Below are 57,671 nucleotides of genomic sequence, written 5' to 3' on the forward strand. Positions count from 1 at the left end.
AAAAGCGTTCTGGAACAAGCCGAAAACTTTAAGAAATATCAGTTGGTGTGATTTGATGTCGCAACCTTTTCTTCATGTAGCAGAACTTTGCTGGTCACCTAAAGAATTAGAAGTTATGGCCCGTGCTATTGAATCTAGTTTTTTGCAATACCAAATAAAAGGAGAGGTTGTCGGTTATGATGAAGGTGCAACATTTACATTCTTTAAAATCGAACTGGGCAGAGGTATAAAAGCCTCTCAAGTGACAGCGGTAGTGCCAGAATTGTGTCGTTCCCTTAGTGTCATTGATATAAAAGTTATTGATTTTATTGCTGGTACACCTTATATCGGATTGTGGGTGACCAACACCTATCGTAGAGCGGTGCCTTTTGTTGAATGCTTTAATCAATGGTGCGGAAGCAATGGGTTGTCTTCCCTTTCAGTCATGTTAGGAGAAAACATTATAGGAGAGCCAGTTGGTTGTGATCTGGCTCAAATGCCGCATTTGCTTATTGCGGGCGTGACGCGCTCAGGCAAGTCAATGTTAATGCATTCCTTGGTAATGAGCATTTTATACAGAAACTCGCCGGATAAAGTTCGCTTTGTGATGTTTGATACAAGCCAGCTTGAACTCAGTTTATATAACGATATACCCCACTTATTATTTCCATCCGCTTCTGATTCCGTTGAATCAATAAAGCCATTAACGTTTTTGGTTAATGAATCAAGGCGTAGACAAAAATTATTTGGAGCATTAAATCAACGTAATTTGAGTGGATACAATAAGGTCATATCAAGTGCGAAAGAGTTAGGTAGGCCTATACCTGATCCCTTCTGGCGCCCTAATGAGAATGATAGTGAGCATCCTTATTTAGGCTATGAGCCTGAAATTGTTATTTGTGTCGATGATTACGTCCAACTCATTGGCGAGTATAAACAAATAGGGGAAATGTTGGTTCTATTGAGCCAGCAAGGTCACGCGGTTGGTATTCATCTCATTCTGACGACTCGCAGCCCTTTATCCACCAGTGTCGGTTCACAGCTTCGAACCAATATTCCTACGCGTATTGCTCTTTCTGTGTCGTCTAGGGCTGACTCTAATTTAATCCTTGACCAGTATGGTGCAGAATCACTATTTGGTTTGGGGGATATGCTATTCGCATCACCGAGTTTATCTGAGCCTACAAGAATTCAAGGTGCTTATGTGAGTGACTTAGATATTAGGAATACAGTCGATTATTGCAAACGATGGGGAAGCGCGAGTTATCTTCATCTTTATAACGATGTCCAGAATACAAGTATGCTAAACGAAGAGCTTGACCCATTATTTGATCAAGCAACTGAGTATGTTGTAGAAAAACAGCGCGTTTCTATTTCAGGGATCCAGCGGCAGTTCCGAATCGGTTACAACAGAGCCGCAATGATTGTAGAGCAGTTAGAATTACAAGGCATAGTCAGTGAACAAGGCTACAATGGTCATCGTGAGGTATTAGCTCCACCGTATGAGTAACCACGAATATCCCCAAATGAAGAAGCTGATGGTATAACACTCAAAAACTGCACACAGTATTTACCAGTTACTTGGCGTTCTTGGCCTACACTTTGATGCGAGTTGGGGCGGTATTAACGGTGGTATCACGATTCCATGCGGTATTAATCAGCTACCACTTGTGTATGCGCTTTATGATGTACTTGAAAAGGGCAAGCCACATTCATTCGATGGCCGTATTGTTGAACCTGATGAAGACGGAGACATTGTTCTATACACGACTTATCGTAAGCATGATTTACCCCAGAACAACATTCAATATGAGCGATTCAAGCTTTACCCTGAATTCTTGAAGGAAGTGGGCGGGGAAAAGGTAGAATTAACACCAGGAGAGCCTTGTGATACTCCCCGCGGCCACTGGGTTGATGTTCGTGTAAACATGCCATCAAACTCTATCTACAATCAAAAGTAAGCTGAAGCTGAGAGACTCGCTAAGCTAGAAGCAGAGCGATTAGCGCAAGAAGAAGCTAAACGTATTGCTGAAGAAGCGGAAAGGGCAGCGCAGGAAACTATTATTGATGAAAATGATACAGCGCTGCAGCAGTAAATAAAAAAGCCCACCGAAGCGGGCTTTTAGTGAACTTAATAATCCGCGTACGATTTGCGTATCATTTGTAGTCCTATTTGTGTCAGTGCGTAGTCCAACTAATTTTGCTAACTTCCTGTTTTTAAACCTGTTGTCCTATCACGCTGGCGGGAGTTGAACCCGAGTCCGTAATTTTTTAATTGATTGATTATGAAAGGGTATTTTTACTAAACTTCAACCATGTGCACTAGGCGTGCACATGGAGGGCTGTTCGCTGTCATATTGCTGGCGGTAAAAGACTTACAGGCCCTAAAAACTAGTTGCAGGGAAATAGCTAAGTTCCTATAGCTGAAATGGATGCTATAAATTTAGTTATCAATGGTTATTAATTAATATCCTAAATATGAGGTTGAGATATATTGATTAGGGATTAAACTTGTTTTCATGCTGATGCTGAGAATAAGGAATTAAGTTGGATAAGCTAATAACGAAATTAGGAACACAAATTGCTATTTCTGATAAAACTAAACGAATCAAAAAACTTTGGGAGATAGCAAAACCTCTTTCTTCTCAACATATTAGACAAGCCGCTTTAAAGTTAGATGAATCAGATGAATATATGAGTGCATTTAAAGATTCAACTGGTTTTGATGTGATTATTGGTTCTAAGAAGTATCCTCCTAAAGCAATACTTGGCAGAGCTCTATCAGATTATTATGGAGTCGAATTTCTTCCTGAACACTTTGTTGGAGGGGAAGGTAGTAGTTGTTTTCGGATATTGAAAAATTTACGCTTTGAAATCGTTGGAAAAAACAAAACAAAACGTGAATATGAGTTTTTTGATTATTCAAGTTTTGTTGTTGGTGAAGAGTATACTAAGTTAAAAGCATTTGAAAAAGCGGGAGTCTGGGTTCCTAATCACGCACGGGATATCCCTGGACCAACTAGATTTAATAATTGTGTTGTACTGTTTGTTACTCTAGAAAAGGACCATAAAGAGCTCGCACATAAATATAATGATAAATTCATTCTGAATGGCAAAATGTTTCAGTGGGAATCTCAAAATAAGAATACAGAAGAAACTCCACATATAAAGAAAATCATTAATTGTGATCCTGTTGTTCTTTTTGCAAGAGTGCATGAAAAGATAAAAAGCAAATCACAGCCATTTATATATGTTGGCCAACTACAGTATGTCAAACATAACAATACAGTTGATAGAAAAAATGTTCCTATTGAAGTGATCTTCGATGTATTAGAGTACCAAAGCTCAGCTAGTGATAAGTTGGTTAGCTTATATGAATGGGTTCCTGGTATTACTACAGAACAAGAGGTTATTGATATTTCAGAAATAGCACTCAATAAAACTAATCCACCGGAGGCCTCAAATAAAACAAATGGGCGGGGTAAAAATAACAGGAAAGTTAAAATTAATTGGGCAGAACGTGATGAAAAAAATAGGAGTCTAGGATTGATGGGAGAGAAACTAGTTCTTCAATATGAAATTCAAAAATTGACTGAGCTAGGATTAACTCATTTAGCAGAAAGAGTAACCCATACCGCAGAAAATTCAGATTCTGATGGTTATGATATCCTATCTTTTGATGAGCAAGGCATTGAAAAATATATTGAAGTCAAGACTACAAGGCAGTCAAAGCATTCACCTTTTTTTATATCAAGAAATGAGGTGAAATTTTCTAAGGCACAAGGGCTGCAATATTGGATATATCGAGTCTATAACTTTAATGAGAAAAAAAATGAGGCAGATTTTTATACTATACAAGGATCTGTGGAAAAACATTTCAATTTAATTCCAGAAAATTACAAAGCTGCTCCAAAGTAGTCAGTAATGTTGAGCCATTTTTATATATAAAAGCTCAGATATATTTATAATTTGATTTTAGTTTAACTTGATTTAATTATTAGTGTTGAGTTGTATTAATTCAGCACTAATTTGGCAATGCTGCGACATAGAGCTAAATCTAATCCGATGGGCTGCTCTGTGCCATCAGGGGACTATGCCTTAAAAGGGGATGCCTATACGAAGGTAGAGTCTGATGGCAGGTATCAACCCAAAGGTAGTTATCAAGCGGCAGGTTATAGCTATTCTAAAGCAGAGTCTGACACTAAATATCAAGCTAAGGGCAATTATGCCCCTGCGGGGAATTATGCACTCAAAGGCGAGAGCTACACCAAAGCGGAAGGGGACGGACGCTACCAAGCCAAGGGGAGCTATCAACCGTCGGGGGATTATGCAACAAACACAGCGCTCAATAACGGGCTTAATAATAAGCTTAATACAAGTAGTGTCGTCCAATCGACTGGCGCATCAACAACTAGCGTGATGAGTCAGAAAGCCGTCACCGATGCATTACAAAATGCAGTCAATCTTAATACCATTTACCCGATTGGTATTATTGTGTGGTTTGCACAAAATAAGAACCCCAATACGTTATTCCCTGGTACGAAATGGCAGTATATCGGCGAAAATAAAACCATTCGATTAGCTGCTGCAAGTGGTGCGAATGTGTTAACAACTGTCGGTTCGGACTCGGTGACCATTGGTAAAGGTCACCTCCCTGCTACACCATTGAAATTCTCAGGTACAACGGCTTCCGGTGGCGCTCACGATCATACGCGGGGCACGATGAATATCACGGGTGAGCTTGGGTATATGAGGAATGATTCCAATCTATATACTTATGCCACAGGGGCATTTTCACTTGCAAATGGCTCTGGTAATGGTGGGTACACAGGAAGTAATATGACCAGTTCCCGTAAGTATGTTTTCAATGCTGCGAGTACCTGGAGTGGTAGTACATCTCGACATGGAGGGCACACTCATACCTATTCAGGGAATACAGAAAACTTAGGTTCAGGAGCAGCTTTAGCAGTAACAAATGTTTATATCATGTTGATGGGCTGGTATCGTATTAGTTAAAACAGATATGATGAATGGCGAAATTCTTCGCCATTCACTTCAGGTTATTGCTTTATTTTCTTCGATAATTTGATGGATATTGTATCGACTTTAACGAAGATGCTTGCGATAAGAATTGATATAACGATGATAGCTACGCTATTAATCAACGAGTTTTCAAAGCCGTATAAATAAAACAGGTTTGAGAAAACATAGATTGTAGCCCAGTGGATTAAATAGAGCGGAAATGATAAAGAACCAAACCAGACTAAAAATGAATGTGAAAGGAACCGTTGAATAGTGGTATTGCTCATCACACCTAACACAATCAAAACACCAGATATAAAATTGAATATATCATAACTATGTTTGCCAGCTAGGTTTGCAATGTAACTATAGCTTAGGCTAGATGTATGTATACCAGCAAAATACAGACCTAATATGATTAATAACAGGCTAACGGCATTGTTTTTATACTCGCTGAATTTTTCTTTTATGAGCATCCCAATATAAAAACTGAAAATACCTAGAAATACAGTCGTATTAATTGCCATGAATAAGATAGCGATGATAAACATAACTCTTAAAGGGTGTTTTTGTTTATAAGCAATAAACAAAGCCAGTGAACCATAAAACTCAATCGCCATTGTCCATAGCACAGGGTTATATTCCATCGATCCTCTAAGATAGAAGATTGAGCGAACAAGCCCGTAATATAAAGCATTAAGAAAGCCTGCATTTTTAATTTCAAAAGCGTCATTTATATAATTATCACTTTGTGCGAGATGATAGTGATTGACTAAAACATAGGCAAAATAGGCAACTAAGCAAGACATAGCCGCTGGAATGCCTAACCTAATATAACGAGCTGCAATATTTTTATATAAAGGGATATTTTTGCTTGAGGCGCTTAGGCTTAGCACGATCCCACTCATAACAAAGAATACAAACACTGCTGAGGTGCCAGAATAGAAGAATCCAAATGGACTATTGTGTATCCAGCGCTGTGTAGCAAACTCATCTGAAATAGGCGTCGAGTCAAAATTATGTAAAAAAGGAAAGTAAATCAAGGATAAATGGGATATCACAACAATTAAACTTGCGATACCTCTTAAAGAATCCAGATAAGCTAATTTATGTTTTTGGGTCATACTGGGCTCATAAGCGTTTAAAACTACGTAGTTTATCATGGCTTGTTGCTAGTAATAGATATAATTCTTATGTGGAATGCGCTTAATCTTAAAGATGGGGAAAGGTGTTTTTCAAACAAGAGATTGATGTTTATTAGTAGTTATAGTGCCAGTAGGGAAATTTTAATTACATGCTGCTATAAATAGAAAACCCCAAGGAGTGACCCTCGGGGTTTTTGTAACTTTCAAATGCGCGTGCATTTCACGTGCACTTTCTAGTCTTAATGTTGCCAGTGTCTAGTCCAACTGATTTTGCTAACTTCCTGTTTTTAAACCTGTTGTCCTATCACTGACCCACCAAATTTGGGCTGGCGGAGTTTGAATTAAGCTTGTATGGTATTGATTTTAAATCAATAAAATCAAATTCAACTTTTAGTTTGGGCCCATTGTTGGGCCTAAAGTTTATTTTACTGTTTTTGTGATGTGGGCTAAAAAAGTAGTTTACTATTCTAACATGACTGATTAGTGAAGCGAGCAATAAAATTTGGTGGTCTGATTACAATAGGCTAATAATCTGGATTCATCGGGAGCATTAAGGCCGCTGGTGACAGCTTGTAATTATTAGGCAGTAGTGAGACTTCATTTTTGTAAATCAAGCATATATAATCACTGCTTAGAGATTTATTTAAATTTGGCTGACTATTAAAGTAGCAGTACCAGTGGACTTGCCAACATTCCGTTATTGTAGTGTTATGCCTATGGCAAGGGATTAAATCCGAGGAAATTGAGATAAGTAATGTTTTCATTAGATATATTACTACCAGTAGTTTTGCTTGCACTAGCATTTTTTTTAAAGCTATTGATTGACAGGGCATCAACAGCTCCAATTTTTATTCAATCATTAATGGAATTACCTGTTGACATCGCTTTTTTAGCAATGTCATTTGCTGTTGCTTATACAATTAAAGCGGGAGATAAATTCGGAGAGGGACTTTTACTATTTATTACATATATAATCGCTACAATACTTATTGTATTCTTTTGGCGTCGTTCTAATGCTTGCTTTGAACGCGATTGTTATATTTTTGCCTTTATTTTGAGTTCGGTAAATTATATTGCATCTATTACTGGTGTTATTCTTGCTCTGAACTTCATTAAGGAGACTATTACAAAATGACACAATTTGATTTCCAGACTATCTTTATACTATCTGGAATATGGATTTCAGTGATGCTTCTAGCTATAATTTATTATAACAATAATAGGCAAAGACATTATGATGAAGAAAAAAATAGATCACATTTAGAAATGCTTCGTGAATCTTATGAAAAGAAAATGTACGAGATCATGGATCGTTTGGTTAGAACGGAAGAGCGATGGAAAGATATGAATCATTTGATCCTCTCTGCTCAAAAAAGGGAAATGTCACTTGATGGAAAGCATGATGTAATGTTGACTGATTTTCTTAAGGCCCATGGTTTATCAGAAAATGATATGAGAGTTGAAAATGATAGTGTTTTTGTCTTAACGCCGTTTCATCCTAAATATCAGGATACATTTAACACTATATCTGAAGTCTGCCGAGAAGTAGGTCTTCGTTGCTATAGGGGGGATGAAGACTATATATCTGGTGATTTGCTGCCACACATACTCAAGCAGATTTGTAAGGCAAGATTAGTTATCGCCAATATAGACGGAAGAAACTCTAATGTATTTTACGAACTTGGTATTGCACATGCTATTGATAAGGGAACAATTATAGTTTCTCAGTCTTTAGATGAAGTCCCTGTTGACCTTAAATCAAATAGATTGTTATTGTTTAAGACCCAAAATGAATTCAGGAGAGAATTAAAAACAGCTCTTACTAGAGCGCTAGTGAAGAAAAATGCTATATAGAATATTACAGGTTATATAATTGCCCATTTTTACTTCTTATTATTGATGAGTCCTGCATTAATGTCTGCTCTTTACTCAAAACCGATAAATCAAAAAACAAGAATGGCAGATCATTCGGTCTGCCATAAGTTACCTTGATAGAAAGCTAAAAAATGATTATTTTTTCTCTGCCACACTCATTTTAGCTAACTCTGGGTTATTAGCCTCAAAGATCGATAACGGTAATTCAACCTTACGACCATTTTGATCTTCTACCGCTTTAATCACTTGAAACTCAGCAACATCCTCACACGGAATTTCCAATCCAGCAAACGTGGCACGAGTGGCGCTAGAATCGCCAAAAGGTTCCACTTCTAGTACTGTATCCCCTAATACTTTTCCTTGCCCATCTTTCATTCTTAAGGTTATCTCAAGCGCACCAAACTCCGCATGGTCTAGAACCATATGGTTACCGCCATTATCGAGGGTAAATGAATAACCACAGTAGCCTTGGTTAATAAAGTTTGAGCTGGTATGTGTGATGCTCGCATAACGCTGTTGTTCTTCAGCCAAGCTAAATGCACTGACTGCCAATAGTCCTATCGCAAATAGGCTTTTTATCTTATTCATTACGTTACCTTTTGTTATCTTGTATTGTCCTCGCTACCGTAAGTAACGGTAGCGAGAATATAGATTTATTGTTGATTAGTTTGCAATCCACCTTTAGTTCGGTCTTTTTCTTTCCAGCGCGGTCGGTTCTTGCCTGAGAACTCTTTTTGCATACTCCAATACCCAATGGGGTAACGAGCTACAATCGTCCCGCTAACACCAATATCGACCGAAGAGTACTGACCATTATTAATGGTTCCTTTTTGGACATAGGCGTTAGGGCTACAAGTGCCCGTATCGCGTTGTTGCCAGTTTCCGTCAGTTCTTGCCACGATATAAAAATCACCAAATGCACAACCTGACGCGGATTTATGATTTAGTACTGCAACATAATGCTTGGTTGAGCCCACAATCCTACAAGTATTATTCAGGCTTCCACACACTTGCCATAAGGTTTTACCGCCATCCCCTTTATATTCCCAAATGGTATTTTTAGGAGGCTGGCTGGTGGCAGAGACAGGTGACGTCATCAACCACAGTGAGGCCAATACAGTTACAACTACATATCTTTTCATTATAAATTCCTATCAACATAAATAGAAACGTCAGATTGACACTTTATGAACACCGTCTAATGGGTGCTTGGTTTTCCCTGATATGGCGTATTCGATGGTTATCTGGTGAATTGTGAATAAGGTATCGACAATAAAATTGCTGACCATGGTTAATGTGATGACTGACGGTTTAGTTGCACTGAAACCCAGTGACGAATTCGCCGATAAAGATAAAAGGCAATACCAGTGGTGATAAGCAAATCAATCAGCAATATCGTGATGGCGATACCTTCAGTAAAACCGTATAGCCAACTGGATGACATGATAATCAGTAGGCCAGAAAGGGTTAATCCGATAATGATGGTAGATATAATGGCAATTAATTTGGGGTTGAAATGAATTTTATAATCAATCCCCTTAAAGGTACTTAAAACCCACAAGCCTAATTGCGCCAAGAGTTGTGGGATAACCAAAGCCAAGAGATATAAAGCGAAATACATCAATGTGATCCCACACGGGTTCATGATAAGGGCGATAAGCTGGAAATGTGTTAACAATACGCCAGTGATCCAAAGGCATAACAAGATACTGAATTGGTGGCTATTCAACCATTTGAGATGATGTTAGTTTCGTTCGTTTTGCAAAGCGGGCAAATTTATTAAATCTGTAATCACAGAGCGATGTGTGTACATAGTTGCTTGATCAAAATTGTTGCTATGAAAACTAATTGTAATGATAGTATTCAATTGATATAAATTGACAAAGATAATAAAAGGGAGGTGTATGTTTACCCCTGAATTTATAAATGAAGAGTATGGCGAGTTTATTCTTGTAGCGAACCACAGCTTGGTATCTCAGGAATCGATAAAGCTCAGTATTGCGTACAATCTTGCTAGAATATCCTGGGGAGTCACGCAGCTTCCACCGCACATTCGAACTTGCTGGATCGTTTATGACATCAGAGGACAATCAATCTCTGATCAAGTTCAAGCCCAGATTAGACAAGTGCTTGAGCATGTAGCCATTATGGAGTTTAAAAGCTAATGGGACTCCAACTAATTGTAAAAGTAGATCGTAAGAAGATAGAAAAAACGCTGGGATCACTGACATCAGAATGCGAAATTTTTCCAGTCGCTGAAGGCCTTTTTGGTATTTTAATTTCAGAGAGAACTCTCTCATCCATGGGGGAAGATGTTATTCTATACAAACTTGGACAACTCAAGCGTTTTGATCTCTGGGAAGGAAGCTGGCAAGAACCCAAGCGACGTTGGCTCTGGCGAATTTAGGCTTTGAGCGAAGAGCGGACGTTGTAATTCTAATAAAACTGACATGAAAACGTCCAGACTCCCTCTGGTGACTTGTGAAAGTAACCGATACCATTGTCTGCCCACATCCAGTTTACTTTTTCCTCTGATCCCACCTGAAAGACAAAATCTTGAATTCCCGCACCATGTTGTATCTCCATCGGATAGCCTCCGACTTTGGTTCCTCTATATCGGTTAAAATCATCAAAGAAGCAGTCACTTGCTTCTTCATCCTCGTTTACGTCGGAAAGGTCAACAATATCCCAAGCATCCTCCCATCCTGGAGCATCATCATTGACATGCAACCATCGAATCGGAAATGCACGGTACGGCGTGTCTATTGCAGGCAATAACTCCAGTCCCTCAAGGGTGGTATATTCACGTATTAGCCAACCTTCTCCATGAGGTTTATCAAACGGGTGGCTTTCCATATTGTGGTAGAGCACAAGGAGTGCAATGCCCTTCAATTGTTCAGGGATCACGGGAAGCTCATCTACACGAATCTGAAGAAGTGGAAACATCGGTACTCCTTTCCAGACTGGTAATCCTTCACCCGGTAGAGCGACTCCTTTCAAAAACCAAGATGTAATGGGGTCTGCTGTAGGGCGAAAACCACCTACCTGTGCCACTGATGCGGGACGTAATTTAGATCTGAGTTCTTTTAAAACAATGGCACTCTTGGATTTCATGTTTGTAGCCTTGCGTATGCAGATATTTTTTAGTTTCTAAAATAGCGCTATTTTTACTATATCTCGTAATTACTACCTTGCATTGATTTTTATGAATAATAAATATCCTGAATTTAGGTTATATTTAAGATTAAATCTAGAATTAACAGTAATGTCTTTGCTTACCAACTGAATTATTAGGACTTTTAAGGAGTGAAAGTGTGTAAATTCAAACGTATTGCCTTCCTGATGGTTGTAGCTATTACTTCTTCTGGGTGCTCTACAGAGGGGAATGATCTGTGTATTTTTGGTATAGAAAGTTGGAATAAAAGTTACACGAATTATGACAATCCTATTTACCAAGATGCAAAAGGAAAAGAGTTGTCGCGTCAAGCCAGAAATAAACTATTAAAACAAGCAGATGAATATGCAAAGGGTTTTATTAATGAAGATTATGATATTGCCGAAACTTTATGCTCTAAGCTTGATACAAATGACATTATTTTTGAAACGCTGCATGTTCAGAGCAAGATAACCTATGAAGATGGATTGAGATTTCTTACTGTGCCAATCGATTATACTGGCTCGCAGTCAGCAGTAGTTCAGCTGATTAAAGACAGAGATAAACCCTTTTCTTCTAGGATAAAAAGCGATTCGGCTGAAGTGGCGGGTAATAAGGTTGTAGAGGGTCCATGCCTCAATAATTTGTGCAATAAAAATGACCTCATCAAGTTTTGCGAAAGCAAACAGCGCACACTGTTGAAAGATGAAAAATACGTAGATAATTTAAAGACTTCTTACATACGTGAAAGTGGAATTGCTATTACTTTTCCAACAAAAGAAAAAAAGATATATGAATGCAAGAAACCTAAGTTATTTTAAAGTGGCCGACACAATTTAGACGGATGTAACTACAGCACTAAGTATTATGGCGATGATATGTTTACTATTTTGATATTATGCTTGCGAAAACAGGCGTCCAAGTTAAGTCTTTTGTCGGGTTGTTTATTTGCTTTTAAATGGTATTAGCATGAGTAAAGATGATTATATCCTTCGGGCACTATCAAAAATCTCTCACAAGCGCTGGGAACACTACATCATCAACCGCATTTTTCACAGGTTGAGTGACCCTGAGCTTGAGTTCGTTTGCCAGCAGTGTATTCGAAAGGAAGGGCACTCCGGAAAGATTTATCTCACAGACCTGCTTTTTCCGCAGCTGAAGCTGTATCTTGAAATAGACGAGGCGCACCATGATAGTGATGAAGCTAAAATGGCTGACGGAATCCGCCGTTTGGACATCATGGAAGCGACAGGCTTTATTGAAAAACGAATTCCAGCTCATAACACGACACTGGACAAGATTAATCATCTTGTTGACGAATTCATTGTTCTTGTTAGGGATATAAAAGCTCAACAGAAAGCACAAGGCGTGTTCCGTTCTTGGGACTATGGCACCCGTTATACTGCTCAAAAGCATATTGACGAAGGCGTTATTGAAGTAGGCCCTTACGCTGCATTCCGATATCACAAGGATGCTTTGCAGTGCTTTGGTTATGGAGATAAAGGACACCACCAATCAGGTAGCTGGCGAGTGCCAGAGACTGTTGTAAAAGCAATCGGTTTGGACGGAGATGTGATGGTTTGGTTTCCGCGGTTGTATAAGGCGGGGGAGTGGGACAACTCACTTTCCATTGATGGTGACCTGATAACGGAAAAAAGTCTTAATCCAACACGCAACTATAGGGAAACTTGGCGTTATCGTATCGTAATGGCTCACTCTCGTGATGAGCTGAACCGGACACTATATCGATTTCTTGGTGTTTTCACTCAAGATGAGCAACAATCATCTGAAGGTGTTAACGTTTTCAAGCGGGTAGATACACGCATCAAGGTTTATACAACATAAAAGTAGTTCTGCATTTTGTAGCTCAGCCATAATTAAATCTCCTGTGACGTAGGGATTTAATAATGTCTGTTATCCTGAAAGAGCGATATATAGACATTCACGGTCGGTGAATGAGGACCTTGTTTATCGGGAAGGTTAATCTGATTAACTTAACATAGGCATAAATGATGAAGTTGACCAAAAAACAGGTTATCAATACACTGTCGCTGCCACTTGTATTGCCCAGCCCCCACCTGATGTTTTCGCTGCTGATAGAGGATTACGAACAATTCTAAGCACCAATAAATGGGGGCTGGCTAAGCTGCTTGACCGTGAATTACGTCTGAGCCTCTTCATGTACGATAGATTTTAGCAGAAACGGATTCGATGAATAATGCTGCAGTGAGTACTGCCTAGTTCTGCTAGTCATTTAAAACAGGAGGGAGGAAAGGAGACTCATGGGATGTGTAGAAATTGAAAGAGAAATGCGAAGTTTTATCGGTGCCGATTAAATAACCGGCACTAGGGAAATTAACGCCAGCGTTCTTCCGCCCAGGCGGCCTGCTGTTGTGCGTCGTGGAAAGTCCAGGCCACGAAGCGACTGATTTTTTGCCCCTGCGCCATTTCAATGGTACGGACTTCGGCCGCACCCACCAGCTTCAACGCGTGATAAATCGAAGGCAAGGTAGTGTTTTTAGAAACCAACGAGGTGAACCACAGGCAGTTTTGCGCCAGGCTAACGCTCTCCTCTACCATTTTACGCACAAAGGCTTCTTCACCGCCTTCACACCATAGCTCTTTATTTTTGCCGCCAAAGTTATGTACCGGCGTGTCGGCTACCTCGCCTTTACCCAGTTTGTGCAGTTTGCGACGGGTGCTGGCTTGTGCTTCCTGTTCAGAGCTGTGGAACGGTGGATTACACAGTGTGGCATCAAATTTCTCCGCCACGCCGATGATGCCGTTCAAAATAAATTCGGGTTGTTTTTGTAAACGCAGGCGTACGCTGTTTCTCAGTGTCGGATTCATCTCCACGATCATTTTGGCCGAATTGAGCGATATCGGATTAATCTCCGAACCGGTAAAACGCCAGCCGTATTCACGCAGGCCAATAATAGGATAAATACAGTTGGCGCCAACACCCACATCAAGGATCGCCACGCCTTTACCGCGAGGGAACTCGCCGCCGTTGCTGGTCGCCAGTAGGTCAGCCAGATGGTGTAAATAGTCGGCACGCCCGGGGATCGGCGGGCACAGATAATCGGCGGGAATGTCCCAGTGTTCGATGCCATAAAAATGTTGCAGCAACGCACGGTTGAGCATTTTAACCGCCGCAGGATCGGCAAAATCTACCGAGATGTCGCCCCAGGCGTTCGGCTTGACGAACGGCTCCAGTGCAGGGCAGCTGGCGATCAGCGCCGGGAAATCATAGCGTGAACGATGACGGTTACGCGGGTGCAAGCCGCTTTTCTGCTGCAGGAAGGTTTTCTTTTTTTCCACCGTGAAGGGCTCTCTTAAAGGTATTTCTGACGCGTACGATACCATATACCCTATAGCTTTCAAATTGCAGCGAAGAGCTCGGGATGAAACCGTATTAAGCCTGCATTCAGAGTTTATGCCGGAATGTCCTGCTCTTTATACCCAATGTCATTCAAGTTGCAGGAAGACGGCAAGGAAAGATAGGCTGGGAATATACATCAGTATGTGACCCAGCTGGCTGAGTGCGGCCAACCAACCTGCAGTTTGAATGAATAAGGATATATACCGTCCGTTTTAAGCAATAAACTGCCTAGATGTAAGATTCAATAAACTGATTTGACCAAATTGAATAGATTAACGCCAACCATGGAACAACTAACACAAAATGTAAATCGTCCAACTAATAATACCTGCAGATAATTGGATTATATTCCATTATTAAAGTGTCCTGTTTGATTAAAGCAGATCAGTCAGAACATATCGATTTAGTAATACAAAAGCATCCTTGTAGCACATAACTAGCTCATGTTTAAACAACATCCGCTATTGGCACAGGGCTGATAAACAGCCCCGATAGATTTATACTTCAATTGACTCAGAAATCTCCAATGCATCATCGACTTCAATGCCAAGGTAACGAACCGTGCTTTCTAGTTTTTTATGTCCAAGTAATAGCTGAATTACACGAAGATTCTTTGTTTTCTGGTAGATCAGATACGGCTTGGTTCTGCGCATTGAATGCGTGCTATATAACGAATTATCAAGGCCTAGCTTTTCAATCCAACCATGAAAAATACGGTTGTATTGTCTGGTAGAAATATGTTGAGCAGAACCTACTCGGGATTGGAAAATATAGTCCGCACTCTGCAAGTGAGCCATTCTTATCCATGCAGTAACTGAATCTCTAGTTCCCTTAGTCAGCTCAAATTGGACAGGACTACCAGTCTTTTGTTGCAACACAGTTGCTCTGCTGGAGACTGAACTACCATATGCAACATCTGATACCTTCAACTTAACGAGATCACAGCCTCGAAGTTTACTATCCAAGGCTAAATTAAACAAAGCTAAGTCGCGAATTTTTCCTTCTAACTCTAGTCTAATACGGATCCCCCAGATATGAGATATTTTAAGAGGTCGTTTTTGCCCAATGATACGATTTTTATTCCACGGTGACTTAGACATAATTAAATCTCCTATGATGTAGAGATTTAATTATGATTGTTATCCCGAAAGGAGCGAGGAGCAGACGTAACGCTGCACTCATCAGAAAAATTTGATTGTAGAGAGTAATTTTTCCGTATGCAGCGTTTTTTTAGCAATTGGCCGCCCATCGCTCAGCTTTAGTCTGCCAAGCTTTCTTTGTTTTTAGGTCATTTTGTTTATCTATAGCTTCGGCAATTACTTTAATAGCTTCATTTATGTCGCTTTTTATCAGTATCTCTGCTTTGTCATTCAAAAAACTCGGCAAGAACCAAGCTCTACAATCACCACGTTTAGCCCCTTCGATTGATTTATCAATAGCTATAATTGCTCCTTTATCTTCACCCATTCCTCTAAGTTGCTTGGCAGTGCTTTGATAAAAAAATGGATCCTTTTTTTCAATTTTATCGAGGTAAATACCCGCCTGCTCATATCGACCTATCTCGATAAAGAACTTCGCAACTTTTAGGTTTTCGAAATCGTTACTAGGCTGAGAGTCTATATAATACTGTTCCGCAAGCTTAGAAGTTTCTACCAGCTTCTGCTCTTTATTCTCGTCATTGCTATATTTATATAAACGATACAATGCCATCTGTATATCAGCATAAGCTATCATAAGTTTAGTGTTTTTATTTACATTATCCGGAGCAGGCAAATTAGAACTCAATGACTCGAACGCTTCAGGCAAGTTATATCCAAGATAGCCAGATAGAGAACTTAACACCCTATAGGGATGGTCAAATGAGGAACGCAAAGTGAAAGATATATCTGCAACAAAGTCTTCAACTCTATTCTGGATGTATTTTTCTCGACATGATTTGTATTTCGAGTTAGATATTAAATCGTAAAAAGAAAGTATTACAGAATACGAGTGATTAGGACTGATATTACCTAAAACTTTGTCTACGTATTTTTCAACTTCATCATACAACTTTTCATTATCATAAATCCTTGCTAGTTGTAGCATGCATTGCTCACTATCTGGAAACTTACTGAGCAGTTCAATGAACAAATCCCTTGACGTTACAATATCCCCTTTCCAGAAGTAAATCTTTGCGATATGGTGCTCAACAAGTAATTTTATATTCGAGCCATCGGCAAGTACTGAGTTAATCTTATTAAGCTTTTGAATCATCTCATCTGATTCAAGTTGATACTTTTCTTCATGGAGTTTTCTATCAATTGATATTAGCTTTAACTCAATACTTTCAATTAGTAAAAGAATATCTTCAAATTTATTATTGCTTAAGTCAAACCCTTCAACCTCAGCAATTAATTCAGATTTAAAAACTAAATTATCTGTGGTTTGGATTATTGCATACAACAAAGATTTTCGATGTTTGTCACATAAATCATCACGATAAAGTTTTTTCAAAAGGTCGTTATGCATTACACAAAAGCTATAGTACCCGGATTTTTTGAACTCATTTTCTACCCAGAGGACTTCGCATAATTCTTTTTTAAGGTCATAGATTTCTGTTGCACTACTATTGAATAAATTTTTTATGGAAAGGAGAACGATTGAGTGAATGCTTGAATAATTCACCCCTGAACGAACTATCAGAGAAACCTTTTCAAGATTCCTAATTGCCCTTGTTCCAAGGATTTTATTAAAGATGTAGTTACTGACTTGCTCAGTACCTAAAAGTGAGATGAGAGAAAACTCTCTTCGAAATTTATCTGCATACTTTCCTATAACTAAGTCTGATATAGTTTGTGACTTTCCTTGTACAATTTCTTCTGTAATTTGACTGATTTCTTCGAGGAAATCATGTAGTTCGTGGTTATTGTAATTTTCTTCTCTTATCACCTGGCATACAAGTTCCAAACAGAGAGGGTGACCGCCTATATGCTCAACTATTTCATCAATATATTTACTATCAATATTTATTCTTTTTTCTATAACTTCCTTTGCTTCACTATTAGTCATTTCAGATAGATGAAAACAGATTTTCTTATCAGCTATTTTTTCTAACGAGGTTATTATTACTCTACTTTCATCCCTAGCAAACGATTCAAACTCTGATTTAATATCAGAAACGTTACCAAAAAAATTATCTAAAACAACTAGGATTTTATATGTAGAACAAAGGTTAGCTAAATTTAGGTTGTTGTCAAAATCACCAACTTTAACTGACTTAAAGTTAAAGTTTTTGTTCTCACTCAAGCTTACCCATATTATTGAGTCAAATTCAGCTTTTAATTTGTGAGCAACTCCAAGAACAATCTTGCTTTTACCAATTCCACTTACTCCATGAACAACTGAAACATTATTCTGCTTTATCGCTTCAATAATAGCTTTTTCATCTTCCCGGACAACAAAGTCATGGGGGAAAGGAGGAAGATCATTTTGCATAGAAATTGCCGAGTAGATTTGACTTGCCGTTGGTAGATAATCAATTATTGAAAAAATAAATCGTTGGTTGCCAATATTTTCCGCAACAATATTTGCAATATATTCTGAATCAAGAACGACAACCTCTTGTTTAATCCCAATATGACGAATAACCTTGTTTACGCTATCAAGTCTGCCACCTTTGGCTTCCTGATTTGCAAATAAAATAATTTTTGAACATTGACTACTATTTTTCAGAGCTGACTTAATATCTTTTACCGGCTTTGTATTTTCTAACTTCAACTCTACCAGTTCTTCAAATTTTTTCCCAAAAACATCAAAGTAATCATTATCCGTCCCACACTGACCAACAATTTCAAAATTATTCGTAGAGAAATCAACCGTTCGACTAATAGGTTTTGCAAACAAATTACTACCTTTATGAATGGATTCCTCACCGACAATAATTTCAAATATTGGTTTGCAAAAATATTCGAACTCAGTTCCATTCAGACAAATGAGGTCATCAACTACTTTTTTGATAAGTGCTCTTTTTAGAAAATCCATAATGTCTAGTCGTCCTATCCAATTAATTGAATTTAACTATAGGGTGACTACAGTTCCTAGGTAACTCTGGGTGCTAAAATTTGTATATTATGTTGTCATAGATTCTCCTGTTATGCTAGATAACAATGAAAATCAAATTGCCATTATAAATCAATGCGTTAATTTAAACCTCTGTGAGCTGTGATTAAAGCATGCAAGTACATTATAAGTTTTAACGAGCCTGTTATTTTTAAGCTGATCCGCTCTAATCGTCTAAACCAGGGTGATTTTCCATTTTCAGCAACAAATACATTTTTCAGCAGATTTACGCAAAGTGTGCCTATTTTTGGTAAAAGAAAATAATATTGTGTATTCGGCCAAATGTATGACCAACGTCCGCTTTTGGCACAAAGCTGACATCTAGACGAAGCATAGCTCTGTACCATTATAGCGCAGTTCAAATCCGAACTGGCGTATAAACTACCCAACTAGCGATATCCCTCTGATTCCTCCTTCAATAATACTTCCTCTATCTGCTTCCTCAATAAAATCAGCCCACCATTGCATCATAGGGCGTCTTTGCTCTAAGTAATCACTGCGGTTATAAGCGCGTCTAACTTCATTTTTATCTACGTGGGCTAGGGCGGCTTCAATCACATCGGGTGGGAAGCCCTGTTCATTGAGTGCGGTACTGGCTATTGAACGAAGACCGTGAGAAACCAATACACCACCGAATCCGGCACGTTTTAATGCAGCATTGACGGTTTGGCTATTCATGGGTTGAGTCGGCTTGATACGGCTAGGAAAGATAAACTCACGGTTACCACTTAATGGTTTCATTAGATCTAAAATAGCTAAGGCAGCGTCAGATAATGGAACAGTGTGCTCACGGTTCATCTTCATTCTAGCAGCAGGTATTTTCCATTCCTTGGTTTCAAAGTTGATTTCATCCCAACGGGCTTCAGCGGCTTCGGCTGGACGGGACATAGTGAGCAGTTGCCACATAAACAAACATCGGGTAGATAGGCTAATACTAGCGGTTCGCATTGTCTACATGAGCTTTGGTAGCTGATCAGGGGGGATACTTGGCATATTCTTTTTCTTGGGTTTTTCAAAAGCTTTGCCAATGTTGATACTTGGAACGGCATCAATTAAGCCACTATTTTGAGCATAGATCATCACTTCGTTAATGCGCTGACATAGGCGACGAACGGTTTCTAATGCACCTCTGGCTTGTACCGGTTGTATTGCTTGCACCAATATATGTGCTTTGATATCAGTAACGCTGATGTCACCAATGGCAGGAAACACATCTCGTTCAAGTGAACGTCAAATATCGTTACCGTAGCCTTCTGTTACAGTGGACTTCTTCACTTCCCACCAACGTTCAGCGACAAGTTGAAAGGTATTTGCCTTAGCTTCTAAGGTGTTACGGACTTGCTCTTTATGGTGATCTTGAGGGTCTATCTGTTTAGCTCGCTTTTTAGTGAGGGGGCGAGTATAGCGAAATGACCACAACTTGCTGCCATTGGATTTAACCAATAGTTCTAATCCATCGCCATCATAGAGGACATAATCACTCTGTTTTGGCTTTGCTGCGTCGATCTCTTTTACTGATAAGGGTTTGGTTTGTCTTGCCATTTTTGATGTTCCATTGTTTTTAGGCACCTCAAAAACCATAAAGGTTAACGAAGTGCCTATCAAGGTGCCTAAGATGATTGGATTTAATTAGGTGACATCAGACTGCGCAGGACATAAAAAAGCCCGCAACTCATTGAGTTAGCGGGCTTTTCAGTCTTCTTTGGACGTCCTTAGAAGATAATTTGGTGGAGCTGGCGGGAGTTGAACCCGCGTCCGAAATTTCTACATCCTCGGTACTACATGCTTAGTCTAGTCTTTAAATTCATTTGCCAACTGCGGACAGACACGCCATCAACAAACTATCCTGATTAAATTTAACGCTGCAACCCCAGGCAAGGCATTCACGCGATCTCTTTTGGGTTTGACCTCTCTTGATCCCCGTCCTAAGAGCGGAGGCTAGGGAGAGAGGGCTCTAAGCAGGTTATTAAGCTGCTAAAGCGTAGTTTTCGTCGTTTGCGACTATTTTTTTGCGGCTTTTTACGAGGCCAACCGCCCCTCGGCATGCACCTTGGGTTTCGCAAATCCCGTCGAATCCAGAATCAGCCCCAAGTTGTTGAACGCAGTATAACAGAAAATTATCCTATAAAGCTAGGACTTAGCGATTAGAATGTTTCATTATACGTGCTTTATCAAGTTGCCATTCACGTTCTTTGATATCAGAACGCTTATCGTGGGCTTTTTTACCCTTTGCAACACCGATTTTTACTTTACACCATGCATTTTTCCAATAGAGTGAAAGTGCGATGACGGTGTAACCTTCACGGTTGACTTTACCATAAAGGGTGTCTAATTCACGTTGGTTTAACAATAGTTTACGGCTACGTGTTGGATCACAAACAACATGAGTAGAAGCAACGTTAAGAGGCGTAAAGTTAGCACCAAATAAATAGGCTTCGCCATCTCTCAGTAATACGTAACTATCACCGATGTTGGCTTTGCCAGCACGCAGTGATTTAACTTCCCAACCTTGTAGGGACAAACCCGCCTCGAACTCCTCTTCGATAGAATATTCGTGGCGAGCACGCTTGTTCATAGCAATTGTTGCTGAACCGGGTTTATATGGTTTTTTCTTTGTCATAGTGCAATCATTATACTGTAAGCTGAGTCGAAAGAAATCTTTCTGCGTTGATATTTTTTTGATTGTGCATTTCTTGCCCTGTATGGGTTTTGTTTTTTGTTTAACCAATCAATAGTGCTATTATATGCCCAGTTTTTAGGGATAGGAATTGATATGCCACAGATTAGTCGCTCTGCGTTAGTCCCTTTTAGCGCAGAACAAATGTATAAACTCGTAAATGATGTAATTTCATACCCAAGCTTTTTACCTGGGTGTGTGGGGAGTCGTATTATCAGTCATAGTGCTGAGGAAATGACGGCTTCTGTTGAGGTATCCAAAGCGGGAATTAGCAAAACGTTCATCACTAAAAATGTGCTTGAAGACAACAAATGCATACATATGCAATTAGTAGAAGGGCCATTTAGTAAGTTGTCTGGCGGGTGGAGGTTTATTCCTCTCAGTGCGGATGCTTGTAAAATTGAGTTTCATCTTGATTTTGAATTTACCAATAAACTGATAGAACTAGCATTTGGCAAAATATTTAAAGAACTTGCTAATAATATGGTTCAGGCTTTTACATTAAGAGCTAAGGATGTTTATAGTGTCTGATATTAATGTTGAAGTGGCGTATGCACTGCCAGAGAAACAATATTTACTATCCGTAAAGCTTACTGAAGGTGTAACAATAGAAGAGGCAATTATCGCCTCAGGTATTCTTTCACTGCGTGACGATATTGATTTAAAAAAAAATAAAGTAGGGATATATAGTCGTCCTGCAAAACTTTCTGATACTGTACAGGATGGGGAGCGGATTGAAATCTATCGCCCTTTGCTTGCAGATCCGAAAGAATTACGCCGTAAGCGTGCTGAAAAATCGAAAGAATCGAAAGAATCGAAAAGTAATTAAACTTCAGTTAATTGATAAACCGAGCTATTTGCTCGGTTTTTTTGTTTATATCAGCGGTGACTTTATAGCTCAGAAGGCATTATCAGACATTTATAAAAACACACGTCTACCTGCCAAGGCCCAGTTATAGGTAGCTATATTTTTAGTTCTATATCAATGCATATGCATTATTAGTCAGCTGTTTTAGTCTCAGCAGCTTCCATCGATTCTTGAGCTGCAAGGTTCTTCTCATTTTTGATGTCAGTAAGAATACCATTGCGATCAAAAATAAGTGTCAGAGTTTCTTGTTTGACTGGATCATGCCCCAGCTCTTGACGGAATACATAATACCAGGTTTGAGTACCAAACGGGTCGGATAACATTGGTGTGCCCAAAGTATAAGCGACCTGTTGCTGTGTCATTCCTTTTTGGATCTTAGCAACATCTTTCGCTGTGAGGTAATTACCTTGGTTAATGTCTGGGTGATAGACAAGACGTTCCATCATTGAACAGCCCGTAGACATTAATGCGAGTGATAGTGCAGCAGCAGTTAACAATTTATAACGCATGGATATCTCATTCCTTTTGGAGTCAGAACATCAATGATAATCGACATTGATACATTTTAAAACCTTCCTTATCGACTCTAAGACCACATGAGCGCAAAAAAGTTGTCAAAAATTACGCCGCAAGCAATTCTTTTGCATTTGCCAACGTATTTTTTGTGACTTCAGAACCTGCTAGAAGCCTTGCAAGTTCTTGTAATCTTGCTTTTTTGTCTAATAATTGCATGTGAGTTTCAGTTTCAATGCCATTTGTTTCTTTGCTCACATAAAAATGATGATGACCACATCCCGCAACTTGTGGTAAATGCGTTACACACATCACTTGCGTCGATTCGCCGAGTTCACGTAATAATTTACCCACAATGGCAGCGGTAGGGCCACTAATACCAACATCAACCTCATCGAAAATTAATGCGGGGGTATCCATTTTTTTCGCAGTAATCACTTGGATAGCAAGAGCTATACGTGAAAGTTCGCCACCTGAAGCGACTTTTGCTAGTGCTTGATGTGGCTGTCCTGGATTGGTTGTAACATTGAATTCAATTTTACAAGCGCCATCAATTTGGAGTTGTTCTGGTATAAATTTTACATCAATAGTGAATAAGCCATGAGGCATTGATAATTGGTGCATGCTATTTGTAATAAGTGTGCTGAGTTCTTGTGCATAATGTAAACGAACATGGTGCAAGCGTTCTGCGCAAGCGAGTGCTTTTTGGTGGTCAGCAAAGACTTGTGCGTTTAGTGCCTCACAATCTTCGTTTTGGTTGGCAATTTGCGCTTGTTCAGATGAAAGCTGTTGAAATAATTCAGGTAGAGCCTCGGGAGCAATGCGATGCTTGCGGGCTAAGCTAATTTGCTTAGAAATGCGCTGTTCAAGTTCAAACAAGCGATTAGGATCGAGCTCATATTGGTCGCAATAATGTTTTATTTCATCGCTGACTTCACTGACTTGTATTGATGCTTCTTCGAGCATATCAAGTAACCCTGAGAATTTAGGGTTTAGTGCAACAAGGTCGGTTAATTCATTTTTTGCCATGTTTAGCAGGCTGATAACATTGGCACCATCATCTTCAGACAAAATTTGCGCTGTATTTTGCCCAATCGTTAAAAATTGACCATGATTGGCGAGTTGTTTGTATTCTTGGTCAATTTCCTCAAATTCACCTTGGACAGGAAGAAACTCATTGAGCTCTTTTAAATGGTAATCCAACAGTTGCTGACGTGACTCACGTTCTTGCATTTGCTTTTGAAATACGGCGAGTTGCTGACAGGAATCATGCCATGATTGCCATGCTTTTTTCATTTGTACAAGCAATTCTTGCTGATTTGCATAGGCATCAAGTAGGGATTTTTGATGAATATTATCAAGCAACAGTTGGTGAGCATGTTGGCCATGAATTTGGATTAATAGGGTGCCTAATTCTCTGAGTTGAGATAAGGGAACCGATATGCCATTGATAAAGCCCCTTGAGCGCCCATCAGAGGCAATAGTACGGCGTAATAAACATTCGTTTTGGTTATCAAGTTGGTGTTCTACTAACCAATTTGCGGCCATTTTTGCATCAGATAGCGAGAAGCGGGCACAGAGATCAGCCCGTTGAGCACCAGGACGAACCATATTGGCTTCACCACGGTTACCTAAACACAGGCCAAGCGCATCAATTGCAATAGATTTACCCGCACCAGTTTCACCAGTGATGGCTGTCATACCGCTACGAAAATCAATTTCTAATTCACGAACGATAGCAAAATTATTGATAGTTAATTGAGTAAGCATCTGCGCTCTCCTGTAAAAATACACACCTGTGTTTTCATACAGTTTATCCTGTTTTTTTATACAGTAAAGAGGCAAAGTAAAATAATTAGAAAGTTTTTTTTGCCCACCCTAATTTTGAGCTTAACGTATTGAAGTAATTATAATCTTTAGGGTGAACTAAATTTAGATTTTTATTACTACGTTTTACAATAACCTCTTCACCATCTTGAATTGGTAGCATAATTTGGCTATCACAACTGACTTCATAATCAATATTTGTACGTAAGAATTTCAAGCGTATGCTACTGTCGCTGCTGATGACTAAAGGACGAGAAGATAGTGTGTGCGGGAACATGGGAACTAAGACAATGGCATCCAGATTAGGGGTTAAAATAGGGCCTCCTGCCGATAGAGAGTAGGCTGTTGAGCCTGTTGGTGTGGCAATAATTAACCCATCAGAACGTTGTGAGAATGCAAATTTATCATCAATATAAACTTCAAACTCAATCATATGAGCGACTTTCCCAGGGTGGAGTACGATTTCATTTATCGCACTGCTCTTACGCGCCTTTTGATTAGCCTTGATCACTTGAGCTTCAAGCAGAAAACGTTGTTCTTCACGATATTCGCCTTCAAGCACGCGTGAAAGTTGCTGTAAGGCATTATCGGGGTCAAGATCAGTTAGAAAACCTAAATTTCCACGATTCACACCAATAACTTTATTGTTATAGCGAGATAATATACGGGCTGCACCTAACATGTTACCGTCCCCCCCCACGACGATGACTAAATCGGCTTGTTGGCCAATTTCAGTTAATGTGCCAGTTGTCGCATTCATTAACTTCAAGTCTTTAGCAACTTGTTTGTCGATAATGGCATGGTAATTTTTTGAAATTAACCAGTGATAAATCAGTTCATGGGTTGCTAACGCTTCAGGATGCCTTGGGTGCCCGACAATGCCTATCGTTTTGAAGTGAGAATGTGCTGTATTATTGTCCTTTTGCATACTTTTTTGGCCTCTCATTGTATGACTTCCCTTGAATCCCTGTATTAGATCCCCATAATACTCTCATATATGGGATTAATGCTAAATACGCGGAGATATTCATGAGTAGTAAAGACCAAAACATGCATGATGAGCAAGCTTCTGAGTTAAATGAATCACAAAAAGTTCAAGCAGAGCAAGAAGTGAACTCCCAGCAAGTAGAAGATGCACAAGCAAACGAACAAGCGTTAGCAGCGCGTATTGCTGAGCTTGAAGAGCAATTAGCTGCTTCACAAAAGACCGAACGAGAAGCAATGTTACGCGCTCATGCTGAAATCGAAAATATTCGTCGCCGTACAGAGCAAGACATTGAAAAAGCACATAAATTTGCACTTGAGAAATTCTCAAATGAACTTTTACCTGTGATTGATAATTTGGAGCGTGCGATCGATGCTGCTGATCGCGATAATGAGCAATCTAAAGCCATGTTAGAAGGGCTAGATTTAACGCTGAAAACGTTCTTAGATGCTGTCGCTAAGTTTGGTATCGAACCTGTGGGGGATGCGAATGTGCCATTTAACCCTGAAGTTCACCAAGCAATGACAATGATTGAATCACCTGACCACCAACCTAATCATGTGATTAACGTGATGCAAAAAGGGTATACGTTAAATAACCGATTACTCAGACCTGCAATGGTTATTGTTTCGAAATAATTGTTTAAATGGGATACATGTGTATCCCATTTTTTTGCTTACCTATAATATGCAGCTATTCGTTAATAACTGGGTTCCAGTCAATTGGCGCTTTACCTTGCTGAGTTAAAATTTCATTAGTCTGTGAAAAATGACCACAACCTAAAAAGCCGCGATGCGCAGAAAGCGGGGAGGGATGAGGTGCTTTTAAAACATAATGGCGTTTGGTATCAATGATTTTCCCTTTTTTCTGCGCATGTGAACCCCAGAGTAAAAAGACCACGCCTTCCGTATTTTCATTAATTGCTTCAATGACTTTATCTGTAAATGTTTCCCATCCTAAATGTGCATGAGAATGCGCATGGGCTTGTTCAACAGTGAGTACAGTATTGAGTAGTAATACACCTTGCTGAGCCCAACTCAGTAGATAACCATGTGATGGTCGCGTAAACCCTGCGATGTCTTTTTCGAGTTCTTTATACATGTTTACTAGGGAAGGTGGTGGCTTAATACCAGGTAAAACTGAAAAAGACAATCCATGGGCTTGGCCTGGACCATGGTAAGGGTCTTGACCTAAAATAACGACTTTAATATCAGCAAGTTCGGTATAGCGAAAAGCATTAAAAACATCATCTTGCGGGGGATAGATGATTTTACCTGCTTGGCGCTGTTGCGCGACATAGGCTAATGTTTCTTTAAAATACGGTTTTACTTTTTCGGGGCCAATGACGTCGTGCCATGTAATGGTATTTGACATGAAATTTTCCATAACAATGAATGTTGGCTGGCGCAATTTATAACTGAACCAAATGATGGTAATAAGCTTACTGGTTCGTTGGGCAGAGATAAAGCCCTGATCTTTATAATTACGCTTCAAATTAATTTGAAAGTTTATAAAAATAATTAAGATTTCATTATGGTGAATATTGATTTAAATCATAAAGTTGAATGGGTTTGATTAATTGCTATACGGAATAATTGATAAATATCAAAGAAAGTGACCTATTGAGCTGGTATAAAATACCTATAGACATTGGTTAGACCAAATATCCAATTGCAAATTTACATAAGATTGATGGTTAATGCAGCTTTGATTGATATAAAAAATCGGGCGCAATCAAGTTCGAACGTGGAGGTCGACATGATTACAGGTATTCAAATTACTAAAACTGATAATGCAGCATTACTGAATTCTTTCTGGTTACTGGATAACGAGAAAAATGAAGCTCGCTGTGTTTGTGCTAAAGCAGATTATAATGAAGGCCAAATCGTTGATAAAGATGAATTAGGTGCTTTTGAGTATCGTGAAGTACCACTGGAAATGAAGCCAACTGTACGTGTAGAAGGTGGGCAGCACTTAAACGTTAACGTATTAAGCCGTGAAACGTTAGAAGATGCAGTGAAAAACCCAGAAAAATACCCACAATTAACTATCCGTGTTTCTGGTTATGCGGTTCGTTTTAACTCATTAACCCCTGAACAACAACGTGATGTTATTACTCGTACTTTCACTGAAAGCCTGTAATAAAGTTTAAACACTATTACATCTAGTACAGTATAATAAATTCTAAAGCCATTGATATCAATGGCTTTTTATTTACCTCTAATAAAGTTGATTATTTCTCTTCACCGCTATTTAGCTTCCAATACTCTTCCAACATACGCATTTGTTAGGGAGAATTTATGCCTTTTTCAATACAACCAACACTTAGTTCAGTGGATGGCCTTTCTCTTGCTAGAGAAGGCTTAGACATTTATTTACAAAATCGCAGTTTAGATATTTCATTATGTGAAAGAGAACATTGGCCAAAAAATACGATAAAAGAACACTTTTTTGGCCAAGATGCACAAAAAAAAGACTTTGTATTAGCCATGTTATCGTATGGGGCTTACCATACAGATTGGCAACAGATGTTAGGTGTCGAGAGATTAAATACCACTCAACTTAATGCATTAGGTATTGATGCGGAGTTACTTGGTGATGTGACATCAGGATTTCAAGCCAATATATGCCGATATAATGATTTATATATTCTCTGTTTTGCAGGCTCAAACGATATTGTGGATTTTTATGCCAACATCCGTCAAGGCTTAGGGCAGTATGAACCTCAGTATTATCAATCTGTTGGTTTGACAAATATTTTATTTAATGCAGTAAGAGGAAATCTGATTTGTACGGGGCACTCATTAGGTGGTGGCCTTGCGTCAATTGCCGCATTGGCGAGCCATAGCCCTGCAGTTGTGTTTAGCCCCGCAGGGCTGGCAAGGAATACGGTAAATAAGATCGGGCTTGATTATGATGTTGCGGAACGAATGGCGAACGAAGGGCTGATACGATTTTATACTGTGCAATATGACTGGCTTGATTCTCTACAAAATACTTTACCTATCCCTTCAGCGCTGGGAACGCGTATTAAAATGGCTTATAGCGAACAGAGTTCTTGGAAAAATTGGTTACCACACCGGTTATTAACAAGAAGTTTTATTGCACATACGATGGTTAAAATTATTAAGGTGATGTGTAAACATAAACCGTGGAATAATTGGAATGCGATTACTGGGGAATATGATAAAACCGTCGAGCTCCCGCTAAAAGTGTTCCCAATCATCGAAGAGCAACAAAAAATTAATTGGCAAGAAAGTTGTAAAAGTGCCATTAAAAAAGGCAATGTTGTTGAGTTTTCAAATCTTTTAGAATGTCACAATAAAGCATGTGACCTTGATTTTTTAGCGAATCAATCAGCGCGGGCTATGAATGGGCAGTTTATGCAAATTCTACTCGATTCACAGTATGGGCAAGCCATTAAAAATACACAACTCATCCAGCAAAAAAGTATTTTACATTTAGCGGCTCAAAGTGGCCGAGTGATGCAGTCTAAAATATTGTTAGATAATGGTTTAATGGTTGATATAAAAGATAATTTAGGAAATACACCACTCCATGATGCTTTAAATAGTCATGCTTTGGATGTTGCTGAATTGTTGTTAGCCAATGGGGCTGATTGGAGGGCAAAAAACAACCAAGGTCTTGATTGCAAAGATATCATTAATAATCATATCATTAAATATGATGCATTAACGCAAGAAGGGAAAAAAATGCGAGAAAAAATCATTCATATGATGAATTAAATAAAAAACGGGCCGAAACCCGTTTGAGTGATTATTGGTTTTTATCGCTAATCGCTGATGCTGTTGGACTGACTGGAGTACGACGTTTCCCTATATTTTTCTTATCGCGATGGCGTACTTTTTCTTTTTTCTTCGTTTGTTCTTCTTTCTTTTTCTCTTTGCGCTTTGCCAGCACTTTCTTCGATGGTTTTGGCTTATTTAACATCGCTTCAGATGGCGCTTTTGTTGTTGGGCGCAAGGCATCTATAACACGCACTTTAATAGGGTCTTCAATGTAGCGTGTAATTTTACCTAGTAACGGAAAGTCATGTGCTTCAACTAAGGAAATTGCCGTACCTTTGCGACCTGCACGGCCAGTACGGCCTATGCGATGTAAGTAAACGTCAGCAGTTCTTGGTAAGTCGAAGTTAAAAACATGACTGACGTTATCGATGTCTAAACCCCGTGATGCTACATCCGTCGCAACAAGGACTTTAACTTGCCCGTCGACAAGGCGACGTACCGCTTCGTTACGTTTCGCTTGAGGCATTTCACCTTCCAGATAACAAGGCTCAATACCTGCTTCACGTAGCCACTGAACAAGCTCGCGTAAGCGTTCACGTTTGCGTACGAACACAATCGCTTTTGTCACTTCTTCTTGTTTCAGTAAGTGGCATAGTAGTGCAGTTTTGTGTTCAACGGTATCCGCACGGTAATGAAATTGCTGAATTTTTTTACGTTCACGACGAGATGGATCCGCATCAATTTCAACGGGATCTTCTAGCAAGCGCTCTGCAAAGTCACGGATGGCTTCACCTTCAAGCGTCGCTGAAAATAGCATGGTTTGTTTGCGCCAGCGCGTTTCGCCTGCAATAGTTTCAATATCGTTTGCAAACCCCATATCTAACATACGGTCAGCTTCATCTAGGATCAAAATCTCAACCGCGCGGCAGTCAAAGTTTTCTTCTTTAATGTACTGTAATAAGCGACCTGTTGTGGCGACAACGATATCTTGGTTTTCGCTGAAAATTTCAGCGTGGTTCATATAAGCAACACCACCTGTGATTGTTGCAATGTCTAGGTGATTATGTGCGCATAATTCTTTTGCTTGGTCAGCAACCTGCATAGCTAATTCACGGGTAGGCGTGACAATCAGAACGCGTGGTGGCCCTGATTTTTTTCTTGGGAAATCAAGTAAATGTTGAATTGCTGGCAGTAGGAATGCCGCTGTTTTACCTGTCCCTGTTGGTGCTGAACCTAACACATCACGACCATCCATTGCAGCTGGAATAGCCGCAGCTTGGATAGCAGTGGGACGTTGATAGCCTTTATCTGACAGCGCGTCAATTAGGCTTTCATCAAGATCAAGTTCAGAAAAAGTGGATGCAGTCATTATATACCTCTATTTGGGGCGCTGATTATAAACAGGTTAGCAAAATTGTTCACCTGAAAAAATCCGCTTTTCACAAGTGTAACTGTTTTCAGGTTAGACAGGGAGCGATAACTCGAGGAAAAGTTAGCGAAATGACAAAAGAATTCAGGAGAGCCGAAACTCTCCTGGACTAGATATTTATTAGCTAAGCATATTAATCAGCCAAGTATGGTATGGAATACCCACTAAGTCGATGAGTACTGCGCCACTTAATGGCACAATCATAAACGCTTTCATGGAAACTTGTTTGTAACGTTCACAAACGGATGACATATTCGCCATCGCATTTGGTGTCGCGCCTAAGCCATGTCCCATCAAACCTGCACACATTACCGCGGCATCATAGTTTTTCCCTAACAACCTAAAAATAACAAATACGACGAGCAGAATTAAAACGACAACTTGCGCCAATAAAATGGTGAAGAGCGGAAGAGCCACAGCCTTTAATTCCCAAATCTTCAGTGACATCATGGCCATAGTTAAGAAAAGACCGAGGGAGACTTCAGAAATAAGATCGATAGATTTTTGGTTGATGCGGAACAATTCGACCTGATCATTAATATTACGGATGACAATTGCAATGATCATCGCGCCAACGTAGCTCGGTAGTGAAAAACCAGTGGCTTTAGTGAATTGCGCAGAGGCAAATTGACCAATGACCATGATCCCTAAGATCAAGGCAAGCATTTTCAAGAAAGCATGTGCATCGATAGACTCAATTTTCCCTGCAATAGTTTCAGGAACTTGAATTTTTTCAACTTTTTCGTCTGCTTGAATACGGACATTGAATTTTTTAATCAAATAGGTAGCGATTGGGCCTCCCAATAAGCTTCCCGTAATTAACCCAAAGGTGGCGGCAGCGATCGCAGCAACTGTCGCTGATTGTACGCCAAGTCCTTCAGCCATACCGCCAAAGGCAGCAGCTCCGCCATGGCCACCCGTGAGTGATACCCCTCCAGCCATAATACCAATGACAGGTTCGATGCCTAATAGATGCGCTAACCCTGCCCCAAAGGTATCTTGGAAAATCACCACAAACCAGCAAATAAACAGGTACATAAATAATAAGCGACCACCTGTTTTGAGAATTCGGAAACTGCCATCAATACCTATTGTGGTGAAGAATGCGACCATCAAGAAGGTTTGTAAACTGGTATCAAAATTTATTTCAGCGAGGTTGAACGATTTCAGTCCCCAAATGATTAAACTCACTAAAAATCCGCCAATGACAGGAGATGGAATACAAAATCGTTGTAACCACTCAATGCGTTTTTTTAAGTGGATGCCCATGAGGAGGCAGATGACGGTAAGGAATAAGGTGGATAGTGCGTCTAGGTGTAGAATCATAAGTTTCCCTTTTTTAACTGTTATCTTTCAAGCTACAGCGTTGTTGGCCGCACTCAGCTACTGTAGTCACATACTTTTGTATGCTCCTACAGCTATCTTCGTTAGCCGCCTAGCTGTAACTCGAAATCTAATAGTTAAAATATTTATGATGAAAAACATTATAATTTAGCGAGTTACAGCTAAGTTGATATTTTTTCGAACCTATTTTTATTGTGGTATTCGAATAGAAGCTATCTCAACAGATTGAAGCGAACAGTTTATTTATCAGTCGAATTGTTGTGTTGTTTTATTAGAATAAATATTGGTAAATCAAATAAGCCGCAAGCTTGGCGGTATGGTTGTCAATATCAAATTCAGGGTTGCACTCCGCAATATCGAAGAGGGCGATTTTTTTGCTGCCTTTAATAACGGTAAAAAGTTCATCAAATGTTTCGGTAGAGATACCTTTAGGTGCAGGGGCGCTGACACCAGGGGCAATAGCGGCAGAGAATACATCTAAATCCACAGTGACATACAAATAATCAACGCCATCAATGAATGCTTGAAGTTGTTTAACAGCTTGTGGAAGTTGCGAAAAGCTTAGCTGTTTATCACGAAGGTATTGGCAGCCTAATCGGTCTGCAGTATCAAATAGTACCTTGGTGTTGCCATGATCAGCGATACCTAAACACAAGTAGTGGAAAGGACGCTGGTGCTTCTGACATAACTGCGCAGATTGTAAAAAAGGCGTGCCAGAAGTCGCTTCAGGGGCTTCACGTAAATCAAAATGGGCATCAAAATTGATGATCCCAATCGTTTTTCCTGATTGATTTTGTTCGACATAATCAAATAACCCTTGAAAGCTAGCAAAGGCTACTTCATGGCCACCACCTAATATAATCGGGCGCTCATTTGCAGTTAAACTTTCAATAATTTTGTCGGATAAGCGGCGTTGTGCAGATTCAAGATCACCATCATCACAACTTACGGTTCCTAGATCTTTAATGGCTAGCGGTTGGTGGATAGGTAACCCAGCAAGTTGGCGACGAATAGCATCAGGCCCTGCTTTAGCCCCTTGTCGGCCTTTATTGCGTCTTACGCCCTCATCAGAGGCAAAGCCTATCAACGTAAATTGTGCGGGTGATACTTTGTTAATCACTTGATGAATACGCAAATGTTCTTGTGTTTCACCATCCGTGCGCCCTTGCCATTGGAAAGGTTGTGTCATAGTTACTCCAAATTAATCAATTTAGTGATGTTATCTGCCGCTTGACGTGTATGCATAATTAACTCGTCAACACGGTGAGTTGAGCGAAATTCAGGGGCCATAACGGAGACGACGGCCAGTACATCATTTCCTTTAAAAATCGGGGCGGAAACGCCAAAGACCCCCTCATCAATCTCACTGGTTGATGTGCCGTAGCCTTGTTTGCGGATCTGCTGTAAGTCTTGTTGTAATTTCAGCTTATCTACGTCAGAAATAAGCTGTTTTGCATGTATCTCAAACACGTGTTCTTGGTATTGTGTTTGATGAAAAGCTAACAATGTTTTGGCACTGGCCCCTTTGATTAGGGTATTACCGCGGCCAATGATAAATGAGCAACGTAGGGCTTGTTCGCTTTCTATCATGTCTACACAAATCGTTTCTCGCAGGTTTGAGGTGATAATCGCTGCGGTTTCTCGTGTTTTTTTCGCTAATGATTGAAGCTCTGATTTTGTGGCTTCCATCAATAAGCTGTGGTGATAGTATTTTTCGTGATTTTTGATACTCTGCGAGCCGACACAATAAGTACCATACTGCTTTGCATGAGACACAAATTCCCATTCTATGAGAATTGTCAGTAAGCGATAAACCGTTGATAATGGAATATCCAGTGCAGTTGAGATAACCTGTGGCGTCACTGGGGATGCGCAACTCGTGATGTAGGACAAGACATCTAAGGTTCTATTAATGCTGTTCATCGCATCTCCTTTTTTTCGAACTTAGCAGTAAACTTTTTATGCCTCAAATATAATTCTCATATTATAAGAATTATATTGTAGCGAATAGGTTAAACGATGACTTTTATTTGCTCAATATGAGAAAATGGTCAGCTTCAGGTAAGTAGAGTGTGTGGATGAGCAATCAGAAAAAAAACTACCGAAAAGGTGGGTTTACATTTAAACAGTTTTTTGTGGCCCATGACCAATGTGCAATGAAAGTGGGCACTGATGGCGTATTATTAGGGGCATGGGCACCTATTGGTCATGTTCAATTTGCATTGGATATCGGTAGTGGGAGTGGGTTAGTCGCGCTAATGTTGGCACAGCGACAACAAAATGCACAAATTGATGCTGTTGAATTGGATGTTCAAGCAGCGCAGCAAGCTCAATGTAATTTTGTGGAGTCACCTTGGGCGAAACGGTTACATATCATCAATCAGGATATTATTCACTATAGTCAGCATTCACCCACTCAATATGATTTGATTGTAAGCAATCCGCCTTATTTTGAGCCTGCGGTGGCGTGTCGAGATGAGCAACGTGACCAAGCTCGCTACACAAGCGCACTAACCCATGACGTACTATTAGAATGTGCCCAGCGTTGTTTAACGGAAAATGGGTTATTTTGTTTAGTGCTACCGTATGAAGTTGGTGAGAAAGTGCAAGCAATGGCTGAAAGTAGGGGGTGGTTTACGGCGTTGAGAGTCAATGTTAGTGACAAACCAACAACACCATTTCACCGTATGTTATTGGGTTTGCGATTAGTGAACTCTCACACTCAGGTAAGCAATTTAGCTCTAAAAGCACAGAGCGGTGAGTATACTGAGGATTTTCGCGCATTGATCCAGCCGTTTTACCTTAAATATTAAAACCAACGGAACAGTTATTCCGTTGGTTTCGTGGCTTTATTCAGGTTTCAGGACAGTTGGACCTGAATTTTCTAACATATCTGGATAGTCTAATGTGTAGTGTAGCCCACGGCTTTCTTTGCGCGCCAAAGCGCATCGCACCATTAGCTCCGCGACTTGTACAAGGTTTCGTAACTCTAGTAAGTTATTGGAAATACGGAAGTTAGCATAATAGTCATGAATTTCTTGCTGTAATAAATGAATACGTCGGAGTGCCCGTTCGAGGCGCTTAGTGGTTCTCACAATCCCCATGTAGTCCCACATAAATAAACGTAATTCATGCCAGTTATGTTGGATTACAACTTGTTCATCGGAGTTATGTACTCGGCTTTCATCCCATTCAGGTAAATGTGGTACTTCACCAATATTTTGCAGTGTCGATTTGATGTTTTCTGCGGCTGACCAGCCATATACAAGGCATTCTAACAATGAATTAGATGCCATACGGTTCGCTCCGTGTAGGCCAGTATAACTAACCTCACCAATGGCATATAAGTGCGCAATATCAGTCATACCTGTTTGATCGACAATCACCCCGCCACAGGTATAATGTGCCGCGGGCACGATAGGAATAGGCTCTTTGGTGATATCTAACCCTAACGTCATTAATTTGGCATAAATAGTTGGGAAATGATGTTGCACAAAATCTGTTGGCTTATGGCTGATATCAAGGTACATACAGTCTGCGCCAAGACGTTTCATTTCGTGGTCAATGGCTCGTGCAACAATATCACGAGGTGCAAGTTCTTCTCGTTCGTCATAATCAGGCATAAAGCGGCTGCCATCAGGGCGTTTTAAATACGCACCTTCACCCCGTAATGCTTCGGTAAGTAAAAAGTTTCGTGCTTGTGGGTGGAATAAGCAAGTGGGGTGAAATTGGTTGAACTCTAAGTTAGCAACACGGCAACCTGCCCGCCATGCCATTGCAATGCCATCCCCTGACGAAATATCGGGGTTAGTGGTATATTGATAGACTTTTGCCGCGCCACCTGTGGCTAAAATAACGGTTTTGGCGCGGATCGTTTCAACTTGCTCTTTTTTCCGATTCCAAACGTAAGCACCCAAAATACGTGAGGGTGCCTTGTCTTCGGATAGAATTAAGTCAACAGCATTATAGCGTTCTTTTATATGGATATTTGGGTGAGCAAAAGCGAGGTCAACAAGCGTAGTTTCAACTTCTTTTCCTGTCGCATCAGCATGGTGAAGTATGCGACGATGGCTGTGACCACCTTCTCGCGTTAAGTGGTACTGAGTCTCGCCACTTTCTGTGATTTCAGTATCGAATAAAACACCTTGGTCAATAAGCCACTGCACGCATTCTTTTGCATTAGAGGCGATAAATTCAACCGCACCTTTATGACAAATGCCAGCCCCAGCAATGAGGGTATCTTCAACGTGGGATTCGATGCTGTCGGTATCATCAAATACGGCGGCAATACCACCTTGAGCATAATAAGAAGCGCCTTCACTCAAGCTGCTTTTACTCAAAATAGTCACTTGGTGGAAAGGAGCAAGGCGTAAGGCGGCGGATAGTCCTGCGACACCACTGCCAATGATTAAAATATCAGTGTAATGCTGTGTGGATCCGTTCATGAGTGTTTGCTGTATATAATAGTATGTAGTGTGTTTTTTTATGTTAGCCTATCAGATTGTCGATTACTATTGCTGGATAGATGTTTACAGTCACTATCTTGACCCAGGTCTATTTATTTATTCGCATCGAATAAATGTGATAGCTATAGCATTCATTTGCAAAATCCGTATGCTGTGTTCTTGACCTTTAAGGTATTTGTATGCAACTGTTTTAATAAGGATCTTTGGGATCTTAGAAAATGAAAATCCAGCACTTTTGTAAATTTTTGACTATTTTTTTAGATTAAATTGAACTTCAATGGTTTCTATAACTCAAAGTAGTGCTTGCTTTAGGATGGGAGAACATGAACAAGTCAACATATTATCAGCCTGAGTTCGGGAGATGCTTCCCGAAATGAGCGAGCAATTAACAGACCAATTATTGGTTGAAAAGGTACAAAAAGGCGATCAACAAGCTTTCAACTTACTGGTAATTAAATACCAGCACAAAGTTGCAAGTTTAGTATCCCGTTATGTGCCGCAAGCGGATGTGCCTGATGTAGCACAAGAATCATTTATAAAAGCGTATCGTGCTATCGGTTCGTTTCGTGGTGACAGCGCATTTTATACTTGGCTTTATCGTATTGCGGTCAATACGGCTAAAAATTATTTAGTCGCACAAGATAGACGCCCTCCTGCGTCAGATCTTGAAGCGAGTGATGCTGAAAACTTTGAAACCGCTGGTGCTTTAAAAGAAATTTCGAACCCAGAGAACTTAATGTTGTCTGAAGAATTAAAGAAAGTTGTTTTCAAAACCATTGAATCCTTGCCTGAAGACTTACGAATGGCAATCACACTTCGTGAACTTGATGGTTTGAGCTATGAAGAAATCGCTGAAATTATGGATTGCCCAGTAGGTACTGTACGTTCCCGTATTTTTAGGGCAAGGGAAGCGATTGATAATAAAGTACAACCTCTGATTCAACAGCACTAACGCTATTAAATCAGCAGATTAATTATAATTGTGATGCAATTAACTGAAGGTAATTGGGCATGCAAAGAGAGAAACTTTCCGCAATGATGGATGGCGAAGCTCTAGATTTAGAGCTTGTAAATGCCATTTCATGTGATTCAACGTTAAAGCAACGTTGGGAGAGCTATCATCTTATTCGTGATACTCTACGTAATGATACTGGCAATGTCATACATTTTGATATTGCAAGTAACGTTGCGGCAGCATTAGAGAATGAAGCTGTGCGTATTAATCCTCAGGTAGTTGTCGAATCGCAGCCTGAACCTGCGACTTGGGGTGCTTTCCCATTCTGGGGTAAAATCCGTCCTTGGGCGAGCCAAATAACTCAAATTGGTGTTGCAGCATGTGTTTCGTTAGCCGTTATTGTGGGGGTACAGCAGTACAACCAAAGTAATGCTGTTGATTCCACCGTTGATGAGCCAATGTTTAATACCATTCCTGTTGGAAGTGGTGCGCCTGTAAGCCTGAATATTTCAGATAACCAATTATTTGGTAATGAACAACAACTTCAACAGGTTGAACAACAAAATCAACGTATTAATGCGATGCTGCAACAATATGAAATTGAAAGACGCTCGATGTTGAACCAGCAATATCAACAATCTGAACAACCTGCATCTGCGGCAGGAGTTAAGCTGAAATAATGAAAAAATGGTTATCCGTCATCTGCCTGACGGGCAGCCTGATTATTTCTAATCAAGCTTCGGCATCTGAACAGGGTGCCGATGTCCTTTTTAAAGAAATGGGGAATGCTGCCCAAAACCTTTCTTATGAAATGTCATTTATGACATTCAGCCCGCAAACAATTACACCTGTAAGATATCGCCACGCAATTATTGACGGTATTCCTGTTTCACAAATGATTCAGATGGATTCATCACGCCGAGAGATTGTTCAAAAAGGTGATAGGATTAGTTACTTTGAGCCAGGCTTCGATGCGTTTAGTTTGAATGGTCAAAATATCGTTGATAATTTACCTTCTGTTTTATTTACAAATTATGAACAGATAAAGCCTTACTACAATTTTATTGATGCGGGGCGCACACATATTGGTGATCGACCTGCTTTGGTGATCCGCATAATATCGAAAGACAATTCCCGATTTAATTATGTACTATTAATCGATGAGGAAACGAAACTGCCGCTACGTATTGATTTGTTGGATAATAACAGCCAAACGTTAGAGCAATTTCGGGTTATCTCTACAGTGCTAGATAGTAAAACAGTTAATGATTCATTACTTGCATTGAGTAAGGTAAATATGCCGCCGTTATTGGTATATCCGAAAAATACGGCACCATCCTTCAAATGGCAAGTGGGGATGCTTCCTCCAGGCTTTGAAGAAACATCGCGTTCTGTACGTAAATTAAGTGAAGATGACGTTGTGGAAAGTGCAATGTTCAGCGATGGGTTATTTACCTTCTCAGTGAATGTGACAAAATCGGTGAAAGGCCCGTTGTTAGATCAACCAATGCAAAATGGGCGTCGTTCAATTTATACTATGACACAAAAGCAAAATGTCATTACAGTAATTGGCGAATTACCTTTGCCAACGGCACAAGTTATCGCAGGTAGTGTTCAGTTTCGGGAGTAGGTTATGGTAAAAGAGTGGGCAACTGTCATTCGTTGGCAAAACGGAAGGGCACTACTGCGTTATGGCTCTTCATCAGGATGTGGAAGTTGCGGTGCTCGTAAAACGTGTGGCTCTTATGCACTCAGCAAAATAGGGCCAAACACGGAACATGAATTAGAAATTGCTATTGAACAACCTTTAGTCGTAGGACAAAAAATCGAGGTTGGTATTCCCGAAGGGAGTTTAATTCGTTCGGCTATGCTGGTGTACTTAACTCCAATTTTAGGGTTGTTTATTTTTGCTGGGTTAGCTCAATCGTTTGATTTTAGCCAATTTTTGGTAGCGACTTCTGGTGTAGTAGGGGGTGTGGTTGGTTTTTATACTGCACGGAAATTAGCTTCTCATTGGCGTGATGATGACGCATTTCAGCCTGTCGTCTTGCAAATAGGTTTACCACCTTCCGAACTTTCAGTACAGGTTAACTGCTAAATATCAATAGATTGTATTCAATTCATTATTTGATACCATGATAAAAAAGGGGAAAACGTGATGTTTTCCTTTTGTAGTTTATTGGTTTAAATAATCAATTAATTGATTTTTCAGTCTCTTTTGAGATAAAAATCAAAATAGGCTTGTTATTATTCGTAATAAATGAGTATTTAGAGGGTTAAATTAGCGCTAAATTAGTGCTCTAACTCATTAACCTTTAGCAAGTTTACAGTTGTTTTACATTGAATCTTTGTGTTAGCGGGGTCTTATATGTAAAATGCAGCTAATTAACAATCTTGTGATAATCATAGCATTTTAGTTTTGTCGCGATATTTGCACAAAACTGATTTTGTAAGGCAATTTAAAAGAAGATATTACCTTGAAAATCAATAATATAAGAAACTTTTCTATCATTGCTCATATCGACCATGGCAAATCCACGTTATCTGACCGTATTATTCAGATTTGTGGTGGTTTAACGGATCGCGAAATGGCAGCGCAGGTTTTAGATTCAATGGATCTGGAACGTGAGCGTGGAATTACCATCAAAGCACAGAGCGTTACGCTCGATTATAAAGCCTCTGACGGTGAAACTTACCAATTAAACTTTATCGACACACCAGGCCACGTTGACTTCTCTTATGAAGTTTCGCGTTCTCTTGCGGCGTGTGAAGGGGCACTGTTAGTTGTCGATGCAGGGCAAGGTGTTGAAGCTCAAACATTAGCTAACTGCTATACAGCGATTGAAATGGATTTAGAAGTCGTTCCTGTTTTAAACAAGATTGACTTGCCAGCGGCAGACCCAGAGCGAGTTGCTGATGAAATTGAAGACATTGTAGGCCTTGACGCCCACGATGCCGTTCGCTGTTCTGCAAAAACGGGCATTGGTGTTCAGGATGTGATTGAACGCCTTGTTAAGGAGATCCCACCACCAGTTGGTGATGTGGATGCCCCATTACAAGCACTAATTATTGACTCTTGGTTTGATAACTATTTAGGCGTTGTTTCGTTGATCCGTATTAAAAACGGGTCACTGAAAAAAGGCGATAAAATTAAAGTCATGAGTACAGGGCAGGTGTATAACGCTGATCGCCTTGGTATTTTCACACCTAAACAAATCGACCGTGATGTACTTAGTTGTGGCGAAGTAGGCTGGTTAGTCTGCGCAATTAAAGACATCACAGGTGCGCCAGTAGGGGATACCTTAACGGGCGCTCGTAATCCTGCGGAAAAAGCACTACCAGGCTTTAAAAAAGTAAAACCACAGGTTTATGCGGGTTTATTCCCTGTCAGTTCCGATGACTATGAAGGTTTCCGTGATGCGCTAGGTAAACTTAGCTTAAACGATGCCTCTCTATTCTATGAGCCTGAAACATCGACTGCTTTAGGTTTCGGTTTCCGTTGTGGTTTCCTTGGCTTATTGCATATGGAAATCATTCAAGAACGTTTAGAACGTGAATACGATCTTGACCTGATCACTACAGCACCAACGGTTGTATATGAAGTTCAGCAAACCAACGGTGAGATTGTTTATGTGGATAGCCCATCAAAGCTGCCAGCATTAAACAATATTGAAGAACTGCGTGAGCCAATTGCAGAGTGCCACATGTTAATGCCTAAAGAATACTTAGGTAACGTGATTACACTTTGTATTGAGAAACGTGGCGTTCAAACCAATATGGTCTATCATGGTAATCAAGTTTCGTTGACATATGACATTCCTATGTCTGAAGTCGTACTGGATTTCTTCGACCGTTTGAAATCAACATCTCGTGGTTATGCATCATTGGATTATGCATTTAAGCGTTTTCAGCCGTCAGACATGGTTAGGGTTGATGTGCTTATCAACAACGAACGTGTTGATGCATTAGCATTGATTACACACCGCGCAAACTCACAATATCGTGGTCGTGAATTAGTCGAGAAAATGAAAGAACTGATCCCACGCCAGCAGTTTGATATTGCTATCCAGGCCGCGATTGGTAACCATATTATTGCTCGTTCTACAGTTAAACAGTTGCGTAAAAACGTACTTGCCAAATGTTATGGCGGTGACGTTAGCCGTAAGAAGAAACTGTTGCAGAAGCAAAAGGATGGTAAGAAACGTATGAAACAAGTGGGTAACGTTGAGCTACCACAAGAAGCGTTCCTTGCTATATTGCATGTTGGTAAAGACAACTAAGTTTACAAGGAGTCTCAATGGCTAACACCTTTGCCTTGATCCTAACACTGGCAACTTTAATCACTGGGATTATATGGTGTTTAGATAAGTTTAAATTTGCGCCTGCGCGTAAAGCAAAACTGAAGCAGTTACAGGATGCAACAAATGGTGCAGTGAGCGAAGCGGATGTGGCGAATGCTGTCCGCCGCCCTTCATGGCTAGAAACAGGGACATCAATTTTCCCTGTGTTAGCTATTGTACTGATTGTACGGTCATTTATTTATGAGCCGTTTCAAATTCCATCAGGGTCAATGATGCCAACGTTATTAGTTGGTGACTTCATGTTGGTTGAGAAATTTGCATACGGTTTAAAAGACCCTATTACACAAACGACACTGATCGAAACAGGTAAACCAAAACGCGGTGATATTGCTGTATTTAAATACCCTCGTGACACAAATGTCGATTTTGTTAAACGTGTAATAGGTTTGCCAGGTGATAAAATTGTTTATAATCCAGATGCCAAGGAACTGACGATTTATCCAAATTGTGCGGATAACAAATGCACAGAAAATTTGCCGATTACTTACGGGCCATTAGCCCCAAGCGAATGGACAATGTTTTTTGATGTAGCCTCTGTTGTTGATAGTCAAAAAGGGAATTATGAAGTTCCATTAGATCAAGAGTTGCCACGTAATGCATTGCGTCAATATGAGCGTAGCGAAAAACTCGATACAGTTGAACATCAAATTCTAATTATTCGCCAAGCCGTCACTGAAGCAAAATACTTGCAACCAGGAATGCCATTAAATGAGTGGATTGTTCCTGAAAAACAATATTTTATGATGGGTGATAATCGGGACAATAGCTCTGACAGCCGTATGTGGGGTTTTGTTCCTGAGCAAAATTTAGTGGGTCGCGCCGTGTTTATTTGGTTAAGCCTCGATAAGCAAGAAAACGAATGGCCAACAGGCATTCGCTTTAGTCGAATTGGTCCACTATAATTTCATTGATTGGATATGCCAACAGTGAAGGTGCGGGTTTTCATTTGAAAATCCGCATTAACCGAAGCATTATTATTTTACCCAGTGTACAATATAATTTAATTAATATTATTGGCTCCCCAATTATAACTCCTTTCTTTTGTAACTCACTGTAACTAATAATATTTATCTCATTAGTTCTACTGAGCTACAAAAAATGTGGGTAGGTAAGGAGTCAGTGCAAACGCAACAGTTTTGTAAAATACATTATTTTACAGGTCTGTTGCGTGTGCTTTTTTTATCAAATAAAAATGGTTGGGCGCACATGAACCCCTCTTTAGTAGAAAGATTACAACGTAAGCTTGGTTATCAATTCAAACAACATGATTTGTTGATTCAAGCTTTAACTCACAGAAGTGCCAGCAGTAAACATAATGAACGCCTAGAGTTTTTAGGGGATTCAATCTTAAGTTTTGTGATTGCAAATGACCTGTATCACCGTTTTCCTAAAGTGGATGAGGGGGATATGAGCCGGATGCGGGCAACACTTGTTCGTGGAAATACATTGGCAGAAATTGCCCGTGAGTTTGAACTGGGTGAGTGCTTACGCTTAGGTCCAGGTGAGTTAAAAAGCGGTGGATTTCGTCGAGAATCAATTCTTGCAGATACAGTGGAAGCACTGATAGGTGGCATTTTCTTAGACAGCGATATCCAAACGATTGAAAGAATTATTTTAGATTGGTATCAAAGCCGATTAATTGAAATTAGTCCGGGTGATAAACAAAAAGACCCGAAAACACGGTTACAAGAATATCTGCAAGGGCGTCACTTACCATTACCGAACTATTTAGTTGTTCAAGTAAAAGGTGAGGCTCATGATCAGGAGTTTACGATCCACTGCCAAGTAAGTGGCATCGAACAACCCATCCATGGTGTTGGTTCAAGTCGTCGTAAAGCAGAGCAAGCCGCAGCAGAGCAAGCATTGAAAATTTTGGAGCTTGAATGAGTGAATTACAATCCCACTGTGGTTTCGTTGCCATAGTTGGACGGCCGAATGTCGGTAAATCGACATTATTAAATCAATTACTGGGGCAAAAAGTCTCGATCACCTCGAGAAAGCCACAGACGACTCGCCATCGTATTATGGGGATCCACACAGAAGATAATTATCAAATTATCTATGTTGATACCCCAGGGTTACATATTGAAGAAAAACGTGCAATTAACCGCTTAATGAACCGTGCAGCATCAAGTTCTATTGGTGATGTTGAACTGGTCATTTTTGTCGTTGAAGGTACCAACTGGACCGCTGATGATGAAATGGTTCTAACTAAGCTATCAAGCTTACGTTGCCCTGTCATTTTAGCAATCAATAAGATTGATAACGTGACCGATAAGACGGTTTTATTGCCACATATTGGCATGATCAGCCAAAAAATGAATTTTTTAGATGTTGTGCCAATCAGTGCTGAAAAAGGTACTGGCGTGGATACAATCGCTAAAATTGTGAAGCAACATATCCCTGAAGCAACACATCATTTCCCTGAAGACTATATTACAGATCGTTCTCAACGTTTTATGGCGTCAGAAATGATCCGTGAAAAGCTGATGCGCTTTTTGGGCGATGAGTTACCTTATTCTGTTACCGTTGAAATTGAACAATTTAAAGTAACCGAAACAGGTATTTACCATATCAATGGTTTAATTCTTGTTGAACGTGAAGGCCAGAAAAAAATGGTCATTGGTAACAAAGGTAGCAAACTGAAAACTATTGGTACGGAAGCGCGTATCGACATGGAACGCATGTTTGATAACAAAGTTCACCTTGAGCTTTGGGTCAAAGTTAAATCAGGCTGGGCGGATGATGAAAGAGCATTACGCAGTCTGGGTTATGTTGACGATCTAAAATAGTAGGTGGCGGAGTGAGTGGTTGGCAACGCGCATTTGTGCTCCATTCAAGGCCTTACAGTGAAACAAGTTTATTACTTGACTTCTTTACTGAAGGTGAAGGGAAAATTCGCTTACTGGCTAAAGGTGCTCGCCGCAATCGCTCCCCTTTAAGAGGCTGTTTACAGCCTTTCACACCTTTGCTAATCCGTTGGAGTGGCAAAGGTGAAATTAAAACCTTGATTAGTGCAGACCCTGTTTCGTTAGCACTTCCTCTAAGTGGTACTGTTCTTTATAGTGGTCTGTACCTTAATGAACTCACGGCTCGTGTGATTGAGTTTGGGACGCCTTACTCCGCGTTATTTTTTGATTACCTTTCTTGTTTGCAAGTCCTTGCCGCAAGCGAGCGTACCCCTGAATTTGCCTTGCGCCAGTTTGAATTAGCGCTATTATCCTACCTTGGTTATGGCGTGGATTTTTTACATTGCGCAGGTAGTGGGGAGCCTGTTTCTGACACAATGACTTATCGCTACCGTGAGGAAAAAGGCTTTATAGGCAGTTTAATTGTTGACCAACTTAGTTTTACGGGTAAACAATTAAAAGCACTTGCAAGCCGTGATTTCCCTGATGCTGACACCCTAAAGGCTGCAAAGCGTTTCACTCGTATGGCGTTAAAACCTTATTTAGGTGGCAAGCCATTAAAAAGTAGAGAGTTGTTTAGGCAATTTGTCGTATCACCTCCCCCTGCGAACAAACCAAGCTAATAGTTCATTATTGATTTTATTTATGTATTAACTGCTATGTTTTGTTTTATTCCTCTTTTTATCTCTTTCTAACTTATCTTTTTCAGCTCTGTATTGGTTGTACCTCATTTTATGGTGTTAAACCACTAAGTTTGGGGCCTCATCATAAAGTTTACGAAGCGCTTCGCAAAAATTTTATCCCTCATATGTAATAGCGTTGTTGTTTTGGAATTTGCCTCGAATGATACAAGATTTATTCCCTGAACTTTGAAAATTACAGTAGGATAGTGGCATTGAAGTATCCGTTACCGTTTATTGAAGGGAGTATAAAATGGCAGAGCTTTTATTAGGCGTTAATATTGATCATATTGCGACAGTCAGAAATGCACGAGGGACGCAATACCCTGACCCTGTGCAGGCCGCATTTGTTGCTGAACAAGCAGGTGCAGACGGCATCACAGTACATTTACGTGAAGACCGCCGTCATATTACGGATAGAGATGTTGAGCTACTCAACAAAACAATACAAACGCGTATGAACCTTGAAATGGCAGTAACGGATGAAATGGTTGATATTGCTTGCCGTATTAAACCTGCATTTTGTTGTCTTGTTCCTGAAAAGCGCGAAGAAGTGACCACTGAAGGTGGTTTGGATGTTGCAGGTCAAAAGCAAAAAGTGGCAGATGCAGTGAAGCGCTTAACTGAAGCCGGTATTTTAGTATCTCTATTTATTGATGCTGACCACACACAAATTGATGCTGCTCAGGAATGTGGGGCGCCATTTATTGAGATCCACACTGGAGCATATGCGGATGCAAAAACGGAGCAGGAACAAGAGTTAGAGTTTCGCCGTATCCGTGATGGCGCCACTTACGCGGCAGGTAAAGGTATCAAGGTGAATGCAGGGCATGGTTTGACTTACCATAATGTTCAACGTATTGCACAATTACCTGAAATTTATGAGTTAAACATTGGCCATGCAATTATTGGGCGTGCATTGTTTAGCGGGCTCGCACAAGCGGTTGCTGATATGAAAAAAATCTTATTAGAAGCGCGTAAATAATGGCAATTGTTGGGCTAGGAACAGATATCGTTGAAATAACGCGTATTGAATCTGTTATTGAACGTACAGGCGACAGCTTAGCCAAGCGAATTCTGACTGAGAAAGAGTTCTTGCAATACCAGCAGCAAGCAAAGCCTGCTCGTTTTTTGGCGAAACGATTCGCAGTTAAAGAAGCGGCAGCTAAAGCCTTGGGAACGGGCATCCGTAATGGTCTAGCATTTAATCAGTTTGAAGTGACGAATGATGAGCTGGGTAAACCATTGCTGAATTTAAAGGGGGAAGCATTAAAGTTGGCTGAAAGCTTAAACGCAACCCGTTTCCACGTTTCAATAACGGATGAACGGCATTATGCGTCAGCTACCGTGATTATTGAACGCCTTAGTGATTGAATTTGCTTCTGATAGGCTGAATATAAAGCTGCCAGTCATATCTGGCGGCTTTATAAATAAAGTTATCGTGAGTGGGATTAAAGTTAGATTTTATCTGCGTGATGGATAGCGACAAATTTATCCCACAACTGTTCTTCAGTTTCTATGTGGTTAGGGTCAGTAATAATGGTGTTAGTAATAGGGCAAACAGACTGGCAAGTCGGTTTGTCATAGTGGCCAACGCACTCTGTGCATAAGCTTGAGTCAATTTCATAAATTTCAGCGCCCATAAAAATTGCATCATTAGGGCATTCGGGTTCACACATATCGCAATTGATACATTTTTTGGTAATTAACAGTGCCATTTATAATAACTTGCATTCAATTAAGTTAAAAATCAGTAACTTATATCTTGCACCTATTCGTTACTTCCAGTTTGGGTTTTACTTAAGTTATATTTCGTATTGAAAAACAAAAGGTTGTAATATAGAAGCACTGCACTTTACATATAACATATGTATCAGTGAGTGTATCTAGATTCTGTCGTTATAAAACTATTTTAAACGCCCTGAGCTGTGGAGTCGAATAAATTACACCAGTACTCATTTTTATCCATGATTAATATCATGATAACAAGAGACTACAGATAGAGTGATGTTATAAAGCATTGCACTAATCTAGTTTCTGAAGTTGATAAATCATCAAAAAATTTTTTTTGTATAATTATCTATTTTGAAAGAAATTTCATTTTATAAACTCTGTGGTTAACGAAATTCAAGTCGGATCCTTTTGAGGGTAACATAACCTATTGTTTTTAATATTTAAACCAAAATAATGATAGTGTTCACAAATAACGAAATCTATGGTAGTAATAATAAAAAATATAAAGGGATGCAAACATGTTTGAAACTCTCGGGGTTCTTAATTTCTGGACTTATCTTGCTGGATTGGTCTTCATTATTATTGTACCAGGGCCTAATTCGATTTATGTACTCAAAACGAGTACTTCCAGTGGTGCTCGGTATGGCTATCGAGCTGCGCTAGGCGTTTTTACAGGTGATGCCATATTGGTTTTTTTATCTTTTATCGGCGTCGCATCTGTGATTAAAGCATCTCCAACCCTTTTTATGATTGTTCGCTATCTTGGTGCGGCTTACCTTTTATATCTCGGTTGTAAAATCTTATACGGTACATTAAAGCGCAAGCCACAGGTTGAGGGAGAAGAGGTTGCGGTGACAGTCAAGTCAGAAAACCATTTTGTTCGCGCTTTAGCGTTAAGTCTTACGAATCCAAAAGCGATTTTATTTTATATTTCGTTTTTTATTCAGTTTGTTGATTTTAACTACGCGAATGCGTGGGTACCATACCTTGTTCTGGCGACAATCTTAGAGTTAGTCAGCTTTTTATATTTAAGCATACTGATTTTTAGTGGCTATTTGATTGCTAAATTTTTACGTGAGAAAAAAATTCTCGCAAAATTGGGTAATTGCACTGTTGGGGCCTTCTTTATGGGCTTTGCAGCGAAACTGGCATTGAGTAATTAGTTTGTCGGGTGAAGAATCTCAAGATTAAGATTTAAAATTGCAGTCACTCTGACATTTGGTAATAATTAGCTTTCGAGTTAAGCGCCCAGAGGTAAGAGTGACACAAATAGAAATTGATGAATATTGGATGAAGCAAGCCCTTGAACTTGCTTTAAAAGCACAAGATGTAGGTGAAATCCCAGTAGGTGCATTATTAGTTAAAGATAATCAGTTAATCGCCTCTGGTTGGAATCGTTCGATTCTCGACCATAACCCGACCGCCCATGCTGAAATTATGGCACTGCAACAAGCAGGGCAAACACTGAGTAATTATCGTCTGCTTGATACCACGTTATACGTTACTTTAGAGCCTTGCATAATGTGTGCAGGCGCGATGATCCATAGCCGTATTAGGCGCGTTGTTTATGGTGCGAAAGATTTTAAAACAGGCGCCTGTGGTTCTTATATCAACATCATGGAGCAAGCAGGGCTAAACCATTATGTGGAAGTCACGGGGGGAATTTTAGCAGAAGAATGCTCCTCGATGCTGAGTGCTTTTTTTAAAATGCGTAGAACACAGAAAAAAGAACAAAAGCGCCAACAGAATTAACGCTTTGTGAATTGATGCAAAAAATCTGATTAAGGTGTTGAATTAGGTGTTTTAAGAGGGGAAATGAACATAGGGCTTTGTTCTGATTCAGTTTCTTTGGGTTCAGGATGCAATGAAATGAGGTATTGGCCGAGTGATGTTTTCGTGTTTTCATTGCTATCTTGAGACAGCTTTGATGAGTTCAATCCCCCTAAATAGGGAATATGATTATTGTCAGGGATTGGTGATTGGTTTTCAACAGTTTTAGCCTCTTTCGTTTTTAAGTTCTCAGGCAAAATTAAATAGGTTAAAGACTGTTGGGCAATATCCAAAGCATGCTGCTTACGCTCTTGTGTTTGAAGGTATCCCACTAAGCTTTGATGGTATCGGCGGATATTTTCTACATAACGATAAGCTTCATGCCCACGTGCATAACCATAAGTGAGCTGTGAGTAATATTTCTTCTGGGTTAACAGTGGAAGCCGTGCTTTAACATCAAGCCACCTGTCTGGGTCACCACCAAGCATCTGAGTTAATTTTCGTACATCCAACATATGCCCATAGCCCATATTATAAGCAGAAAGTGCAAACCAAATACGGTCATCTTCCGCAATAGTTTCTGGTAACCTTTCCATTATATAAGCAATATAGGCTGCGCCACCTTTAATGCTTTCTTCTGCATCTAACCTGTCTGAGATACCCATCGTCGCAGCCGTAGGTTTAGTTAACATCATTAAACCACGTACACCTGTTGGCGAAGTCGCAAGGGGGTCCCAATGAGACTCTTGCCACGCAATTGCGGCGAGGAGTTTCCAATCAATCACTTCAGCGTATTTTTCAAATAATGGTTGATATTCAGGTAGTTTATTATCGATTGCTTTAATAAATGCCATCGTATCGAAATAATCGAACGATTCCACATGGCTAAAATATTTCTCATTCAAGCGAGCCAAAAGCTCCGTTTCGTTGCCTTGGTTGAAAAAATCAAGTAGGGCAGCATCTAAACTATTTTCTTCACCACGTCGCATATACCAGGTGACAGCATGATCATCGAGTAAATCAAAGGCGACGGCTATCTGTGGGTGAATGCGCTGTTGTAATGCAACGGCGATAGAGTCTTCTAGGGTATAGTCGATTTCACCATCAGCAAGCATTTCAAGGATCTGATTTGTATTGTATTTAGAGGTCTCTTCCCATTTTAAGTTTGGGTATTCTTTGGCAAGCTCTTTTAAGGTGCTTGCATGGGCTGTGCCAGAAGTGACAAGCAGTTTACCATTGATATCATTAAACGATTTAGGACGTGTTGAACCTTTACGATAGACCAATTGCTGAGTCACCGTCAGGTAGCTTGGGCCAGTTTTGGTCTTAGTTAATCGGTCTTTATTGTAGAGTAGCCCAGCAACAGCGATATCAGCATCACCATTTTCGAGGTCGACAAAAATCTGCTCGAATGTCGGGCGGATAGTAATTTTAAGTTTGACTCCTAGGTACGAAGCAAAGCCTTGAGCAAGCTCGTAGTCAAAACCACGAAGCTGTTTTTGCTCATCTATATAGATAAGTGGCGAGCTGACGGCACTAATACGTAATTCACCTTGTGACAGTATTTTATTAATTTGTGAATCTTGCGTATTGGGCCAGCGGATATTAAAGCCGATGACCATTGAAGCCAGTAGCGCGATAACCACGATGATTAAGTAGTTAACTTTTAAGTTATTCAAATAATAATTTCTCGTGCAGTCACTGGTGTTGTGTGGTGTCTAAAAAAGAGTATGGCTAAGTAATGGTTATAATTCCAGTGGTTGGGTATTTTGCTCAACAATTATGATCGGTGCAACCTATATTATCGTATTTAGCACATAATAATATTTAACTAATCGCTTTATTTTTAATCACGCAAACGGTTTCGTATTGATGAACATTGCTCTATAATGGGCTCCAGTTTCCCTGCTTTCATGTTCAGGGCTGGCGTTTAAAAGAGAGAAATTAAGACTATGGAAATTTTGCGTGGTTCACCTGCTCTATCAGCATTTCGTATTACCCGCCTTTTGGCGTTGTTTGCAGAAAAACAACTACCTGTAACAGATATCTATGCTGAATATATGCACTTTGCTGATTTATCAGCGCCGTTAAGTGATAGTGAGCAAGGCAAACTGAGCAGTTTGTTAAAATATGGTCCTTCCCTAACTGAGCACGACCCATTTGGTAAATTGATTTTAGTTACTCCACGCCCAGGTACAATTTCTCCTTGGTCATCTAAAGCAACGGATATTGCTCACAACTGTGGTCTTACCCAAGTTAAACGCATTGAACGCGGTATTGCCTACTACGTTCAGGGAAATGCATTAACGCAAGCACAGTGGCATGAAGTGATTGCACTGTTACATGACCGTATGATGGAAACAATTTTTTCTTCTTTTGAACAAGCAGGTGCCTTGTTTGCACACCAACAACCTGCACCGATGAAAACCATCGATATTATCAAAGGTGGACGCCAAGCACTGGCAACAGCAAATACAGAAATGGGGTTAGCGTTGGCGGATGACGAAATTGATTATCTGCAAGCGGCCTTCACGGGGTTAAAACGTAACCCAACAGACGTTGAGTTGTATATGTTTGCACAAGCGAACTCAGAACATTGCCGCCATAAGATTTTTAATGCGGATTGGGTCATTGATGGCCAAGAACAGCCTAAATCGCTGTTTAAGATGATCAAAAACACGTTCGAAAAAACACCTGATCACGTGCTATCTGCTTATAAAGACAATGCTGCGGTAATGGAAGGCTCTGTCGTTGGGCGTTTCTTCCCAGAGCCAGAAGGTCGCACATATCGTTATCACCAAGAAGATACCCACATTTTAATGAAAGTGGAAACCCATAACCACCCAACGGCTATTTCACCATGGCCTGGTGCAGCAACGGGTTCTGGTGGGGAAATTCGTGATGAAGGTGCGACAGGACGCGGGGCAAAGCCCAAAGCGGGCTTAGTGGGCTTTTCAGTGTCTAATTTACGTATCCCTGGGTTTGAACAGCCTTGGGAAGAGGATTTTGGTAAGCCAGAACGCATTGTGAACGCACTGGATATCATGATGGAAGGCCCGCTTGGAGGGGCTGCGTTCAATAATGAATTTGGTCGTCCTGCATTATTAGGTTACTTCCGCACATATGAAGAGAAAGTGAACAGCCACAATGGTGAAGAATTGCGTGGCTACCACAAGCCAATTATGTTAGCGGGTGGTATTGGTAATATTCGTGCAGATCACGTACAAAAAGGTGAGATCACCGTGGGGGCGAAATTGATCGTACTCGGTGGCCCATCAATGAATATCGGCTTAGGTGGTGGTGCGGCGTCATCGATGGCATCAGGCCAGTCAGATGCAGACTTAGATTTTGCGTCAGTTCAGCGGGATAACGCCGAAATGGAGCGACGTTGCCAAGAAGTGATCGACAGATGTTGGCAGCTTGGTGATGATAACCCAATTTTATTTATTCACGATGTGGGTGCTGGGGGGTTATCCAATGCGATGCCCGAACTCGTCAGTGATGGCGGTCGTGGTGGCCGTTTTGAATTACGTAAGATTTTGAACGACGAACCTGGTATGAGCCCATTAGAGGTGTGGTGTAACGAATCTCAAGAACGTTATGTGATGGCAGTGGCCCCTGAGAATCTGGCTGAGTTTACAGCGATTTGTGAGCGTGAACGTGCGCCATTTGCGGTGATTGGTGAAGCGACAGAAGAACGCCATTTAACCTTAAATGATGCGCATTTTGATAATCAACCGATTGATATGCCATTGGATGTATTACTGGGTAAAACACCCAAAATGCTACGTGATGTGAAAACCCTCAAAGCAGAGCCTGATGCATTAGACAGAACAGCGATTAATTTAAATGAAGCCGTCAAACGTATTTTACACTTACCAGCGGTTGCAGAAAAAACCTTCTTGATCACGATAGGTGACCGTACGGTAACGGGAATGGTTGCTCGTGATCAAATGGTAGGGCCTTGGCAAATCCCAGTAGCTGATTGTGCGGTCACTACGGCGAGCTTAGACAGTTACTACGGTGAGTCCATGTCAATTGGTGAAAGAACGCCAGTGGCATTAGTGGATTTTGCGGCATCGGCTCGTATGGCGGTAGGGGAAGCACTCACTAACCTTGCTTGTTCTTATGTGCAAGACCTTAAACGTGTGAAATTATCTGCAAACTGGATGGCAGCAGCAGGTCATCCAGGGGAAGATGCTGGGCTATATGAAGCAGTAAAAGCTGTCGGTGAAGAACTTTGTCCTGCATTGGGCTTAACTATCCCAGTGGGCAAAGACTCCATGTCGATGAAAACGCGTTGGCAGCAAAATGGTGAAGATCGTGAAATGACATCACCACTGTCATTGGTGATCACGGCGTTTGGTCGCGTTGAAGATGTACGTTTAACAGTAACGCCTGAATTAAAAACAGTAGAAGATAACGCGCTGTTATTGATTGACTTGGGTGAAGGTCAAAACGCGTTAGGCGGTTCAGCGCTTGCACAGGTTTATCGTCAACTAGGAAATAAAGCACCAGATGTACATAGCCCTGAGCGTTTACTCGGTTTCTTCAATACCATTCAAAAATTGTTATCAGAGCAAAAATTGCTGGCTTACCACGACCGGTCAGACGGTGGTCTATTCGTCACCTTAGCAGAAATGGCATTTGCAGGCCATTGTGGAATTAATGTCGACATCAGCTCATTTGATGAAGACACCTTAGCTGCATTGTTCAACGAAGAATTAGGTGCTGTGATCCAAATCAGTGGTGCAGATAGAGCTTATGTTGAGGCCTGCTTTGCAGAGGCGGGTTTAGCGAATTGTGTGCATTATTTAGGCTCTGCAATTCATGACGATGTCGTGATTATTAACAGCCGTGATACGGTCGTTTACCGTGAATCACGCAGCTTGCTGCGCCAATGGTGGGCAGAAACTACATGGCAGATGCAACGCCTGCGTGATAACGAAGTGTGTGCAGACGAAGAACACGCAATAAAGCAAGATAACCAAGACCCAGGCTTAAATGCTCATTTAACTTACGATATTGACGATGATATTGCTGCGCCGTTTATCTTATCTGGGGTGCGTCCTAAAGTTGCCGTGCTGCGTGAGCAAGGGGTTAATTCCCATGTTGAGATGGCCGCTGCTTTTGACCGAGCAGGCTTTGATGCGGTTGATGTACATATGAGTGATTTGTTAGCGGGGAATTTATCCCTTGAACAATTCCAAACTCTGGTAGCGTGTGGTGGATTCTCCTACGGTGATGTACTGGGCGCGGGTGAAGGTTGGGCAAAATCGATTTTGTTTAATAACCAAGTGCGTGATGAGTTTGCTGCGTTCTTTAATCGTCCTGACACCTTATCTCTGGGTGTATGTAATGGTTGTCAAATGATGTCCAACTTACATGAGTTGATCCCAGGAGCTGAGTTCTGGCCTCGTTTTGTTCGTAACCGTTCAGAGCGCTTTGAAGCCCGCTTTAGCTTAGTGGAAATCGCCAACAGCCCATCGTTATTACTGCAAGATATGGTAGGTTCTCGTATGGCGATTGCGGTATCTCATGGTGAGGGGCAAGTGGAAGTTCGCGCGGCAGCGCACTTACAGCAATTAGAAGATAACGGCTTAGTGGCGATGCGTTTTGTGAACAACTATGGGCAAGTGACGGAGCAATACCCTGCGAACCCGAACGGTTCGATTCATGGTATTACGTCAGTGACATCGAAAGATGGTCGCGCGACTATCATGATGCCGCACCCTGAGCGTGTATTCCGTACAGTGAGCAATTCTTGGCACCCAGAAACATGGGGCGAGGACAGCCCATGGATGCGTATTTTCCGTAATGCGCGTAAACAGCTAGGCTAAAAAACTCAGTATTTCAGTAAGAACGGCACTCTATCGTTAGGAATTGAAACATAACGGTGGAGTGTTTTTTTATGGACACCTATTAACTTTAATATAAATATGGTTATCTAAAGTATTTTCTCAACCATGGTAATGGTACTTGCCTAATTTATGTTTATTTTAAATGAATGGCTTAAAAATAGAACATTAATATAACTATTATAAAGTTAATTTTTTTTGTATTTTTTTTATCAATAAAGAAGGTGATATATCAGATTAACTTTTTTAAAAAACAAAAAATAACATGTTAAATTCCACTGGGGAATTGAGGTGGCTGTATTAAAACCTCAATTTTATTAATGAAATTTTACAGGGGAATAGATTTTGAGTTTATTTGATATGTTTTCAAGTGATATTTATACTAAAAACTTAAAGCAAGATGAAACAGTGAGTTTTTTATTTAGGGATAATTATGTTGATTTTTCAAAAACTATAAATGGCAATAAAAATAATTTTTTAATGGAGGATGTTGCCATTCCAATATATATCAACTTAATGAATAAGAATATAAAGTTAAGCAATACAGAGTGCTATGAGGTTAGGTTGAAAGATGTCAGTAATGTAATACTCCATGGGCAGACTAAATCTAAAGTTTTATTAAAGGGAAATAAGAGGGCTAATATTTTAGATGCAGGTTTAATAAAAACTAAAATTAATGGATATGATGGAGATGATCATCTTATTTTTAGGGCAGGAGTTGCAAGAGGGGGAAATGGGGATGACAGTTATTATTTACGCCGTTTCCAATGGGAAAATACGAAAAGCAAACCAATAACTAAACTGAGCGCAAGGATTGTTGAAACATCAAAAGGGAAAAGTAAAATTCATTTAGGCTATTCTTTAGATGAGATAACAGACGTTAAATTGGCGGGTAATGACCTAGCGCTAACGATTAGCGCAAAATCACCGCATAATCCCTCAGAAACTTTAAAATTAAACGTCAAATTGAAAAATGTTTATCAGGACTTAGATGAGGGAAAAGTATTAAATCATGATTATCAACTCTATACACGGGATGGGTTTAGATTAGATTCTATTTTAACAAATAATAGTTATAAGAAGAGTATAGAGAAATTTTACGAAGTAAGCTACTTACAAAATAGGGATTACCTTCCAAGGGATCAAAGTGATCGCGTTATTATTAATAAAGAGAAAAAACACATTATAGTGAATAACCATGGATATCACGCTCCTAAGTGGGGGGATTTCAACTTAAATGGAGATATTAAAAATTTAACATATACAGGTAGTAGCCAAGATGACTTAGTCACTATGATTAATAAAAATAGCTATATTATGGTTACGAAAGGAAATGACATTTATCAACTAAAAGGAGATAACTTGATCATTTCTGAAGTAACATTTGATTTTTCAGAAGTGCATGGAAATCATACAGGGAAAGAAAGCATAATTATTAAGGTTTCTGATGAACTTGGCAAGGATTTGACGGCGGATGGTCAGTCGATATATTTTAAAAATATATTTAATGATAAAAAATCAAGAATTAAATTTATTAATTATGAACATAATCGGCTGAATCTTGTGTATCTAAAAGATGCAAATGGAAATATATATCAAATTAAACTCGATCCTAAAGGGCATAAGGTTATTGAGGGTAATCCAGTGAGTGAGCTTACCCAACAGTCTGATGACATTTATCTTCTTAGGGGGCAAGCTTGCCCTGAGGGGATTTTCGACACATTAGCAGGTGATGATAAAATTAAAGATTTCAGTGGTGGGGGGATCATTATTAATGCAGGGGATGGGAATGATAACGTTAAGGTATTAAAAGGTATAAACGTTCTTTACGGTGGAAACGGTGATGATGTTATAGACGGTGGGAGCCAAGGGGATTTGCTACTTTCAGATTTAGGTAATGACCTTTTAAAGGGGGGATGGGGGAATGACGAATACATTGTTGATGGCTCAATTGGTATGGGAACGACAATTATAGATGATGACAATGGTATTAATAATATACATTTAATGCACTTTAATAAAGCATATACAATAGTCGAAGAAGAAAACTCAAAGTATCAAGTTTATACGTCAAAATCGCAGCTTCGTGAGGTGAAAATAAAATATTTCCCAGAGAATGAGGGACGTAAAAATAATATTCACCACTATGATAGCCTTCCTCAACATATCCCTAATGACGTAAAAGAAAGTATGAGCTATATGGTCAGATATTTAGCAGAACATCAGCAGTATTGGAAAAAGGAAAAACCATTATTGCCTTGGCAACCAATGTATGCATTTAAGGGATTTTTCAAAAATACTTCACATGATTTCATTGATATGTCTAAGGAGAATATTATCATTAATCAGGGCAAGTCATTTGGTGAGCTTGTGCTTAACATAAATGGTAAATCTTCTGTTTTAATGGACGAAAGTGGTCATGGTCGATATTTTAAAGTTGACGTTGAAAAGGGTTCTATTTCATTGTCTAAAAATAAATTGAGTAATAATGTATTTGATGCGAGAGGAGGAACTGCGAGTTTGCATGGTGGTGCCGGCGATGACGTATTTATTATCAGTGGGCATAATGGGAAAATACACGATAAAAAAGGAGATAATGTTTTTATTATAGATGGTGGTGTTAGGGGAGAATGCACCATTGATTATGGCAATGGAATGAATGAGATATACCTAATTAGCTTTAATGAAACTCCAGTTATTTTAAAAGAAAATAATGAAAACAAAATAACACAATATATTTATCAATCTGAGTCAGGCTATAAAGTAACAATTAATCAGGCAGATGGAGTGGAAGCCCCAATAATTATTCATCGTAATTTATTGCCTGGTATGCGGGAATATACAACTCAACAAAAACTTGAATACTTGGGAAATGCATTGGCAACAATGCG

At 40.0% G+C, this 57,671-nt stretch carries 52 protein-coding genes, 1 other RNA gene and 1 pseudogene (2 of these 54 cut by a window edge); 32 read left to right on the forward strand and 22 right to left on the reverse strand.

Annotated elements, in window-relative coordinates:
• The 5 genes from AABS66_RS15570 to AABS66_RS15590 form a co-directional block, all read left to right on the forward strand.
• Positions 1 to 51 carry the final stretch of a type I restriction endonuclease subunit R gene (locus AABS66_RS15570; protein ID WP_430225142.1) on the forward strand. It extends 3,228 nt beyond the left edge of the window, so 51 of the gene's 3,279 nt are visible here — the last part of the coding sequence; its start codon lies beyond the left edge, outside the window; its stop codon occupies positions 49 to 51.
• A gap of 4 nt (positions 52 to 55) precedes the next feature.
• Positions 56 to 1,489: a DNA translocase FtsK gene (locus tag AABS66_RS15575; protein WP_430225143.1), complete on the forward strand. Its 1,434-nt coding sequence runs from the start codon at positions 56 to 58 to the stop codon at positions 1,487 to 1,489.
• Between the two features lie 160 nt (positions 1,490 to 1,649).
• A complete protein-coding gene (locus AABS66_RS15580; RefSeq protein ID WP_349415799.1) occupies positions 1,650 to 1,940 on the forward strand; it encodes a hypothetical protein in 291 nt (96 codons plus the stop codon).
• 586 nt (positions 1,941 to 2,526) lie between these two features.
• On the forward strand, positions 2,527 to 3,897 hold the full coding sequence (locus AABS66_RS15585; protein WP_430225144.1) for a DUF3427 domain-containing protein: 1,371 nt from the start codon (positions 2,527 to 2,529) through the stop codon (positions 3,895 to 3,897).
• A 147-nt stretch (positions 3,898 to 4,044) separates the two neighbouring features.
• Entirely contained in the window at positions 4,045 to 4,995 is a 951-nt protein-coding gene (locus AABS66_RS15590; protein WP_430225166.1) for a phage baseplate protein, read from the forward strand.
• 44 nt (positions 4,996 to 5,039) lie between these two features.
• On the opposite strand, the gene AABS66_RS15595 is transcribed toward AABS66_RS15590, so the two are convergent.
• The gene (locus AABS66_RS15595) at positions 5,040 to 6,125 is read right to left on the reverse strand and encodes an acyltransferase family protein (RefSeq protein WP_430225145.1); all 1,086 of its coding nucleotides are present in this window, start codon (positions 6,123 to 6,125) and stop codon (positions 5,040 to 5,042) included.
• Positions 6,126 to 6,900: 775 nt separating this feature from the next.
• Here AABS66_RS15595 and AABS66_RS15600 point away from each other — a divergent pair.
• Together AABS66_RS15600 and AABS66_RS15605 are read left to right on the forward strand one after the other, a co-directional pair.
• A complete protein-coding gene (locus tag AABS66_RS15600) occupies positions 6,901 to 7,281 on the forward strand; it encodes a hypothetical protein (RefSeq protein WP_430225146.1) in 381 nt (126 codons plus the stop codon).
• On the forward strand, positions 7,278 to 8,000 hold the full coding sequence (locus AABS66_RS15605) for a hypothetical protein (RefSeq protein WP_430225147.1): 723 nt from the start codon (positions 7,278 to 7,280) through the stop codon (positions 7,998 to 8,000). The genes AABS66_RS15600 and AABS66_RS15605 overlap by 4 nt, the downstream gene beginning before the upstream one ends.
• Positions 8,001 to 8,156: 156 nt before the next feature.
• Here AABS66_RS15605 and AABS66_RS15610 read toward each other — a convergent pair whose 3' ends face one another.
• The 3 genes from AABS66_RS15610 to AABS66_RS15620 form a co-directional block, all read right to left on the reverse strand.
• Positions 8,157 to 8,609 carry an IrmA family protein gene (locus tag AABS66_RS15610; protein ID WP_430225148.1) on the reverse strand — a complete coding sequence of 151 codons (453 nt, stop codon included), beginning with the start codon at positions 8,607 to 8,609 and terminating at the stop codon, positions 8,157 to 8,159.
• Between the two features lie 65 nt (positions 8,610 to 8,674).
• Positions 8,675 to 9,163: a hypothetical protein gene (locus tag AABS66_RS15615; protein ID WP_430225149.1), complete on the reverse strand. Its 489-nt coding sequence runs from the start codon at positions 9,161 to 9,163 to the stop codon at positions 8,675 to 8,677.
• A 149-nt stretch (positions 9,164 to 9,312) separates the two neighbouring features.
• Positions 9,313 to 9,642 (reverse strand): hypothetical protein, encoded by a 330-nt coding sequence (locus AABS66_RS15620; RefSeq protein ID WP_430225150.1) that lies wholly within the window; start codon positions 9,640 to 9,642, stop codon positions 9,313 to 9,315.
• 283 nt (positions 9,643 to 9,925) lie between these two features.
• Between AABS66_RS15620 and AABS66_RS15625 the strand changes: the two genes are divergently transcribed.
• Both AABS66_RS15625 and AABS66_RS15630 read left to right on the forward strand, forming a co-directional pair.
• Entirely contained in the window at positions 9,926 to 10,186 is a 261-nt protein-coding gene (locus AABS66_RS15625) for a hypothetical protein (RefSeq protein ID WP_206082587.1), read from the forward strand.
• A complete protein-coding gene (locus AABS66_RS15630; RefSeq protein ID WP_430225151.1) occupies positions 10,186 to 10,428 on the forward strand; it encodes a hypothetical protein in 243 nt (80 codons plus the stop codon). Before AABS66_RS15625 ends, AABS66_RS15630 begins: the two co-directional genes overlap by 1 nt.
• A gap of 29 nt (positions 10,429 to 10,457) precedes the next feature.
• Here AABS66_RS15630 and AABS66_RS15635 read toward each other — a convergent pair whose 3' ends face one another.
• On the reverse strand, positions 10,458 to 11,135 hold the full coding sequence (locus tag AABS66_RS15635) for a DUF1963 domain-containing protein (RefSeq protein ID WP_272523737.1): 678 nt from the start codon (positions 11,133 to 11,135) through the stop codon (positions 10,458 to 10,460).
• A 198-nt stretch (positions 11,136 to 11,333) separates the two neighbouring features.
• Here AABS66_RS15635 and AABS66_RS15640 point away from each other — a divergent pair, with 198 nt between their 5' ends.
• Both AABS66_RS15640 and AABS66_RS15645 read left to right on the forward strand, forming a co-directional pair.
• Positions 11,334 to 11,996, forward strand: coding sequence for a hypothetical protein (locus tag AABS66_RS15640; RefSeq protein WP_430225152.1), 663 nt, complete (start codon positions 11,334 to 11,336; stop codon positions 11,994 to 11,996).
• Positions 11,997 to 12,144: 148 nt separating this feature from the next.
• A complete protein-coding gene (locus tag AABS66_RS15645; protein ID WP_430225153.1) occupies positions 12,145 to 13,020 on the forward strand; it encodes an AbaSI family restriction endonuclease in 876 nt (291 codons plus the stop codon).
• A gap of 510 nt (positions 13,021 to 13,530) precedes the next feature.
• Here the strand turns inward: AABS66_RS15645 and rlmF are convergent.
• The 6 genes and pseudogenes from rlmF to smpB form a co-directional block, all read right to left on the reverse strand.
• Positions 13,531 to 14,496 (reverse strand): 23S rRNA (adenine(1618)-N(6))-methyltransferase RlmF, encoded by a 966-nt coding sequence (gene rlmF, locus AABS66_RS15650; protein ID WP_272539173.1) that lies wholly within the window; start codon positions 14,494 to 14,496, stop codon positions 13,531 to 13,533.
• A 558-nt stretch (positions 14,497 to 15,054) separates the two neighbouring features.
• Positions 15,055 to 15,657, reverse strand: a complete 603-nt coding sequence (locus AABS66_RS15655; protein WP_349484549.1) for a tyrosine-type recombinase/integrase — start codon at positions 15,655 to 15,657, stop codon at positions 15,055 to 15,057.
• Between the two features lie 130 nt (positions 15,658 to 15,787).
• Positions 15,788 to 18,577 (reverse strand): hypothetical protein, encoded by a 2,790-nt coding sequence (locus AABS66_RS15660; protein WP_430225154.1) that lies wholly within the window; start codon positions 18,575 to 18,577, stop codon positions 15,788 to 15,790.
• A 459-nt stretch (positions 18,578 to 19,036) separates the two neighbouring features.
• Positions 19,037 to 20,197, reverse strand: a pseudogene (locus AABS66_RS15665) (integrase domain-containing protein).
• 183 nt (positions 20,198 to 20,380) lie between these two features.
• Positions 20,381 to 20,744, reverse strand: a transfer-messenger RNA (tmRNA) gene (gene ssrA / locus AABS66_RS15670).
• 48 nt (positions 20,745 to 20,792) lie between these two features.
• Positions 20,793 to 21,275, reverse strand: a complete 483-nt coding sequence (smpB, locus tag AABS66_RS15675; protein WP_206082532.1) for an SsrA-binding protein SmpB — start codon at positions 21,273 to 21,275, stop codon at positions 20,793 to 20,795.
• Between the two features lie 153 nt (positions 21,276 to 21,428).
• Here smpB and AABS66_RS15680 point away from each other — a divergent pair, with 153 nt between their 5' ends.
• Complete coding sequence (locus AABS66_RS15680) at positions 21,429 to 21,863, forward strand: type II toxin-antitoxin system RatA family toxin (RefSeq protein WP_206082531.1); 435 nt, start codon at positions 21,429 to 21,431, stop codon at positions 21,861 to 21,863.
• Positions 21,856 to 22,161 carry an RnfH family protein gene (locus tag AABS66_RS15685; RefSeq protein WP_430225167.1) on the forward strand — a complete coding sequence of 102 codons (306 nt, stop codon included), beginning with the start codon at positions 21,856 to 21,858 and terminating at the stop codon, positions 22,159 to 22,161. The genes AABS66_RS15680 and AABS66_RS15685 overlap by 8 nt, the downstream gene beginning before the upstream one ends.
• A 170-nt stretch (positions 22,162 to 22,331) precedes the next feature.
• Here AABS66_RS15685 and bamE read toward each other — a convergent pair whose 3' ends face one another.
• The 3 genes from bamE to nadK all read right to left on the reverse strand — a co-directional run bounded on the left by bamE (position 22,332) and on the right by nadK (position 25,468).
• Positions 22,332 to 22,709 carry an outer membrane protein assembly factor BamE gene (bamE, locus tag AABS66_RS15690; protein ID WP_206082529.1) on the reverse strand — a complete coding sequence of 126 codons (378 nt, stop codon included), beginning with the start codon at positions 22,707 to 22,709 and terminating at the stop codon, positions 22,332 to 22,334.
• A 112-nt stretch (positions 22,710 to 22,821) separates the two neighbouring features.
• Positions 22,822 to 24,483: a DNA repair protein RecN gene (gene recN / locus AABS66_RS15695; RefSeq protein WP_272539174.1), complete on the reverse strand. Its 1,662-nt coding sequence runs from the start codon at positions 24,481 to 24,483 to the stop codon at positions 22,822 to 22,824.
• Positions 24,484 to 24,568: 85 nt separating this feature from the next.
• Positions 24,569 to 25,468: an NAD(+) kinase gene (gene nadK / locus AABS66_RS15700; protein WP_272539175.1), complete on the reverse strand. Its 900-nt coding sequence runs from the start codon at positions 25,466 to 25,468 to the stop codon at positions 24,569 to 24,571.
• A 101-nt stretch (positions 25,469 to 25,569) separates the two neighbouring features.
• Here nadK and grpE point away from each other — a divergent pair, with 101 nt between their 5' ends.
• Complete coding sequence (gene grpE, locus AABS66_RS15705; protein ID WP_206082527.1) at positions 25,570 to 26,163, forward strand: nucleotide exchange factor GrpE; 594 nt, start codon at positions 25,570 to 25,572, stop codon at positions 26,161 to 26,163.
• Between the two features lie 55 nt (positions 26,164 to 26,218).
• Here the strand turns inward: grpE and ung are convergent, their stop codons facing one another.
• On the reverse strand, positions 26,219 to 26,899 hold the full coding sequence (ung, locus tag AABS66_RS15710; RefSeq protein ID WP_272539176.1) for a uracil-DNA glycosylase: 681 nt from the start codon (positions 26,897 to 26,899) through the stop codon (positions 26,219 to 26,221).
• Between the two features lie 384 nt (positions 26,900 to 27,283).
• Between ung and grcA the strand changes: the two genes are divergently transcribed.
• Positions 27,284 to 27,667, forward strand: a complete 384-nt coding sequence (gene grcA / locus AABS66_RS15715; protein WP_206082525.1) for an autonomous glycyl radical cofactor GrcA — start codon at positions 27,284 to 27,286, stop codon at positions 27,665 to 27,667.
• A 158-nt stretch (positions 27,668 to 27,825) separates the two neighbouring features.
• On the forward strand, positions 27,826 to 29,271 hold the full coding sequence (locus AABS66_RS15720) for an ankyrin repeat domain-containing protein (RefSeq protein ID WP_430225155.1): 1,446 nt from the start codon (positions 27,826 to 27,828) through the stop codon (positions 29,269 to 29,271).
• Positions 29,272 to 29,302: 31 nt separating this feature from the next.
• Here the strand turns inward: AABS66_RS15720 and srmB are convergent, their stop codons facing one another.
• The 4 genes from srmB to AABS66_RS15740 all read right to left on the reverse strand — a co-directional run bounded on the left by srmB (position 29,303) and on the right by AABS66_RS15740 (position 33,970).
• Complete coding sequence (gene srmB / locus AABS66_RS15725) at positions 29,303 to 30,643, reverse strand: ATP-dependent RNA helicase SrmB (RefSeq protein ID WP_206082523.1); 1,341 nt, start codon at positions 30,641 to 30,643, stop codon at positions 29,303 to 29,305.
• A 180-nt stretch (positions 30,644 to 30,823) separates the two neighbouring features.
• On the reverse strand, positions 30,824 to 32,029 hold the full coding sequence (gltS, locus tag AABS66_RS15730) for a sodium/glutamate symporter (RefSeq protein WP_206082522.1): 1,206 nt from the start codon (positions 32,027 to 32,029) through the stop codon (positions 30,824 to 30,826).
• Positions 32,030 to 32,318: 289 nt separating this feature from the next.
• The gene (gene hutG, locus AABS66_RS15735; protein ID WP_272539178.1) at positions 32,319 to 33,236 is read right to left on the reverse strand and encodes a formimidoylglutamase; all 918 of its coding nucleotides are present in this window, start codon (positions 33,234 to 33,236) and stop codon (positions 32,319 to 32,321) included.
• Positions 33,237 to 33,238: 2 nt separating this feature from the next.
• Positions 33,239 to 33,970: an IclR family transcriptional regulator gene (locus AABS66_RS15740; RefSeq protein ID WP_206082520.1), complete on the reverse strand. Its 732-nt coding sequence runs from the start codon at positions 33,968 to 33,970 to the stop codon at positions 33,239 to 33,241.
• Between the two features lie 155 nt (positions 33,971 to 34,125).
• Here AABS66_RS15740 and trmN point away from each other — a divergent pair, with 155 nt between their 5' ends.
• Positions 34,126 to 34,860 carry a tRNA(1)(Val) (adenine(37)-N(6))-methyltransferase TrmN gene (gene trmN / locus AABS66_RS15745; RefSeq protein ID WP_272539179.1) on the forward strand — a complete coding sequence of 245 codons (735 nt, stop codon included), beginning with the start codon at positions 34,126 to 34,128 and terminating at the stop codon, positions 34,858 to 34,860.
• 36 nt (positions 34,861 to 34,896) lie between these two features.
• Here trmN and nadB read toward each other — a convergent pair whose 3' ends face one another.
• Positions 34,897 to 36,492, reverse strand: coding sequence for an L-aspartate oxidase (gene nadB, locus AABS66_RS15750; RefSeq protein WP_206082518.1), 1,596 nt, complete (start codon positions 36,490 to 36,492; stop codon positions 34,897 to 34,899).
• 394 nt (positions 36,493 to 36,886) lie between these two features.
• Between nadB and rpoE the strand changes: the two genes are divergently transcribed.
• From rpoE to acpS, 11 genes are all read left to right on the forward strand, one after another.
• Entirely contained in the window at positions 36,887 to 37,465 is a 579-nt protein-coding gene (gene rpoE, locus AABS66_RS15755) for an RNA polymerase sigma factor RpoE (protein WP_206082517.1), read from the forward strand.
• A 59-nt stretch (positions 37,466 to 37,524) separates the two neighbouring features.
• Positions 37,525 to 38,148 (forward strand): anti-sigma-E factor RseA, encoded by a 624-nt coding sequence (gene rseA, locus AABS66_RS15760; protein WP_206082516.1) that lies wholly within the window; start codon positions 37,525 to 37,527, stop codon positions 38,146 to 38,148.
• Complete coding sequence (gene rseB / locus AABS66_RS15765; RefSeq protein ID WP_206082515.1) at positions 38,148 to 39,098, forward strand: sigma-E factor regulatory protein RseB; 951 nt, start codon at positions 38,148 to 38,150, stop codon at positions 39,096 to 39,098. The genes rseA and rseB overlap by 1 nt, the downstream gene beginning before the upstream one ends.
• Before the next feature lie 3 nt (positions 39,099 to 39,101).
• Positions 39,102 to 39,566, forward strand: coding sequence for a SoxR-reducing system protein RseC (rseC, locus tag AABS66_RS15770; protein ID WP_225819051.1), 465 nt, complete (start codon positions 39,102 to 39,104; stop codon positions 39,564 to 39,566).
• A gap of 385 nt (positions 39,567 to 39,951) precedes the next feature.
• Entirely contained in the window at positions 39,952 to 41,748 is a 1,797-nt protein-coding gene (gene lepA, locus AABS66_RS15775) for a translation elongation factor 4 (protein WP_206083009.1), read from the forward strand.
• Positions 41,749 to 41,765: 17 nt separating this feature from the next.
• Positions 41,766 to 42,731, forward strand: a complete 966-nt coding sequence (gene lepB / locus AABS66_RS15780) for a signal peptidase I (RefSeq protein WP_206082512.1) — start codon at positions 41,766 to 41,768, stop codon at positions 42,729 to 42,731.
• Positions 42,732 to 43,035: 304 nt separating this feature from the next.
• Complete coding sequence (gene rnc, locus AABS66_RS15785) at positions 43,036 to 43,716, forward strand: ribonuclease III (protein WP_206082511.1); 681 nt, start codon at positions 43,036 to 43,038, stop codon at positions 43,714 to 43,716.
• Positions 43,713 to 44,621 (forward strand): GTPase Era, encoded by a 909-nt coding sequence (gene era, locus AABS66_RS15790; protein ID WP_206082510.1) that lies wholly within the window; start codon positions 43,713 to 43,715, stop codon positions 44,619 to 44,621. The genes rnc and era overlap by 4 nt, the downstream gene beginning before the upstream one ends.
• Before the next feature lie 11 nt (positions 44,622 to 44,632).
• The gene (recO, locus tag AABS66_RS15795) at positions 44,633 to 45,361 is read left to right on the forward strand and encodes a DNA repair protein RecO (protein ID WP_430225156.1); all 729 of its coding nucleotides are present in this window, start codon (positions 44,633 to 44,635) and stop codon (positions 45,359 to 45,361) included.
• A gap of 310 nt (positions 45,362 to 45,671) precedes the next feature.
• Positions 45,672 to 46,403 carry a pyridoxine 5'-phosphate synthase gene (pdxJ, locus tag AABS66_RS15800; RefSeq protein ID WP_430225157.1) on the forward strand — a complete coding sequence of 244 codons (732 nt, stop codon included), beginning with the start codon at positions 45,672 to 45,674 and terminating at the stop codon, positions 46,401 to 46,403.
• Entirely contained in the window at positions 46,403 to 46,792 is a 390-nt protein-coding gene (acpS, locus tag AABS66_RS15805) for a holo-ACP synthase (RefSeq protein ID WP_206082507.1), read from the forward strand. The genes pdxJ and acpS overlap by 1 nt, the downstream gene beginning before the upstream one ends.
• Before the next feature lie 83 nt (positions 46,793 to 46,875).
• Here acpS and AABS66_RS15810 read toward each other — a convergent pair whose 3' ends face one another.
• Positions 46,876 to 47,136 (reverse strand): YfhL family 4Fe-4S dicluster ferredoxin, encoded by a 261-nt coding sequence (locus tag AABS66_RS15810; protein ID WP_206082506.1) that lies wholly within the window; start codon positions 47,134 to 47,136, stop codon positions 46,876 to 46,878.
• Positions 47,137 to 47,670: 534 nt separating this feature from the next.
• On the opposite strand from AABS66_RS15810, the gene leuE reads away from it, so the two are divergent.
• Both leuE and tadA read left to right on the forward strand, forming a co-directional pair.
• Positions 47,671 to 48,315, forward strand: a complete 645-nt coding sequence (leuE, locus tag AABS66_RS15815) for a leucine efflux protein LeuE (protein ID WP_206082505.1) — start codon at positions 47,671 to 47,673, stop codon at positions 48,313 to 48,315.
• 97 nt (positions 48,316 to 48,412) lie between these two features.
• Positions 48,413 to 48,904 carry a tRNA adenosine(34) deaminase TadA gene (tadA, locus tag AABS66_RS15820; RefSeq protein ID WP_206082504.1) on the forward strand — a complete coding sequence of 164 codons (492 nt, stop codon included), beginning with the start codon at positions 48,413 to 48,415 and terminating at the stop codon, positions 48,902 to 48,904.
• Positions 48,905 to 48,933: 29 nt separating this feature from the next.
• On the opposite strand, the gene mltF is transcribed toward tadA, so the two are convergent.
• Positions 48,934 to 50,544, reverse strand: coding sequence for a membrane-bound lytic murein transglycosylase MltF (mltF, locus tag AABS66_RS15825; protein WP_430225168.1), 1,611 nt, complete (start codon positions 50,542 to 50,544; stop codon positions 48,934 to 48,936).
• 330 nt (positions 50,545 to 50,874) lie between these two features.
• Between mltF and purL the strand changes: the two genes are divergently transcribed.
• Both purL and AABS66_RS15835 read left to right on the forward strand, forming a co-directional pair.
• Complete coding sequence (purL, locus tag AABS66_RS15830) at positions 50,875 to 54,762, forward strand: phosphoribosylformylglycinamidine synthase (RefSeq protein WP_430225158.1); 3,888 nt, start codon at positions 50,875 to 50,877, stop codon at positions 54,760 to 54,762.
• Between the two features lie 363 nt (positions 54,763 to 55,125).
• A protein-coding gene (locus AABS66_RS15835; RefSeq protein WP_430225159.1) for a calcium-binding protein crosses the window boundary here: on the forward strand, positions 55,126 to 57,671 show its 5' portion. 103 nt of this gene lie beyond the right edge of the window; 2,546 of the gene's 2,649 nt are visible here — the first part of the coding sequence; the start codon lies at positions 55,126 to 55,128; the stop codon falls past the right edge of the window.

Source organism: Providencia sp. SP181, from assembly GCF_050446505.1.
Lineage (GTDB): Bacteria > Pseudomonadota > Gammaproteobacteria > Enterobacterales > Enterobacteriaceae > Providencia > Providencia vermicola.

Coding starts and splice junctions, on each gene's coding strand:
- AABS66_RS15575 (WP_430225143.1), top strand. CDS start 56: ATGTCGCAACCTTTTCTTCATGTAGCAGAACTTTGCTGGTCACCTAAA.
- AABS66_RS15590 (WP_430225166.1), top strand. CDS start 4,045: ATGGGCTGCTCTGTGCCATCAGGGGACTATGCCTTAAAAGGGGATGCC.
- AABS66_RS15595 (WP_430225145.1), bottom strand. CDS start 6,125: ATGACCCAAAAACATAAATTAGCTTATCTGGATTCTTTAAGAGGTATC.
- AABS66_RS15600 (WP_430225146.1), top strand. CDS start 6,901: ATGTTTTCATTAGATATATTACTACCAGTAGTTTTGCTTGCACTAGCA.
- AABS66_RS15605 (WP_430225147.1), top strand. CDS start 7,278: ATGACACAATTTGATTTCCAGACTATCTTTATACTATCTGGAATATGG.
- AABS66_RS15610 (WP_430225148.1), bottom strand. CDS start 8,609: ATGAATAAGATAAAAAGCCTATTTGCGATAGGACTATTGGCAGTCAGT.
- AABS66_RS15615 (WP_430225149.1), bottom strand. CDS start 9,163: ATGAAAAGATATGTAGTTGTAACTGTATTGGCCTCACTGTGGTTGATG.
- AABS66_RS15620 (WP_430225150.1), bottom strand. CDS start 9,642: ATGTATTTCGCTTTATATCTCTTGGCTTTGGTTATCCCACAACTCTTG.
- AABS66_RS15625 (WP_206082587.1), top strand. CDS start 9,926: ATGTTTACCCCTGAATTTATAAATGAAGAGTATGGCGAGTTTATTCTT.
- AABS66_RS15630 (WP_430225151.1), top strand. CDS start 10,186: ATGGGACTCCAACTAATTGTAAAAGTAGATCGTAAGAAGATAGAAAAA.
- AABS66_RS15635 (WP_272523737.1), bottom strand. CDS start 11,135: ATGAAATCCAAGAGTGCCATTGTTTTAAAAGAACTCAGATCTAAATTA.
- AABS66_RS15645 (WP_430225153.1), top strand. CDS start 12,145: ATGAGTAAAGATGATTATATCCTTCGGGCACTATCAAAAATCTCTCAC.
- AABS66_RS15655 (WP_349484549.1), bottom strand. CDS start 15,657: ATGTCTAAGTCACCGTGGAATAAAAATCGTATCATTGGGCAAAAACGA.
- AABS66_RS15660 (WP_430225154.1), bottom strand. CDS start 18,577: ATGGATTTTCTAAAAAGAGCACTTATCAAAAAAGTAGTTGATGACCTC.
- smpB (WP_206082532.1), bottom strand. CDS start 21,275: ATGACAAAGAAAAAACCATATAAACCCGGTTCAGCAACAATTGCTATG.
- AABS66_RS15680 (WP_206082531.1), top strand. CDS start 21,429: ATGCCACAGATTAGTCGCTCTGCGTTAGTCCCTTTTAGCGCAGAACAA.
- bamE (WP_206082529.1), bottom strand. CDS start 22,709: ATGCGTTATAAATTGTTAACTGCTGCTGCACTATCACTCGCATTAATG.
- recN (WP_272539174.1), bottom strand. CDS start 24,483: ATGCTTACTCAATTAACTATCAATAATTTTGCTATCGTTCGTGAATTA.
- nadK (WP_272539175.1), bottom strand. CDS start 25,468: ATGCAAAAGGACAATAATACAGCACATTCTCACTTCAAAACGATAGGC.
- grpE (WP_206082527.1), top strand. CDS start 25,570: ATGAGTAGTAAAGACCAAAACATGCATGATGAGCAAGCTTCTGAGTTA.
- ung (WP_272539176.1), bottom strand. CDS start 26,899: ATGTCAAATACCATTACATGGCACGACGTCATTGGCCCCGAAAAAGTA.
- grcA (WP_206082525.1), top strand. CDS start 27,284: ATGATTACAGGTATTCAAATTACTAAAACTGATAATGCAGCATTACTG.
- AABS66_RS15720 (WP_430225155.1), top strand. CDS start 27,826: ATGCCTTTTTCAATACAACCAACACTTAGTTCAGTGGATGGCCTTTCT.
- srmB (WP_206082523.1), bottom strand. CDS start 30,643: ATGACTGCATCCACTTTTTCTGAACTTGATCTTGATGAAAGCCTAATT.
- gltS (WP_206082522.1), bottom strand. CDS start 32,029: ATGATTCTACACCTAGACGCACTATCCACCTTATTCCTTACCGTCATC.
- hutG (WP_272539178.1), bottom strand. CDS start 33,236: ATGACACAACCTTTCCAATGGCAAGGGCGCACGGATGGTGAAACACAA.
- AABS66_RS15740 (WP_206082520.1), bottom strand. CDS start 33,970: ATGAACAGCATTAATAGAACCTTAGATGTCTTGTCCTACATCACGAGT.
- trmN (WP_272539179.1), top strand. CDS start 34,126: ATGAGCAATCAGAAAAAAAACTACCGAAAAGGTGGGTTTACATTTAAA.
- nadB (WP_206082518.1), bottom strand. CDS start 36,492: ATGAACGGATCCACACAGCATTACACTGATATTTTAATCATTGGCAGT.
- rpoE (WP_206082517.1), top strand. CDS start 36,887: ATGAGCGAGCAATTAACAGACCAATTATTGGTTGAAAAGGTACAAAAA.
- rseA (WP_206082516.1), top strand. CDS start 37,525: ATGCAAAGAGAGAAACTTTCCGCAATGATGGATGGCGAAGCTCTAGAT.
- rseB (WP_206082515.1), top strand. CDS start 38,148: ATGAAAAAATGGTTATCCGTCATCTGCCTGACGGGCAGCCTGATTATT.
- rseC (WP_225819051.1), top strand. CDS start 39,102: ATGGTAAAAGAGTGGGCAACTGTCATTCGTTGGCAAAACGGAAGGGCA.
- lepB (WP_206082512.1), top strand. CDS start 41,766: ATGGCTAACACCTTTGCCTTGATCCTAACACTGGCAACTTTAATCACT.
- rnc (WP_206082511.1), top strand. CDS start 43,036: ATGAACCCCTCTTTAGTAGAAAGATTACAACGTAAGCTTGGTTATCAA.
- era (WP_206082510.1), top strand. CDS start 43,713: ATGAGTGAATTACAATCCCACTGTGGTTTCGTTGCCATAGTTGGACGG.
- pdxJ (WP_430225157.1), top strand. CDS start 45,672: ATGGCAGAGCTTTTATTAGGCGTTAATATTGATCATATTGCGACAGTC.
- acpS (WP_206082507.1), top strand. CDS start 46,403: ATGGCAATTGTTGGGCTAGGAACAGATATCGTTGAAATAACGCGTATT.
- AABS66_RS15810 (WP_206082506.1), bottom strand. CDS start 47,136: ATGGCACTGTTAATTACCAAAAAATGTATCAATTGCGATATGTGTGAA.
- leuE (WP_206082505.1), top strand. CDS start 47,671: ATGTTTGAAACTCTCGGGGTTCTTAATTTCTGGACTTATCTTGCTGGA.
- mltF (WP_430225168.1), bottom strand. CDS start 50,544: ATGGTCATCGGCTTTAATATCCGCTGGCCCAATACGCAAGATTCACAA.
- purL (WP_430225158.1), top strand. CDS start 50,875: ATGGAAATTTTGCGTGGTTCACCTGCTCTATCAGCATTTCGTATTACC.